This window comes from Pantoea sp. C2G6, from assembly GCF_051336815.1.
GTDB lineage: Bacteria > Pseudomonadota > Gammaproteobacteria > Enterobacterales > Enterobacteriaceae > Pantoea.
Map to the genome: position 1 here is coordinate 227,701 of NZ_JBGMNJ010000004.1, position 56,740 is coordinate 284,440.

At 56.3% G+C, this 56,740-nt stretch carries 50 protein-coding genes and 1 riboswitch (1 of these 51 cut by a window edge); of the genes, 33 read left to right on the forward strand and 17 right to left on the reverse strand.

The features are described 5' to 3' along the window. The 4 genes in view from ACCW71_RS08465 to ACCW71_RS08480 are tightly spaced (at most 2 nt apart) and all read left to right on the forward strand, a layout consistent with a single transcriptional unit that may run on beyond the window. Positions 1-42 carry the end of a carbohydrate ABC transporter permease gene (locus tag ACCW71_RS08465; RefSeq protein ID WP_436370741.1) on the forward strand. Its footprint begins 867 nt before the window's first position, so the window shows 42 of its 909 coding nt (coding positions 868-909); its start codon lies beyond the left edge, outside the window; its stop codon occupies positions 40-42. Then, on the forward strand, positions 32-871 hold the full coding sequence (locus ACCW71_RS08470; protein WP_436370742.1) for a carbohydrate ABC transporter permease: 840 nt from the start codon (positions 32-34) through the stop codon (positions 869-871). Before ACCW71_RS08465 ends, ACCW71_RS08470 begins: the two co-directional genes overlap by 11 nt. A 2-nt stretch (positions 872-873) precedes the next feature. After that, positions 874-1,821: a carbohydrate kinase family protein gene (locus ACCW71_RS08475; protein WP_436370743.1), complete on the forward strand. Its 948-nt coding sequence runs from the start codon at positions 874-876 to the stop codon at positions 1,819-1,821. A gap of 2 nt (positions 1,822-1,823) precedes the next feature. Further along, the gene (locus tag ACCW71_RS08480) at positions 1,824-2,909 is read left to right on the forward strand and encodes an ABC transporter ATP-binding protein (RefSeq protein WP_436370744.1); all 1,086 of its coding nucleotides are present in this window, start codon (positions 1,824-1,826) and stop codon (positions 2,907-2,909) included. A 156-nt stretch (positions 2,910-3,065) separates the two neighbouring features. Here the strand turns inward: ACCW71_RS08480 and ACCW71_RS08485 are convergent, their stop codons facing one another. Continuing rightward, complete coding sequence (locus ACCW71_RS08485) at positions 3,066-5,006, reverse strand: methyl-accepting chemotaxis protein (protein WP_436370745.1); 1,941 nt, start codon at positions 5,004-5,006, stop codon at positions 3,066-3,068. A gap of 516 nt (positions 5,007-5,522) precedes the next feature. Here ACCW71_RS08485 and ACCW71_RS08490 point away from each other — a divergent pair. Beyond that, complete coding sequence (locus ACCW71_RS08490) at positions 5,523-6,647, forward strand: Fic family protein (protein WP_436370746.1); 1,125 nt, start codon at positions 5,523-5,525, stop codon at positions 6,645-6,647. 67 nt (positions 6,648-6,714) lie between these two features. On the opposite strand, the gene ACCW71_RS08495 is transcribed toward ACCW71_RS08490, so the two are convergent. The 6 genes from ACCW71_RS08495 to ACCW71_RS08520 form a co-directional block, all read right to left on the reverse strand. Next, positions 6,715-7,059, reverse strand: a complete 345-nt coding sequence (locus ACCW71_RS08495) for a YebG family protein (RefSeq protein WP_436370747.1) — start codon at positions 7,057-7,059, stop codon at positions 6,715-6,717. 148 nt (positions 7,060-7,207) lie between these two features. Continuing rightward, positions 7,208-8,002, reverse strand: coding sequence for an SIR2 family protein (locus ACCW71_RS08500; RefSeq protein WP_436370748.1), 795 nt, complete (start codon positions 8,000-8,002; stop codon positions 7,208-7,210). Beyond that, on the reverse strand, positions 7,999-8,559 hold the full coding sequence (locus tag ACCW71_RS08505; protein ID WP_436370749.1) for a non-canonical purine NTP pyrophosphatase: 561 nt from the start codon (positions 8,557-8,559) through the stop codon (positions 7,999-8,001). Before ACCW71_RS08505 ends, ACCW71_RS08500 begins: the two co-directional genes overlap by 4 nt. A gap of 274 nt (positions 8,560-8,833) precedes the next feature. Continuing rightward, the gene (locus tag ACCW71_RS08510) at positions 8,834-9,748 is read right to left on the reverse strand and encodes a DMT family transporter (protein ID WP_436370750.1); all 915 of its coding nucleotides are present in this window, start codon (positions 9,746-9,748) and stop codon (positions 8,834-8,836) included. Positions 9,749-10,287: 539 nt separating this feature from the next. Then, a complete protein-coding gene (locus ACCW71_RS08515) occupies positions 10,288-10,860 on the reverse strand; it encodes a TetR/AcrR family transcriptional regulator (RefSeq protein WP_436370751.1) in 573 nt (190 codons plus the stop codon). Between the two features lie 80 nt (positions 10,861-10,940). Then, a complete protein-coding gene (locus tag ACCW71_RS08520; protein WP_436370752.1) occupies positions 10,941-11,804 on the reverse strand; it encodes an arginase family protein in 864 nt (287 codons plus the stop codon). A 277-nt stretch (positions 11,805-12,081) separates the two neighbouring features. On the opposite strand from ACCW71_RS08520, the gene ACCW71_RS08525 reads away from it, so the two are divergent. From ACCW71_RS08525 to ACCW71_RS08570, 10 genes are all read left to right on the forward strand, one after another. Next, the gene (locus ACCW71_RS08525; RefSeq protein ID WP_436370753.1) at positions 12,082-12,933 is read left to right on the forward strand and encodes an aldo/keto reductase; all 852 of its coding nucleotides are present in this window, start codon (positions 12,082-12,084) and stop codon (positions 12,931-12,933) included. A gap of 25 nt (positions 12,934-12,958) precedes the next feature. Beyond that, entirely contained in the window at positions 12,959-13,948 is a 990-nt protein-coding gene (locus ACCW71_RS08530; RefSeq protein ID WP_436370754.1) for an aldo/keto reductase, read from the forward strand. Between the two features lie 523 nt (positions 13,949-14,471). Next, positions 14,472-16,025: a pyridoxal phosphate-dependent decarboxylase family protein gene (locus ACCW71_RS08535; RefSeq protein WP_436370755.1), complete on the forward strand. Its 1,554-nt coding sequence runs from the start codon at positions 14,472-14,474 to the stop codon at positions 16,023-16,025. Positions 16,026-16,035: 10 nt separating this feature from the next. Next, the gene (locus ACCW71_RS08540; protein WP_436370756.1) at positions 16,036-17,328 is read left to right on the forward strand and encodes a lysine N(6)-hydroxylase/L-ornithine N(5)-oxygenase family protein; all 1,293 of its coding nucleotides are present in this window, start codon (positions 16,036-16,038) and stop codon (positions 17,326-17,328) included. Position 17,329: 1 nt separating this feature from the next. Further along, entirely contained in the window at positions 17,330-19,690 is a 2,361-nt protein-coding gene (locus ACCW71_RS08545) for a GNAT family N-acetyltransferase (protein WP_436370757.1), read from the forward strand. Positions 19,691-19,747: 57 nt separating this feature from the next. Then, a complete protein-coding gene (locus ACCW71_RS08550) occupies positions 19,748-20,965 on the forward strand; it encodes an MFS transporter (RefSeq protein WP_436370758.1) in 1,218 nt (405 codons plus the stop codon). 206 nt (positions 20,966-21,171) lie between these two features. Beyond that, the gene (nudI, locus tag ACCW71_RS08555) at positions 21,172-21,597 is read left to right on the forward strand and encodes a nucleoside triphosphatase NudI (protein WP_436370759.1); all 426 of its coding nucleotides are present in this window, start codon (positions 21,172-21,174) and stop codon (positions 21,595-21,597) included. Positions 21,598-22,139: 542 nt separating this feature from the next. Continuing rightward, positions 22,140-22,343, forward strand: coding sequence for a hypothetical protein (locus ACCW71_RS08560; RefSeq protein WP_436370760.1), 204 nt, complete (start codon positions 22,140-22,142; stop codon positions 22,341-22,343). Positions 22,344-22,521: 178 nt separating this feature from the next. Continuing rightward, positions 22,522-24,240, forward strand: a complete 1,719-nt coding sequence (locus tag ACCW71_RS08565) for an ABC transporter permease (RefSeq protein ID WP_436370761.1) — start codon at positions 22,522-22,524, stop codon at positions 24,238-24,240. A 33-nt stretch (positions 24,241-24,273) separates the two neighbouring features. After that, a complete protein-coding gene (locus tag ACCW71_RS08570) occupies positions 24,274-25,059 on the forward strand; it encodes an ABC transporter ATP-binding protein (protein ID WP_436370762.1) in 786 nt (261 codons plus the stop codon). Positions 25,060-25,162: 103 nt separating this feature from the next. Here the strand turns inward: ACCW71_RS08570 and fhuE are convergent, their stop codons facing one another. After that, positions 25,163-27,349 carry a ferric-rhodotorulic acid/ferric-coprogen receptor FhuE gene (gene fhuE, locus ACCW71_RS08575; RefSeq protein ID WP_436370763.1) on the reverse strand — a complete coding sequence of 729 codons (2,187 nt, stop codon included), beginning with the start codon at positions 27,347-27,349 and terminating at the stop codon, positions 25,163-25,165. Positions 27,350-27,834: 485 nt separating this feature from the next. Between fhuE and pagP the strand changes: the two genes are divergently transcribed. Next, entirely contained in the window at positions 27,835-28,377 is a 543-nt protein-coding gene (gene pagP, locus ACCW71_RS08580) for a lipid IV(A) palmitoyltransferase PagP (RefSeq protein ID WP_436370795.1), read from the forward strand. Positions 28,378-28,382: 5 nt separating this feature from the next. On the opposite strand, the gene ACCW71_RS08585 is transcribed toward pagP, so the two are convergent. Beyond that, positions 28,383-29,489, reverse strand: a complete 1,107-nt coding sequence (locus ACCW71_RS08585; RefSeq protein WP_436370764.1) for a tyrosine-type recombinase/integrase — start codon at positions 29,487-29,489, stop codon at positions 28,383-28,385. A 310-nt stretch (positions 29,490-29,799) separates the two neighbouring features. On the opposite strand from ACCW71_RS08585, the gene ACCW71_RS08590 reads away from it, so the two are divergent. The 4 genes from ACCW71_RS08590 to map all read left to right on the forward strand — a co-directional run bounded on the left by ACCW71_RS08590 (position 29,800) and on the right by map (position 33,665). After that, entirely contained in the window at positions 29,800-31,977 is a 2,178-nt protein-coding gene (locus tag ACCW71_RS08590) for a TonB-dependent siderophore receptor (protein WP_436370765.1), read from the forward strand. Positions 31,978-32,136: 159 nt separating this feature from the next. Beyond that, the gene (locus tag ACCW71_RS08595) at positions 32,137-32,358 is read left to right on the forward strand and encodes a hypothetical protein (protein WP_436370766.1); all 222 of its coding nucleotides are present in this window, start codon (positions 32,137-32,139) and stop codon (positions 32,356-32,358) included. Between the two features lie 279 nt (positions 32,359-32,637). Further along, positions 32,638-32,883, forward strand: a complete 246-nt coding sequence (locus ACCW71_RS08600) for a ParD-like family protein (RefSeq protein WP_436370767.1) — start codon at positions 32,638-32,640, stop codon at positions 32,881-32,883. Further along, positions 32,880-33,665, forward strand: coding sequence for a type I methionyl aminopeptidase (gene map, locus ACCW71_RS08605; protein ID WP_436370768.1), 786 nt, complete (start codon positions 32,880-32,882; stop codon positions 33,663-33,665). Before ACCW71_RS08600 ends, map begins: the two co-directional genes overlap by 4 nt. 33 nt (positions 33,666-33,698) lie before the next feature. Here map and ACCW71_RS08610 read toward each other — a convergent pair whose 3' ends face one another. Both ACCW71_RS08610 and ACCW71_RS08615 read right to left on the reverse strand, forming a co-directional pair. Continuing rightward, entirely contained in the window at positions 33,699-34,772 is a 1,074-nt protein-coding gene (locus ACCW71_RS08610) for a diguanylate cyclase (RefSeq protein ID WP_436370769.1), read from the reverse strand. 184 nt (positions 34,773-34,956) lie between these two features. Beyond that, entirely contained in the window at positions 34,957-35,265 is a 309-nt protein-coding gene (locus ACCW71_RS08615) for a hypothetical protein (RefSeq protein ID WP_436370770.1), read from the reverse strand. A 223-nt stretch (positions 35,266-35,488) separates the two neighbouring features. On the opposite strand from ACCW71_RS08615, the gene ACCW71_RS08620 reads away from it, so the two are divergent. After that, a complete protein-coding gene (locus tag ACCW71_RS08620; protein WP_436370771.1) occupies positions 35,489-35,716 on the forward strand; it encodes a hypothetical protein in 228 nt (75 codons plus the stop codon). 127 nt (positions 35,717-35,843) lie between these two features. After that, positions 35,844-36,554, forward strand: coding sequence for a RipA family octameric membrane protein (locus tag ACCW71_RS08625; RefSeq protein WP_436370772.1), 711 nt, complete (start codon positions 35,844-35,846; stop codon positions 36,552-36,554). A 229-nt stretch (positions 36,555-36,783) separates the two neighbouring features. Here the strand turns inward: ACCW71_RS08625 and ACCW71_RS08630 are convergent, their stop codons facing one another. Further along, positions 36,784-37,833, reverse strand: coding sequence for an NAD(P)-dependent alcohol dehydrogenase (locus ACCW71_RS08630; RefSeq protein WP_436370773.1), 1,050 nt, complete (start codon positions 37,831-37,833; stop codon positions 36,784-36,786). Between the two features lie 111 nt (positions 37,834-37,944). Between ACCW71_RS08630 and ACCW71_RS08635 the strand changes: the two genes are divergently transcribed. Continuing rightward, positions 37,945-38,337 (forward strand): winged helix-turn-helix transcriptional regulator, encoded by a 393-nt coding sequence (locus tag ACCW71_RS08635; protein ID WP_436370796.1) that lies wholly within the window; start codon positions 37,945-37,947, stop codon positions 38,335-38,337. 38 nt (positions 38,338-38,375) lie between these two features. Here ACCW71_RS08635 and ACCW71_RS08640 read toward each other — a convergent pair whose 3' ends face one another. Next, positions 38,376-39,197, reverse strand: coding sequence for a Cof-type HAD-IIB family hydrolase (locus ACCW71_RS08640; RefSeq protein WP_436370797.1), 822 nt, complete (start codon positions 39,195-39,197; stop codon positions 38,376-38,378). 255 nt (positions 39,198-39,452) lie between these two features. Here ACCW71_RS08640 and ACCW71_RS08645 point away from each other — a divergent pair, with 255 nt between their 5' ends. Continuing rightward, positions 39,453-40,715, forward strand: coding sequence for a DUF1479 domain-containing protein (locus ACCW71_RS08645; protein WP_436370774.1), 1,263 nt, complete (start codon positions 39,453-39,455; stop codon positions 40,713-40,715). A gap of 76 nt (positions 40,716-40,791) precedes the next feature. Next, on the forward strand, positions 40,792-41,541 hold the full coding sequence (locus tag ACCW71_RS08650; protein ID WP_436370775.1) for a DeoR family transcriptional regulator: 750 nt from the start codon (positions 40,792-40,794) through the stop codon (positions 41,539-41,541). Here ACCW71_RS08650 and ACCW71_RS08655 read toward each other — a convergent pair. Continuing rightward, a complete protein-coding gene (locus ACCW71_RS08655) occupies positions 41,538-42,557 on the reverse strand; it encodes a LacI family DNA-binding transcriptional regulator (protein WP_436370776.1) in 1,020 nt (339 codons plus the stop codon). The genes ACCW71_RS08650 and ACCW71_RS08655 overlap by 4 nt on opposite strands. Before the next feature lie 258 nt (positions 42,558-42,815). Here ACCW71_RS08655 and ascF point away from each other — a divergent pair, with 258 nt between their 5' ends. The 6 genes from ascF (at position 42,816) to ACCW71_RS08685 (ending at position 49,146) form a co-directional block, all read left to right on the forward strand. Further along, positions 42,816-44,288: a PTS cellobiose/arbutin/salicin transporter subunit IIBC gene (gene ascF / locus ACCW71_RS08660; RefSeq protein ID WP_436370777.1), complete on the forward strand. Its 1,473-nt coding sequence runs from the start codon at positions 42,816-42,818 to the stop codon at positions 44,286-44,288. Between the two features lie 17 nt (positions 44,289-44,305). After that, positions 44,306-45,736, forward strand: coding sequence for a 6-phospho-beta-glucosidase (locus ACCW71_RS08665; protein WP_436370778.1), 1,431 nt, complete (start codon positions 44,306-44,308; stop codon positions 45,734-45,736). Between the two features lie 84 nt (positions 45,737-45,820). Beyond that, positions 45,821-45,923, forward strand: a riboswitch (TPP riboswitch). 70 nt (positions 45,924-45,993) lie between these two features. Next, entirely contained in the window at positions 45,994-46,695 is a 702-nt protein-coding gene (tenA, locus tag ACCW71_RS08670) for a thiaminase II (RefSeq protein ID WP_436370779.1), read from the forward strand. After that, on the forward strand, positions 46,692-47,432 hold the full coding sequence (locus ACCW71_RS08675; protein ID WP_436370780.1) for an ABC transporter ATP-binding protein: 741 nt from the start codon (positions 46,692-46,694) through the stop codon (positions 47,430-47,432). Before tenA ends, ACCW71_RS08675 begins: the two co-directional genes overlap by 4 nt. Next, complete coding sequence (locus ACCW71_RS08680) at positions 47,429-48,187, forward strand: ABC transporter permease (RefSeq protein ID WP_436370781.1); 759 nt, start codon at positions 47,429-47,431, stop codon at positions 48,185-48,187. The genes ACCW71_RS08675 and ACCW71_RS08680 overlap by 4 nt, the downstream gene beginning before the upstream one ends. Before the next feature lie 23 nt (positions 48,188-48,210). After that, positions 48,211-49,146: an ABC transporter substrate-binding protein gene (locus ACCW71_RS08685; RefSeq protein ID WP_436370782.1), complete on the forward strand. Its 936-nt coding sequence runs from the start codon at positions 48,211-48,213 to the stop codon at positions 49,144-49,146. Between the two features lie 41 nt (positions 49,147-49,187). Here the strand turns inward: ACCW71_RS08685 and ACCW71_RS08690 are convergent, their stop codons facing one another. Both ACCW71_RS08690 and ACCW71_RS08695 read right to left on the reverse strand, forming a co-directional pair. Continuing rightward, positions 49,188-50,963: a sensor domain-containing phosphodiesterase gene (locus tag ACCW71_RS08690; protein WP_436370783.1), complete on the reverse strand. Its 1,776-nt coding sequence runs from the start codon at positions 50,961-50,963 to the stop codon at positions 49,188-49,190. A 158-nt stretch (positions 50,964-51,121) separates the two neighbouring features. Continuing rightward, positions 51,122-52,342, reverse strand: a complete 1,221-nt coding sequence (locus tag ACCW71_RS08695) for an FAD-dependent oxidoreductase (protein ID WP_436370798.1) — start codon at positions 52,340-52,342, stop codon at positions 51,122-51,124. A 158-nt stretch (positions 52,343-52,500) separates the two neighbouring features. Between ACCW71_RS08695 and ACCW71_RS08700 the strand changes: the two genes are divergently transcribed. Both ACCW71_RS08700 and clcA read left to right on the forward strand, forming a co-directional pair. Further along, positions 52,501-52,797, forward strand: coding sequence for a YicS family protein (locus tag ACCW71_RS08700; protein ID WP_436370784.1), 297 nt, complete (start codon positions 52,501-52,503; stop codon positions 52,795-52,797). A gap of 108 nt (positions 52,798-52,905) precedes the next feature. Next, complete coding sequence (gene clcA / locus ACCW71_RS08705; RefSeq protein ID WP_436370785.1) at positions 52,906-54,291, forward strand: H(+)/Cl(-) exchange transporter ClcA; 1,386 nt, start codon at positions 52,906-52,908, stop codon at positions 54,289-54,291. 373 nt (positions 54,292-54,664) lie between these two features. Here the strand turns inward: clcA and ACCW71_RS08710 are convergent, their stop codons facing one another. Then, positions 54,665-54,844: a general stress protein gene (locus ACCW71_RS08710; protein ID WP_436370786.1), complete on the reverse strand. Its 180-nt coding sequence runs from the start codon at positions 54,842-54,844 to the stop codon at positions 54,665-54,667. Between the last annotated feature and the right edge of the window lie 1,896 nt (positions 54,845-56,740).

Below are 56,740 nucleotides of genomic sequence, written 5' to 3' on the forward strand. Positions count from 1 at the left end.
TTGTGGCATCAGCGCCGCCGGAGTTCCGCCTATGAAAACTAAACTGCGGCGGGTGCTGCGTTACGGCGCGGCGCTGCTGGTCGCCCTCAGCATTCTGGCTCCGATGGGCTGGCTGTTTCTGATGAGCGTCAGCTCAGCCAGCGATCTGTCACGTGTACCGCTGGAGTGGCTGCCGCGTCAGTGGGATTTCAGCCGCTATCAGGGGCTGGTTTCGCTGGCTCCCAACCAGCCGGGCAATATCTTCCTGCATGCGCTGGGTAACAGCCTGCTGGTGGCCACTGTCGCCACCGCCATTTCGCTGCTGCTGGCGATTCCGGCGGCGTTCAGCTTCTCACGCTACAGTGGGCACGACGCCTGGCTTTCGGGGGCGCTGGCGATCTACATGGTGCCGCCGGTGGCATTTGTGCTGCCGCTCTACTTTCTGTTGCAACAGCTGGGGCTGCTCAACACCCGGCCAGGTCTGGTGATGGTCTACTGCTCGCTGATCCTGCCGTTTCTGACCTGGATGCTGAAAAACCAGTTCGATTCGTTGCCGCGTGATATTGAACAGGCGGCGCGGCTGGATGGCCTGCGCTTCTGGCAGGTGCTGCTGCGTATCACCCTGCCGCTGGCGAAGCCGGTGCTGGGCGCTGCCGCGCTGTTTGGCTGGCTGCTGGCATGGGATGAGTTTTTCTACGCGCTGCTGTTTACCAGCAATATTTCGGCCCAGACCCTGCCGGTCGCCATCGCCGGTTTTACCGCCGGACGCGCGACCGACGACGGGCTGATTGCGGCGATCGGCATTCTGGCTTCGGTGCCGCCACTGTTTATTGCCATCTGGTTGCAGAAGACGCTGGTCAGCGGCCTCACCAGCGGCGGAAGTAAGGGATAACCATGACAACCACAACGCCGTCCACCCTCTACGTGGTGGGTAATATTAATGTCGATTTAATCATGGGTACGCTCAGCGACTGGCCGCAGCGCGGTACGGAAGTGATGCTGCAACACAGCGAACTGCGTCCCGGTGGCTCAGCGGGTAACTGTGCGCTGGCGCTGGAGGCGATGCAGATACCGCATCGGGCCATCGCCAATCAGGGCGATGATGGTTTCAGCCACTGGCTGGCCAGCCACTTTCCCCACAGCGCCGCCCACTGGCCACGCTATCGCTGTGAAACCTCGCTGACGGTGGGGGTGACGCATCCCGATAACGAACGCTCTTTTCTCAGCAACTATGGACACATCACGCTGCTGACCGCGGAAGATGTGCTGGCTCAGCTGCCCGGACAGGCCACGCCGGGCGACATCGTGCTGCTGTGCGGCACCTTTCTCTGCCTGGAACTTTATCACCACTATCCGGCGCTGCTGGCCGCGCTGCAACAGCGCGGCTTTTGCGTCGCCGTGGATACCGGCTGGCCGCCCGCTGGCTGGACCGATGCGGTTCGACTCCAGGTCAGCCAGTGGCTGACGCATTGCGACTGGCTGCTGCTGAACGAGGTGGAGGCGCTGGGTCTGGCTGACGCACAGACGTTAGCGCAGAGCGGCGCACGGCTGGCGAACCAGCTCAGCGGGCGCGGCGGTTGTGTGATTAAGTGCGGCGCAGAGGGGGCGCGTCTCTGGTCCGCCGCCTCGGTGCAGTATGCCGCGGCGCAGCCGGTTACGGTGGTCGATACCATTGGGGCCGGTGACAGTTTTAATGCAGGATTTCTGACCGCACTGCTTCATCGCCACTCCCCGCACACGGCGCTGCGCTGGGGGATTGAAGTCGCCTCGCAGGCGATCAGCAGTTCACCGCGTCGCTATCCCGACTGGCAACAACTCCAACTATCAAACGAGGTGCGCTGATTATGGCCAGTGTTGAACTTGTACAGGTGGCTAAGCGCTACGGTAAACAGAGCGTGCTGCATCCGCTGGATTTAACCATTCCTGACGGCAGTTTTACCGTGCTGGTGGGTCCATCGGGCTGCGGCAAATCGACGCTGCTGCGGCTGCTGGCGGGTCTGGATAGCGTCTCTGACGGGGCGATTATGCTGGATAAAAAGCGCATCAACGATCTCGACCCCGCCGACCGGGATATTGCGATGGTTTTCCAGAGTTATGCGCTCTATCCCCATCTGACGGTTGCCGAGAATCTGGCGTTTCACATGCAGGTGAAAAAGGTGAAGCGCGAAGAGCAGAAAAGCAAGATTGCCCGTATTGCTGGCATTCTCGGCATCGACCAGCTGCTGCAACGCTATCCCCGCGCCTTGTCTGGCGGGCAGCGACAGCGTGTGGCGATGGGACGGGCAATGGTGCGCAACCCGCAGGTGTTTCTGTTTGATGAGCCGCTTTCCAATCTCGATGCGCAGTTACGCATGGAGCTGCGCGCCGAGATTAAGTCTCTGCATCAGCGTTTCAAAACCACAATGGTGTATGTCACCCACGATCAGGTTGAAGCAATGACGCTGGCGGATCAGATTGTGGTAATGAAAGATGGGGTGATTGTGCAGCAGGGCGCACCGCTGGCGATCTACGATCGGCCGGTTAACACCTTTGTGGCACGCTTTATCGGCTCCCCGCCGATGAATCTGCTGGAGGCGCGCTTTCAGCAGCGTGAGGGCATGCCGGGCATACTCTGCGGTCAGCAGTGGCTGCCGTTACCGTCACGCTGGCACCATGCGGCACAGCAGCAGGCTGGCCAGACGGTCACGCTGGGCGTGCGGCCCCACGATCTGATGCGCGATCCCGGCGGGCAACCCGCTACGGTGAACATCGTTGAGATCACCGGTGAATCAACGCTGCTACACCTGGAGTGGCAGGGCTTTGCACTGCATATGCAGCTGGCGGGCCGAAGTGATGCCACGTCGGGCGGGACGCTGCCGATTACCGTTAACCCCGAAAAGATGCACCTGTTTGATGCCAGCAGCGGCGTGCGGCTGACAGAACAGCTATAAAAAATAAACCCACCAGCGGCGGGTTTTTAAGTCGGTGAATCGGCGACGGGCTCAGGGCCCGGTAAAGACGCAGAACATGCCATCCCTGGCCCGTGCGGGCGTCTGCTGCCGGAATGATTCGCCGTCGGTAAAAACGACCTGGACGATCTCTGCGCTTTACGCCAGATGGAACTGCTCCACCGTCTGCGACAGCTGCTGCGCCTGATCTTCCAGCGAGCTGGCCGCGGCGGACATCTGTTGCACCAGCGCGGCGTTCTGCTGCGTCGTGCCATCCATTTCATTAACGGCAATCGTCACCTGCGAGATACCGCGCGCCTGCTCATCCGAGGCAGAGACAATCTCCCCGATAATTCCCTGCACAGAGTTCACCGCCTGCGTCATCTCCTCCATGGTTTTACCGGCGTCGTTGACCAGCCGGACACCGCTTTCGACCCGCATACTCGACTCTTCGATCAGCGCGGCGATCTCCTTCACGGCGTTAGCGCTGCGCTGTGCCAGATTACGCACTTCAGACGCCACCACCGCGAAGCCACGGCCCTGTTCGCCCGCCCGCGCCGCTTCCACCGCCGCATTCAGCGCCAGAATATTGGTCTGGAAGGCGATACTGTTGATCATGGTGGTGATGTCGCCGATCTTTTTCGAACTGTCATCGATCTGCGCCATGGTCTGCACCACCTGCCCCACCAGCGAGGCTCCGCGACTGGCGATATGCGTGGCGTTCTCTGTCAGGGCGGTCGCCTGCTGCGCGTTGTCGGCATTCAGACGGACAGTGGCGCTGATCTGCTCCATGCTGGCTGCGGTCTGCTCCAGCGCGGCGGCCTGCTCTTCCGTGCGTGAAGCCAGGTTAAGGTTGCCGCTGGCAATCTCGCCTGCGCCCTGACGCACCGATTCACTGGCCTCTTTAATCTGTCCGACAATCTGCCGTAGCTGGCTTTGCATGGTTTGCAGGGCGAAGAACAGGCTGCTGCGATCGCCCTGTTTAACCGCAATCGCGTTATCCAGCTTGCCCTCGGCAACCGCCAGCGCAATGCTGGCCGCCTCAATGGGCTCACCACCGATGGGCCGCAGCACTTTGCGGCTGAACAGCATCCCCAGCACCGCCCCGACCAGCAGAATACTCACCACCATCAGGCTGATAGCCCAGGTAAGCTGTCGGTTGGCGGCGGCCATTACCTGACTCACCGGGGCGACCACTCCCAGATACCAGGGTTTATCGCTATTGCCAATCACCACCGGTTGCCAGGTGATTAACGCCTCTTCACCCAGTACCGCGTCAAAATGCTGAACCACCCGTGAAGTAAAGCTGTCGGTTTGCCCTTTCCACGGCTTACCGGCTTCATCCTTAACCGGCGATGAGACCACCTTTCCGCCATTCGAGAGCAGCAAAGCATAGCCGCTGCCGTGCCAGGGTTTGATCTGATTAACTTTCTGTTGCAGTGACGCCAGCGAAATATCAGAAGTGACGACCGCTTTGAGCGTACCCTGCTCGAAAATCACCGCCGCGACCGAGGTCAGCAGCGTCGGGACGCCGTTATAGGCGTAGCTGTAAGGCTCAATCAGGGTATCTTTTTGCGTTTTTTGCGGGATCAGGTAGTAATCCCCATCACCTGGCGTGAGGTAGGAATCTAACGGATGCATAACGTAGTTGCCCGCCGTGTCGCGATCCACAAACCAGGCGTAGCGGCCCTGTGGTGCCTCACCCGGCAATTTGGCAAATTCGGCATCGCGGCCATCAAACGCATTCTGTTCAAATGTCACCGACATCGAGAGGTAGTCAGGGTTAGCGCGCAGCGCATATTCCATGACCTTATCGACCACTTTGCGATCGCTGATAGCGGCGTGCGGCAGGGCGATCACGCTCTGTCCGAGATTATTGGCCACATCGCGTGCATGAGTCAGCTCCTGCTGCACCTGTAGGGCCCGGCTCTGCGCAATCTGTTGCAGATAATTCTCTGCCAGTACCTTCTGTTCTTTTGCTGACTGCCAGCTAAGGACACCGATAGTCACGGTAAATCCCAGCATAATGGTCAAACCACCCATAATCAGCATCTGCGCACGGGTGCTCAATTTTTTCTTATATTTTAACTGACTGGCCATAGTGTTCTCCCCCGGAAATTACCCTCTTCAATTACCGCCTTGTAGTTACGCTGCTCCTGAGATCATCTATCGGCGGCGTTTTTTTGAACTTTAGTTACCTCTCCGTTCAGGGAGAGCAGGAACCCCTGATTAGCACTTATCAGTAACATTGATCGCGAAAGGATTAACACAGCGGTAATGAACTGGCTTTTTTTGATCTAAAACAACACGACCACCCCCTACTCCTGTCAGTTTATGTAAACCGTTGCCGCAGGCCCTTATTGAAGTGGAGAAGTTCAATGATTGGTAAAACAGGATTAACAGCAGGGGTGATTATCTGGCTGGTCTATGTTGCCTGGATTATTCACTACTATTCAGACACCTTTATGGTGTTCTCCCGCTAAGTAAACAGGACCTTCGGGTCCTTTTTTTTGCCCGCCGCATTAGCCTGTGAGCCGATAATCCGCTACTATCGGCTCATTATGTGAGCCGAATACGCACCATTATTCGGCTCATCTCTCTTTCTGTGAGCCGAATATGTATATCGACTGGATCTGGCAACAGGCTGGCTGGCCTGATTTTCACTGGCAGGAGGCGGCACTTCTGCCGCGCCTGCGGCATTTACAACAGCAGCGAGGTCTGCTGCTGGGGCGCGCCAGCCTGCAAAGCGATGATGAGGCGCGGACGCTTGATACCCTGCTCAGCAATATCCTCTCTTCATCAGCCATCGAAGAGGAGAGAGTCAACGTGCAGTCGGTGCGTTCATCGCTGGCGCGCCGGTTAGGCGTTACGGAAGATCAGCCCTATCCGGTGTCCGATCGCTCAGAAGGACTGGCCGCCATGATGCTTGATGCCATCAATAACCGCAGCCAGCCGCTGACGCTGGAGCGTCTGTATCAGTGGCACCGCTGGCTGTTCCCGGCGGATGAATGGACGGTGCAGCGCCTGAGCGTCGGTACGCTGCGCGGCAGCGAGCCGATGCAGGTGATTTCAGGGCGGATCGATCGGCCCACCGTGCACTTTGAAGCGCCGCCGCGCGCCGGGCTGGAATCGCAGCTGGCCGCTTTTATTGAGTGGTTCAACCGCAGCCAGCAGGATGTGATGCTCGACCCGCTGCTGCGCGCCGCCATCTGCCATCTGTGGTTTGTCACCCTGCACCCTTTTGATGATGGCAATGGCCGTATTACCCGCGCACTGACCGATCTGGCGCTGGCGCAGGCTGACAGTCAGAGCATCCGGCTCTATGCGATGTCGCCCGCCATCCTGGCGCAGCGTGCAGACTACTACCGCATTCTGGAGCAGACGCAAAAAGGCGGGCTCGACATCACCGGCTGGCTGGTGTGGTTTCTGGACAGACTGGATGAGAGCCTGCAACAGGCGATCAGCATCATCGATCGCACGCAGATCAAAGCGCGCTTCTGGCTGCGGCATCAGGGGACCGGGCTGAGTCAGGAGCAGATAAAAGTGCTTAACCGGCTGTTAGATGGCGGTGAGCAGGGATTCGAAGCGGGGATCAGCGCCAGCCAGTATCAGAAGGTGGCGAAAGTGAGTAAAGCCACCGCCACCCGCCATCTGGCTGACCTGGTGGAAAAAGGTTGTCTTTACCGGCTGGAAGGCGGCGGCAGAAGCACCCGGTATCAGGTAAACAGCGGGGAAGCGTAACCGCAATCGGTGGGCAACGGCGGAAGATACAGCAACGCCGGAAGGATCGCTTCCGGCGTCAGGTCAATCAGGCTGCTTTAACCGCACGGACTTTCTTCGCGGCAGGCTCTTCCGCCGGTTCATCGCTGCGATCTTCAGCGACGGCTTCAGGCTGCTGCTTCGCCGTGACCGCCGCTTCCGGCAGCTTGCTGGTGCGCAGAATATGCTGAACCGCCTCTTTCTGCTCAGCGATCAGCAGGCCCAGGGTTTCCGCCTGAGACTCCTCCAGCGCGGGTTGATGCTGTAACAGCCAGTCAGTGAAGGCTTCGGCCATATCGAGCATTTTGTCGTAGGCATCCGCCTCTTTCTTATTGGCAAACGTCATCTTCTCTTCACCCTTTCTGACTACTACAAATTTTGTTTCAACAGCCATCTTTTCGCCCTCAGGTACTGTGTATACATACAGTATATCATGCCGGTTATGCTTTGCCAGCAGAGATTGGAGTTTATCCATTCTGTGCGGAGTAACCTTATCCGGGCGCAGGCTTTTTTATTTTTCTGCTTCGTCGCGGGTGAGCGGATCAGACCAGCAGTTCTTCCAGAAAAGTCGCCAGCGCTTTACGCGGATCGTCCTCTTCCGAGACGATGACCTCGATCCCCCACTGTCCCAGCACCTCTTTTGCCACCGGGTTATTGCGATTGGTGAACAGGTACGATTTTGGCCGGGCAGTGGCCAGTCCGGTACGGCTCCACATTTTGGTCAGGCGATAAAACAGCAGACGAATGTTGAAATCGCTGATGCTGTAGCCGACAAACAGCACTGAATTGCCCATCACGTCATGGGTCAGTTTGATGTCGAGCGGCGAGTCGAAATAGAGGCGTTCAAAGTAGCTGCTCTCATCGAGCACGATAGAGGTGTCATCATCGAAGTCACCGTGCAGCTTGATGATATGGCGCTTGTCTTCCGTCAGCGAGACCAGATCGGCGGCGTTCGCCACTTTGTAATAGGGCACGCCATGCGCGTCGTGCGCCGCTTCCAGCCAGCGATCGTAGTTAGTGGTGTAGATACGCGAGAAGTTACCCTGGGTGATCATGGTATGAATTTCAGAGGTACGGACATCAATATCGGGGCGATGCCATTCACGATCCATCCAGCTGCGCAGCGGGCCCAGCGAGCCTTTTTTCTGTTTGTAATACTCCGCCAGCGAGAGATGCGTACCGTAGGTGTTGAAAATTTTCGGATCGTAGCCCAGCTCGTGAGCGAGATGGGCAATCAGTTCATGCCACTCAGGTAAGCCAAAATTGCGTGAAATCCCGGCTCCGGCAAACAGAATTAGTTTGCCGGAATCATAGGCGCGTTTAAGTTCAGGTTTCATGCCACTCCCCGTGCGGTCTTTAAAAAGGTGGCGAAGCGATCAAGCGCAATACGCCGCATCGAGATCTCGTTCTTGAGTTCACCCATCTCTGCGAATGTCTGCTCATACCCTTCCGGGATAAACACGCAATCCCACTGAAAACCGCGCGTACCGGCCGGTTTTGCCGCAATGGTGCCGCGCAGCTCACCTGAGAACTGGTACATTTTGCGACCATCACAGTAGCCGAGCACCGTTTTGGCTGTGACAGCCTGGCTGTCGAGCCCCTGCACCAGCGCGGTAAAGCGCTCGGCATCCAGCCGGTTCCAGAAGATACGGGTCAGCCCCGCGGGCAAACCGTTCAGGCCATCCAGATAAAGGCCGGTATGCTCCACAAACAGCGGCCGTCCAATCAGCGAAAAGGCTTTGGTCAGTTTGTCGCGCACCAGGTCAAGCTCGTTTTCAGTCTGAATCTCTTCGATGCGACGGGCGATAGGCAGTACTTCGACCCCTACGGGTTCAAGTATTTTGCGTACCTCCGCCAGTTTTTGCTCATTGGCAGAAAGGAATCTGATTTTCATGGGGCTTCCAGTTTAATGACTCCGCCACGTAGTGAGGTTTTAACGGCAACAGGCGGGCAGGATAAAGCACTAACGCTGGAGAGTGTAGTCCAATTCCGTCTTCAGCAGGCGGCCTGCGGATGGGAATAGCCCTGTCGTCGCTGACGTCAGCATGACATCGTAAAGGCCACAGCTGGATCGGGCGTTACAGTGCTGGCTCAGCCGCTTAACCTGCCCGCTCGCCCGACGACGGGCCGGGAGACAGGGACATTAACAAAACCCTGTCAGCGGATGATTATTCCATTTGGCGCGGGCTGAGCGTGGCTTTCTTTCTTACTGAACAGCAAACAATACCAGACACAATCAGTAGCAGCGTAATCAGGTGATAGCTTTTTAGCTCGTTGTCCAGGAAAACGATGCCCATAAGCCCTCCCGAAACCGGAATAAGATGGGTATAAATTTCACTGCGGGTCGTACCTATCATGGAAACCCCTTTATTCCAGAAGACGTATGAAAGCCAGGAAGGGAAGATAATCAGGTAGAGAATGCCAGCAATAACCGATGGCGAAACCGAATAGATCATACCCCGGTATTCCGGTGAAAAGGCGACGTGCAGACCGAACATGGGTACCAGAATCAGCGTGCCAGTCAGAGAGCTGAAAGCGACGAAGGAGGTATTTTTCACCGTGCTGTTTTTGAGGCGTAAAAACGCGCAGTAAAAAGCCCAGCTCAGCGCAGAAACTATGGTCAGGAGATCACCCCAGCCAAATGTCTGTAGAGAGTTGCTTCCGGCCGCACTGGAAAAAGCCAGATAGAGAACCCCTGCCGTGCTGGCTATAACCCCAATAATATTTCGTGAGGATATTTTTTCTCTGAAGATAAAATGGTTAATCAGCAGCACCAGGCATGGTGTGCTGGAGATATAGATAGCAGCATTCAGTGAGGTGGTGTACTGAAGCCCGATATATAAGGTTAATGGAAAACTCACCTGACCTAACAATGACAATAAGGTATTGATACCGATATTTTTTCGCATAGCCGGGAAATCAAGCCAAAACCGCCGCCAGTATAACGACAGCATCAGCAGGGTCGTCCCTCCCCAGCGGATAAGGCTCAGGCCGTAAGGATCGACATACTGAACCAGGATATGCCCGACAACATAATTACCGCCCCAGAAAATTGCTGCCAGAGCCAGCAGTAAATAGGCCACACATCACCTCTTTTTACATAAAAAGGCCCGGAGAAGGTCTCCGGGCTACTTGCCTGGTTTCTGGATAAGAGACTCTATAAGCAATGGGTACAGAGGAAAAAGAGGGTAGCATCGCTTATAACGGGTTAAACCATGTTCTTACCCGCAGGCCGGAAACAGAATAAGAGCGTTATGCGCGTTTTTATGTGATACATATCACGCAGTAGTGTCACTATTCTATCGACACCTGGTTTTATTCTGTCAACCCGATCTCATTAAGAAAAATGAAATGTATTAATATTGTTTGGTGAATGTGTTTTTTATGTTTACAGCCTCTTTGAGAGTTAAAGGATAAAGGCACGCTGATTATTTAACTTCATAATTAACAGAGTAAAAATATGCATTATTGCGCGGGAATATATTTACAATATCAATTAATTCTCAGGCGTAATAACCTACCCCTGTGAGGAGAATGTTGAAAAGAGCACCGCGATAATAACAGCAGCGGTGCCTTTGATAATGCGTTAAGAGACAAACTTACTGGCAAACCATCGAAGCCGTTATTTCAGTAACTTCCCCATTAAATCCCTGAACATCGGCACATCCCTGCTGAAGGAAAACAGGGGATTAATCGCCTTACGGGCAATCAGGCCATCCATGAAAGCAAACAGGACAATAGTGATTTCTTCAGGATTAATCTCCTGCCGGAACTCCCCTGCGGTTATGCCGTTCTCTATCATCCTGGCAAGACTCTGTCGCATGATCTTATCACTGCTGATAAACGCCTGTTGCAGCTCCAGGTTGCGGGCTGACTCAGCCATTATCTCAACCCAGAGGTGATGCGTCACCGGATAACCCACATCGCTGATACAGGACGCTACCTGCTCGCAAACACGATCAAAACAGGAGCCGCTATAGGGTTGTTCATGCGCTGCCAACGCTGAATGTTGCTCTTCCTGCACGATAGCCCGTATCAAGTCATCTTTGCTTTTGAAGTAGGTATACATTGCTCCCTGGCTGATACCGGCACGGGTGGAAATTTCGCGCACGCTGGTTGCACTAAAGCCCTTTTCTGCAAAACAGGCAGCGGCGGCGGTGATCAGCTTATGGTAAGTTTCAGTGTCCTTTAACATGACGGCCTTAAGTTATGGATCTCTACCGGAACTTTACCGCGCTTTAACGCCAGCGACCAGCCAGGCGACAACCGGTGTGGTTACGTCATCAGCGGCAACGCGCTGAGCAGGTTCTTCAGATTCAGCATATCCCAGGGTAGATGCTCAGCCACCGTAAGGCCAACCGCTTCTGTTTTAGCGGTCGTCTGATTAATCAGTCTGAGCACCTCCTCAATGGTCAACCTCCCTTCGGCTACGTCTCCGAAGTCATGCTCGCCTCTGCCTGGCCGGGCAAAAAGCACAGAACGGAACAACGTCGGGTCCAGAACATCCAGATCAAGATGGATAGCCAGATATTCGATGTTCTCCCGGGCAATCCATTCAGTAATCTCACTTGCGTCATTTTTCAACTGTTCGGGGGTTAAGGTAGCAATTTGATGGCTGGAGAGATAATCCGCTTCATAGGTGAGCGGGGAGTGAATGCCCGCTATCATCACCTTTGACGGGGAGAGTTTGTATGGTACATGTTCCACTAAATCCTGGTCTCCCTCCCCCATTAAGGCGCTAAGCACATGGGCATGCGCATCGGGATGCTGCGCGGCAGTTTGTACATCAGGATGAGCGTCAATCCAAAGCACGCCCAGCTTATCCCGGTATTTCTGCAACAGATGCGCAAAGGGCGCCAGAGAAACCAGACAGTCACCGCCTAACACCACCAGTGCGTCAGGATCATGACTGGCAATCAGTGCCCCGGCCTCCTTCAGCTGGCTGATAAGCTGAGGCTTACCGGTAATGCCCTCCACTTCCGTCAGCGGATCAGGGCCAGGCAAAGAGACGGGAACCTGCTCCACTGGCCCTGTTGCTTCCGGTGCGAGGAAGGAGAGCAGAAGAGAGCCGAGGTGATAAGGTGGGTTATCTCCGCCCTGCCACTGAGGGAATATAAGCCGAAGTGTTTTCATGGTCATTTGCTGCCTGTCAGAGTTGTGATAGAGCGGGATCTGCCCCTGTACGGTCCTGCTTCGCATACGCTAAAGCATAACCTGAATAATCAGAGCACCACCCATAATGAATGATCGTTCATTCATTATGGGTGGCATCGGTTACTGACGCAAGCGGGAGTGCCAGATAAAGGCCAATCGCGATTAATGAATGAAATTAATAAGCCCTAGCTAATTACCCTATCTAATCAAATAAATCATCCGACGCTATGCTGAGGCGACATAACCGCTGAAGGAGAGCGTCATGCAAAAAGTAAAACTCAACAATGGGATTGAAATGCCCCTGCTGGGCTTCGGTGTCTACCAGATGACGGATAGCGCCGGATGCGAAAAAGCGGTGCTTGATGCGATTGAAACCGGCTATCGCCTGATCGATACCGCGGCCTCCTACCAGAATGAAACAGAAGTAGGCAACGCCCTGAAACAGAGTGGTATTGCCCGTGACGAACTGTTTATCACCACCAAACTCTGGTTGCAGGATGCGCACTACGAGGGCGCGAAAGCGCAGTTCGAACGATCGCTGAACCGGCTCCAGCTGGATTACGTTGATCTCTACCTGATCCACCAGCCCTACGGCGATGTTCACGGTGCCTGGCGTGCCATGGAGGAACTTCAGCAGGCCGGAAAAATTCGCGCCATTGGCGTCAGCAATTTCCAGCCTGACAGAGTGGCCGATCTGCTTGCCTTTAATACCATCGCGCCGGCGGTGAACCAGATTGAAGTCAATCCCTTTAACCAGCAGCTGCACGCCGCGCCGTGGCTGCAAAGCCGGGGCATCCAGCCGGAAGCGTGGGCGCCGTTTGCTGAGGGCAGACAGGGTCTGTTTGAGCATCCGGTGTTAACGACGATCGGCCTCAGATACGGCAAAAGCGTGGGTCAGGCTGTGCTGCGATGGATCTTCCAGCGCGGCATCGTGTCACTGGCAAAAACCGTGCGCAGGCAACGGATGGAAGAGAACATCGATATTCTGGACTTTGAACTGAGTGCGGAAGATATGTTGCAGATCACCGCCCTGGATACCGCTACCAGCGCATTTTTCAGCCATCGCGATCCGGCGATGGTCGAGTGGCTCACTGGCCGCAAAATGGACATTTAACCCACCACAGAGAGGTATTTTCTGCATGCAAAAACGTTATCTGGGAAAATCGGGGCTTGAAGTCTCCGCTATCGGGCTGGGTTGTATGGGGCTGAGCCACGGTTATGGCCCGGCGACCGATACTCAGCAGGCGATTGAGCTGATCCGCGCGGCTGCGGAGCAGGGTGTCACCTTTTTCGACACGGCTGAAGTCTATGGCCCCTATCTGAATGAAGAGGTGGTCGGCAAAGCGTTGCAACCCCTGCGCGACCGGGTGGTCATCGCCACCAAATTTGGCTTTACCTTCGGCGACGACAACCAGCAGCAGATTTTAAACAGCCGCCCGGAGCATATTCGTCAGGCGGTGGAAGGCTCGCTGCGACGTCTGAAAACCGATGTCATCGATCTGCTCTATCAGCACCGGGTCGATCCAGAGGTGCCGATTGAAGATGTCGCAGGCACAGTGAAAGATCTGATCGCCGAAGGCAAGGTTAAACATTTCGGCCTTTCCGAAGCGGGTACGCAAACCATTCGTCGTGCCCATGCGGTGCAGCCGGTGACGGCGCTGCAAAGCGAATACTCCATGTGGTGGCGCGAACCTGAACAGGAAATTCTGCCCTTACTGGAGGAGCTGGGCATTGGTTTTGTCCCCTTCAGTCCACTTGGCAAAGGGTTTCTGACCGGCGCTATCACGGCTGGAACCGTGTTCGGTAACGATGACTTCCGCAGCAAAGTGCCCCGTTTCGCGGCGCAGGCAATTGAAGCCAATGAAAAGCTGGTCGCTTTACTGGGGCAACTGGCGGCGGAAAAAGGGGTTACGCCCGCGCAAATCGCCCTGGCATGGTTGCTGGCTCGGAAACCCTGGATTGTTCCAATCCCAGGCACCATCCGCCTGCACCGGCTGAAGGAAAACCTGGGTGCCGCTGAAATTAAGCTTTCTCAGCATGATTTACGGCAAATTACCGAGGCAATCGACACGATAGAGATCGTGGGTGCGCGTTATTCGCCGGAACATCAGGCGCGCGTCGGCCGTTAACCCGCCAACGGATCGGTAACGCAGTTGCCGATCCGTGGCAAAAACAGCTCAAATCACGCTTAGTCCCGAACTCACCGCCGCAGTGCGATGGGGCTGACGTCGGTTACAGCGCCCGTTACCTGACTTTCCTCTACACAAAAAGCAGATCGATTCCTGCCCTGCTATACCCACTGCGCAACTACCTCACCCCTCCGCTGCTGACAAACCCCGTCCCGAAAAAACGTGATCACAATCACACTTTCGACATTAGACATGCTTATGCAACGCTTTTAACAACAAATCATTTGAATGATAATGATTAACATTTACAATCGCATCTTATTATAACAGCGTGCCATAAAGGCATGAACCCACAAATTATATGCGGGATTTCGATTTTTTAAGGTGAAAGCGCTTAGCCATTCGCTGGCCGGGGTTTTCGTCTGTTCAGGTTACTTAATGTGTACTGGAGTTTTTGAGCGGATTTCCAACTCTGCCGATCCTGCATCGGCAGCGTCTTTGGTTTTAAGCACAGGAACTGAATATGCTTTTACGCTCATCCACTCAACCGGCGCGCCCTATCGCGCCTGTCCCGAACGCCTGCGATGCTGAAACGGCGATCTTTAACGATCGCCAGCTGGCGGCCTGGTCGCAGCAGACTCAGGCGGTGCTGGCCCTGATAACCCGCACCGTCAACGGGGTTGAGAAACCGTTCAGCGGTATTCTGCCCCATGAGCTTGCTGGCCAGTTCAAAGATGTCGATCTCGATCGACCGCTGGGCGATAACGACGCCGCCCTGGCGGAGTTAAGTCAGCTCTACCTGCGTGACGCCGTCTGGTTCCATCATCCGAAATATCTGGCCCACCTCAACTGTCCGGTGGTGCTGCCCTCGCTGATGGCCGAGCAGGTAATGGCGGCGGTAAACAGTTCCGTCGACACCTGGGATCAGAGCGCCGGTGGCACGCTGATTGAGCAGAAGGTGATTGACTGGACGCTGGGCCGTATCGGTCTGCCAGCCGGTTCAGATGGGATCTTCACCAGCGGCGGCACCCAATCCAACCTGATGGCGATGCTGCTGGCGCGCGATAGCTGGTGTGCGGCGCATCATCCGGGGCACCTGATTAAACAGCGCGGCCTGCCGGAGAGCGCCCCGAAATGGCGGGTGTTCACCTCAAAACTCAGCCATTTCAGCATCCAGAAATCGATGGCGATTTTAGGGCTGGGCTATGACGCGGTAATTGCCATCGATCATGATGAAGATTACCGCATGGATGTGCAGCAGCTGGCGCAGGAGATTGCGCGCTGCCGTGATGAGGGGCTGATCCCGATCGCGGTGGTCGCCACCAGCGGCACTACCGACTTTGGCAGTATCGATCCGCTGCCAGCCATCGCCCGACTCTGTGACGACTACGGGCTGTGGATGCACGTCGACGCCGCCTATGGCTGCGGGCTGCTGGTCTCTGAACAGCATCGCGACCGCCTCAACGGTATTGAGCTGGCCGATTCGGTGACGGTCGATTACCACAAATCTTTCTTCCAGACCGTCAGCTGCGGCGCCTTTTTCGTGCGTGACAGCCAGAATCTCCGGCATGTCACGCACCATGCGGATTACCTGAATCCGCTCAGCGCCCAGCAGGAGGGCACGCCCAATCTGGTTAATAAAAGCATTCAGACCACCCGCCGTTTCGACGCGCTGAAGATGTGGCTGACGCTGCGGATCATGGGTCCGGCCGCGCTGGGCGACGCTTTCGATAGCCTGTTGCAGCTGACCCAGACCGCCCACCAGCTGTTAAGCGCCCATCCGTCGATCGAGGTGCTGCACGCGCCGGAACTGACCACCCAGATTTTCCGTTATGTACCGGGCAAAAACGCCAGCGAGGCGCAGTGTGATGAGATCAACGCCGCGATCCGCAAAGCGCTGTTCCGCTCCGGTAATGCCGTGATTGCCGGTACCAGAGTCGATGGCCGCCAGTATCTGAAATTTACCCTGTTAAATCCCACCACCACCGCCGCCGATCTTGAAGAGGTCATCGGGCTGATTGCGCATTATGGCCGCGAGCAGGTCCGGGCCTCTGCGCTGAGCGCGGCGAAGCAGTGAGGACGCTGAAATGACGAATCCTGTTTACGATTTTATTGGCATCGGCATTGGCCCGTTCAACCTGAGCCTGGCCTGCCTGAGTGAGCCGGTTGAGGGGCTGAATGGTCTGTTTCTGGATGAGAATCCGGGATTTGACTGGCACACCGGCATGATGCTGGATAACGCCCATTTGCAGACGCCGTTTATGGCTGACCTGGTGACGCTGGCCGATCCCACCAGTCCCTACAGCCTGCTTAACTACATGAAGCAGAAGGGCAAAATCTACTCTTTTTATATCCGGGAAGACTTCTTCCTGATGCGCAAAGAGTATAACCACTACTGCCAGTGGGCCAGTTCGCGCCTCTCTAATCTGCGCTGGAACAGCCACGTCGATGATGTCAGCTACGATGAGGCGTCCGGGGTCTATCGTGTGCAGGTGACTGACACCGTCAGCCATCAGCCGCGAACTTACCTCGCGCGCCATCTGATCCTCGGCACCGGTCCCACCGCCTGGATGCCGGCGTGCAGCCAGCCGCACCGGCAGCGCCTGACCCACTCCAGCCACTATCTGGTGAACAAAGCGGAGTTGCAGCAGAAGCGTTCCATCACCGTGCTCGGCAGCGGCCAGAGCGCGGCGGAGATTTACTACGACCTGCTGACCGACATCGATCGCTTTGGCTATCAGCTCAACTGGATCACCCGCGCACCGCGTTTCTATCCGCTGGAGTACACCAAACTGACGCTGGAGATGACCTCGCCGGAGTGGGTCGACTATTTCCACGCCCTGCCCGCCACCACCCGCGATGAGCTGAACGCAAAACACAAAAATCTCTATAAGGGGATCAACAGCAGCCTGATCAACGAGATTTACGATCTGATGTATGTCAAACAGCTCGACGGAGAGCTGGACGTTAACCTCTTTACCCACTCTGCTCTGACCGCGATGCGCTGGCTGCCGGAGGGGAAATTCGAACTCACGCTGCATCAGGAGGAGCAGGATTGCACCTTTACCCGCTATACCGAAGGGCTGGTGATGGCGACCGGCTACCACTATCGCCCGCCGATGTTCCTGGAGGGCATCACCCAGCGACTGCGCTGGGATGAGAAAGGGCGTTACGACGTTCAGCGTAACTACAGCATCGACTACCACAATCAGATCTTCGTCCAGAACGCGGAGCTGCATACCCACGGCTTTGTCACGCCCGATCTCGGCATGGCCTGCTACCGCAACTCGGTGCTGTTACGCGAACTGACCGGACGGGAGATCTACCCCATCGAGCGGCAGATCGCCTTCCAGACCTTCCCGGCTAAATCGGAGCGCTGAGATGAATTCACCAACACCAACGCTGTTCAGCGCCACCCGTCCGGCGGGGCTGTTTACCCTCAGAGCGATGCGCCCCGAGGATGCGCCACTGATCCACAGCTGGGTCACGCGCGATTACGCCCGCTTCTGGGGAATGCAGCAGCAGAGTCTGAGTCAGGTGGCTGACTTTTATCAGACGCTGACCGCCGCCGATCCGCACGCGGCGCTGATTGGCTGCTGCGACGGGCAGCCGATCTGCCTGATTGAGTGCTATCGCGCCTGTAACGATGAGGTCGGCAAATTTTACCCTGCCGCACCGGATGACTACGGCATGCACATTCTGATTGCGCCCGCCAGTCAGCCGATCCGGGCCTTCAGCTGGCAGGTCTTTACCCTGGTGATGGACTACCTGTTCAGTCGGCCAGAGGTGCGCCGCGTGGTGGTCGAGCCGGATGTGCGCAACGACAAAATCCACCGGCTGAATAAACGCGCCGGTTTCCGTTATCAGCACACCATCGACATGGGCCATAAAACCGCCTGGCTGGCCTTCTGCCAGCGGGAAGATTATCAACATGCGTTATTGCAGGAGTCGCAGACTATGAACACCCCTTCTTCACTGCTGGACGGCACGCATCTGACGGGCGACCACTGGGCGCAGGCTAACCGTCTGCTGATCCGCAAAGCCCTCGCCGAGTTCTCGCACGAAAAAATCATCACTCCGCAGCAGAGTGACGACGGCAGCTACCGGCTGGCGGTGCCGGGCGGTGAGGCGAGCTATCACTTCCGGGCGACGCGGCTGGCGCTGGATCACTGGGACATTGATGTTGCCTCACTGCACAAGCAGGAGAACGGACACGCGCTGCCGCTGGATGCGTTGCAGTTTATCGTCGAATTCAAAGCAGAGATCGGCATCCCTCAGACGCTGCTGGCAACTTACATGGAGGAGATCAGCAGCACCCTCTGTAGCAGCGTCTACAAGCTACAGAAGAACAATCCCGACAGTCAGGCGCTGGTGTCAGCTGATTTTCAGACGGTGGAAGCGGCGATGACCGAGGGGCATCCCTGCTTTGTCGCCAATAACGGGCGCATCGGCTTTGACGCGCGTGACTATCTGGCTTACGCCCCGGAAGCCGCCAACCCGGTCCACCTCGGCTGGGTAGCGGTTCACCGCCGCAATGCGCATTTCTCCAGCCTCAGCGATCTCAGCTATGAACAGCTGATGCGCGATGAGCTGGGTGAGGCGACACTGGAGCAGTTCCATACCCAGTTGCTCGGTAAAGGGCTGGCGGTCGGGGACTATATCCTGATGCCGGTCCATCCGTGGCAGTGGCAGAACAAGCTGCTGACGGTGTTCGCGGCGGATATTGCCAGTCACAATATTGTCTGGCTGGGCTTTGGGGGGGATGCCTATCAGGCGCAGCAGTCTATCCGCACCTTCTTCAACCGCAGCCAGCCCTCAAAGCGCTATGTGAAAACCGCCCTGTCGGTGCTGAACATGGGCTTTATGCGCGGCCTGTCGCCCTACTATATGGCGACCACTCCCGCGATAAACCAGTGGCTGGCGCAGCTGGTGGCCGGAGATGCGTGGCTGAAGCGCTGCGATTTCCGCATCCTGCGTGAGGTGGCCGCGGTCGGCTATCACAACCGCTACTATGAACAGGCGATCAGCGGCGACTCCGCCTATAAAAAGATGTTTGCCGCGCTGTGGCGCGATAATCCTGCGGCCAGCCTGCAACCGGGCCAGCGGCTGATGACCATGGCGTCCTTCCTGCATGTCGATCACCATCAGCAGGCGCTGCTGCCCGCGCTGATCGCCGACTCTGGCCTGTCGGCGAAACAGTGGGTAGAGCGCTATCTGGAGTGCTATCTCAGTCCGCTGCTGCACTGTTTCTATCTGCATGACCTGGTGTTTATGCCGCACGGGGAGAACCTGATCATGCTGCTGGAGAATAACGTGCCGGTCAGCGCTTTTATGAAAGATATTGGCGAAGAGATCGCGGTGATGGACCCGGACGCGGTGCTGCCGGAAGGGGTGCAGCGGCTGGCGGTGGATGTGCCGGAAAACCTCAAGCTGCTGTCGATCTTTACCGATGTGTTTGACTGTATCTTCCGCTTTATCAGCGCGATTCTGCACCATTCAGAAACGCTGCCGGAAGAGGAGTTCTGGCAGTCGGTGGCGCAGTGCGTGAAAAGCTACCAGCAGGCGCATCCGCAGTTAGCGGATAAGTTCGCTCGCTATGACATTTTCGCGCCGACCTTTACCCGCTCCTGTCTGAACCGGCTGCAACTGGCGAATAATCAGCAGATGATCAATCTTGCCGATCCCGCCGAAAACCTGAAGTTCGCCGGGACGCTGGACAACCCAATCGCCCGCTGGCGCTAGCCTTGGCTGTTTGTGATGCGGTCGCTGCGGCGGCCGCTTTTTTTAAGGGTTCTCATCATGATGTTTTCTCAACCGGCGGCGCAACTCACCCGCCGGCATCTGATCTTTCCTCTCTCGCTGGTGTTATTTGAGCTGGTGACTTACCTCGCCCATGACATGATCCAGCCCGGTATGCTGCTGGTCACGGCTGAGTTCAGGGTCGGACCGGAGTGGGTCTCCACCTCGCTGACCGCCTATCTGGCCGGGGGCATTCTGCTGCAATGGCTGCTTGGTCCGCTCTCTGATCGCATCGGGCGGCGTCCGGTGATGCTCTGTGGCGCGGCCTTTTTTATGCTCTCCTGCGTCGCGACCCACTGGGTCGAAAGTATTCAGCAGTTTGTCCTGCTGCGGTTTATGCAGGGCATCAGCCTCTGCTTTATCGGTGCGGTCGGCTATGCCACGGTACAGGAGGCGTTCACCGAGTCGCTGAGTATTAAGATGATGGCGCTGATGGCGAACGTGGCGCTGCTGGCCCCACTGGCCGGTCCGCTGGCGGGCGCGGCGTTTCTTGCGGTGGGCGAGTGGCGCACTCTGTTCTGGCTGTTTGGCGCACTGACAGCGCTGGCGCTGGCCGGTCTGTGGTATGCCATGCCCGAAACCGCGGGCGACCGGCAGAAATCGCTGTCGCTGAGGTCCATTCTCAGCGGCTACGCGGCATTGCTGCGGGATCGTCAGGTGACAGGCGGCTCGCTGGCCATCGGCCTGGTGACCGTTCCCTGTCTGGCATGGGTGGCGCTGTCGCCGGTGATCCTGATCCAGGATGCGGGGCTGAGTCGCATCAGCTATGCGCTGTTACAGCTGCCGGTGTTTGCCGCGATGATTGCGGGCAACCTGACGCTGGGCCGGTTATCGGGCCGTCTGCCGATTGAGCAACCGATACGCCTCGGCATCGGGCCGGTGATCGCCGGGCTGGCGATAGCGGCAACCGCCACCCTGGTCGATCCGCACAGTTACGGGTGGCTGACCGCCGGGCTTAGCCTTTACGGCTTCGGCACCGGGCTGGTCAGCGCCGGACTCTACCGCATGACGCTTTTTTCCAGCCAGGCTGGCAAAGGCAGCGTGGCCGCCATGCTGGGCATGGTGAGTATTCTGGTGATCGCGCTGGGCATTGAAGCGACCAAAGCGGCCTACTTCCGCTACGGCAATGGCGGTTTCAGCCTGATCAATCTCTTCTGCGGCCTGCTGTGGCTGGGCCTGGTGATCGCTTTCCTGCGTGAAAGTCAGCGCCGCCGCTGAGTGCCGGGCGGGGAATAACGTCGCTGACAGAGCAGCCCGGCTACCGCAAGGGCGCTGTCAGCGCTATTTTGCTCCTGCATCGGAACGTGATCGCTGACCGATAACCCTGTTTTCAGTATGGCTATACTCGGCGGCCAGTAATATGGCAACGGGTAAAGCCCGTTAATGCAGCCTAAGCAAACACTCAACAGCAAAAAGGATCAGCAATGCGACAGAGAGTCATCGTGTGCCCGGTTATTCAGAATGAGGGTGAATATTTGCTGTGTAAAATGGCCTCAGATCGGGGCGTCTTCCCAGGACAATGGGCGCTACCCGGTGGCGGAATGGAGCCTGGCGAAACCATTGAAGCTGCACTCAGGCGGGAAATCAGTGAGGAGTTAGGCCCGGAATTACAATTGACGGCGATTCAGCCGTGGACATTTCGTGATGATGTCAGAACCAAAACCTATTCAGATGGCACCACAGAAGAGATTTATATGATTTATCTCATCTTTGATTGCGTCAGTGCCAACAGACAAATCACATTCAACGAGGAATTTCAGGAGATTATCTGGGTAAAACCGGACGCCTTGAAAAACATGGATTTGAATGACGCGACACGCATGACGTTTACTGACAAAGGGCTTATTTAAAGCGCCAGTTCCCGCGGCGAGGCCCAACATCAACGGCGGGAAGGTCCATTTTAAAGTGAAGTGCTGCGTTCAGGGTAATGATCTTCAGTTCCCCGAACGCAGTACGGTCACGCTTCCTGCTGACTTCAGAGTGACTATCTGAGCAGCAGAAATTTTTCAACCGCCTGCCCCACAAACTTTAATAACGCTGGTGCAACACCCGGGCCGCAACAGCAAAGGATAATATTGAGTTTTCAGGTTCAGCGAAAAAAAAGATCTGCCAGTCCCCTCACCTCAGAATTTTAAATTTTATGGACTCCGCTAACCCGCTGGTTAAATAGCGCGCTGGTGTAGATTGTGTTTAGTTTCGCTGTGGTACTGTGTGCATGAATATAAATTAACAGCAGATGAGGATCAGTATGTTTAACGATGAACCTCCTTCGGGAAGAACAACTTAACCCTGATTATCTCCCGACAATGATCGATAGAGATAATCAGCTCACCATGCCCACCCACAGGGCGTGATTATCTTTATATCGATACATAACGTGTCGGGGTGAACTATGTTTTTTAAATTATTATATCTGCCTTCTTCAATCAATATGATGCCTTTCTCCTCTGCCTGTGATTCGGCCCGGCGTGAATCCGCAGCGGAGAGGGTGACGCTGAAATCAGCGCTGCGCCGCCTGTTTTTATCACTGAAAAAACAGCTGATAAACAATCGCCAGCGCGCCATCAAATCACATATAGATACTCTTCTTCCATAGGGAAAAGAGTGTCTTCAGACATCGGACGCCACCTGAGCGTGAAGCTCAGTAACCGGCTTTTTTTTCAGGTGGTGTCAGAGATAATAATTCTCTCTTTCGCAACGCGCGGTTTATCTCTGCGCATTGTGATCTTTTCTGCTGAGCCGCTTATGGAACAGGCTCTTCGAGGATTTAATTTATGCAGCAAGCGAAAAATAATTCCATCAGGAATAAACTTGCCCTGAACGATATAATCGTCATCGCTATTCTGGCCTCACTGCTGGCGGCGTTTATTTATGGCTGGCAGGGAATGCATCTCTATTTTAACGGTGAGTCGCTGCCTGATCTGGCTCTTGATTACCATTTACTGCCCTACTATACCTTGCGGACCACTATGCGCTTAGGCATCGGTTTAATATATTCGATGATCTTTACGCTGATATTTGGTGTGCTGGCGGCGAAATTCCTGGCGATGCGCAGAGTCATATTGCCGTTCGTGAATTTTATGGAGTCGGTGCCGCTGGTCGGCTTCCTGACCTTTACCACCGCTTTCTTTCTCGGACTCTATCCGCACAGCGTGATGGGGCTGGAAGGGCTGGCCATCTTCGCCGTCTTTACCGGACAGGCATGGAATATGATGCTGACGCTCTATCAGACTTTGCGGGTAGTGCCCGATGAGCTGAACGAAGCCGCCGTCGCCTTTCGCGCCAATCCCTGGCAGCGCTTCTGGCGGGTGGGGTTTGTCTACTCCGTCCCCGGCCTGCTGTGGAACACCATGGTTTCCCAGTCTGCCGCCTGGTTTGCGCTGATCGCCTCTGAAATGCTGACTATCGGCAACAACAGCGTCAATCTGCCGGGCGTCGGCTCCTGGATTGGCTGCGCCATCGATCAGGGTAACGTTCATGCGGTGCTGTGGGGCGTGCTCGCGCTGGTGATTAACATCGTGCTGTTTGATCAACTGCTGTTCCGCCCGCTGGTGCGCTACGCCAGCCAGCTCAAATATGAAGATAGCACTGACAGCAAAAAGCCCGCTTCCTGGTTCTACACCTGCCTGGCGAATTCCGCCACCGGCCATCTTCTGGGAAAACTCTGCGCGCTGTTAAGTCATTTCTGGCTGTTTGTGCTGCCAAAAGCCTGGTATCGCCTGAAACTGGATCGCCTGTTTACCGCGCTGGCGACCCTGAACTGGCTCTGGTCAGGTTTGTGGTATCTCTCTATCGCGGTGAGCTGCCTCTATTTCGGTCACTGGCTGTGGCACTACCTGCCATTACAGTACTTACCGGACCTGCCCGCCTGGATGGGATTGACGGCGGGCCGGGTTATCGCCGCGATGCTGTTAAGCATTGTGATTTTTACCCCGCTGGGTGTCTGGATTGGATTGCGACCCAATCTGGTCCGTCTGTTCCAGCCGGTTATTCAGATTATGGCGGCCATTCCGTCCAACGTCTTTTATCCGATTATTACCGTCATTCTGCTGACCTCACATCAGGATCTGAATGGCTGGACCATCCCGATGATCATGCTGGGTACGCAATGGTATGTGTTGTTTAACGTTATTGCTGGTGCGTCGATGATCCCTGGCCAGATGGTCGATGTCAGCCGGATGTTCCGGGTCGGCGGGATCATGTGGTGGACCAGATATATTCTGCCGGCCATTTTCCCCTATATCGTCACCGGGATTATCTCTGCCGCGGGCGGGGCGTGGAACGCGGCTATCGCGGCTGAAGTTCTTAACTGGGGAAGCGTGACCCTGAAGACCGAAGGGCTGGGCGCGTTTATTTCCACCACCACCGACGCCGGACTCAATCCTGAAGCGGCACTCGGCTGTCTCGCCATGTGTTTCATGGTTGCCCTGTGCGTGATTTTTATCTGGCAGCCGCTCTATCGCTATGCCGAAACCCGCTTCAAATTTGACTGATCGTTCAGAAAACTATTTCAGAGAGCATGAACCATGAAAAATTTACATCCTGTGTTAGAAATCAAAAACGTCGCTAAATCCTTTTGCCGCGATCGGAAGCAGAGCGTTGAGGTGCTGGAAAATATTAACCTCAACGTCCATGAAAATGAGATCGTGGCGCTGCTGGGGCGGTCGGGCTCCGGCAAATCCACCCTGTTGCGCATTATGGCCGGGCTGGAAGCGCCGACATTCGGTTCGGTAGTGTGTAACGATCTGCCCGTCACCGGGCCCTGTCCTGACGCCAGTATGGTCTTTCAGTCATTTGCACTGTTCCCCTGGCTCACCGTGGCGGGCAATATCGCCTTTGGCTTAGAGGCGCAGGGACTGCCTGTCGATGAGGTGAAACGCCGGACCGTGGATATGATCGATCTGATTGGTCTTTCCGGTTACGCGGACGCCTGGCCAAAAGAGTTGTCCGGCGGTATGCGGCAACGGATTGGCTTTGCCCGTGCGCTGGCGGTGGAACCGGCACTGTTATTACTGGACGAGCCTTTCTCAGCGCTGGATATTTATACCGGCCATAAGTTACGTCAGGAGTTGATGAGCTTATGGCAGGCGCGGAAAATTAAAACAAAGGCGATGGTACTGGTCACACACAATGTAGAAGAGGCGGTGATGCTCAGCGATCGCGTGTTGCTGATGACCGGGACGCCCGGCACCCTTACCGATCGCTTCCAGATAGAGATTCCGGCCGCCGAGCGCAACGCGCAGAATATCAAGCCCTATGTGGAAACGATCAGTGAAACGCTGAACCGCAGGATAGCCGCCGCATTAGCCTGATGCCCTCTCTGACGTGATAAAGCCCTGCCACGCTGGCAGGGCTTTTTTTTCGCCCGGTTAACCCATCCCTGCTCTGAAAAGCGGGTCTGCGCGGCAGTGATCCTCAGAAGGTGTAGCTGGCGGTGACCGAAACGTTGCGCGGTTCGCCATAGACCACTGAGCTGGCTACGTTGGTGTCATACTCTTTGTCGAACAGGTTATTCAGGTTGCCCTGTAACGACAGATTTTTGTTCACCTGATAGCGGGCAAACAGATCGACCAGCGCATAGCTGCCCTGACGCGCGCGCCAGACGCCATTGCCTTCCGGGCCGCCTACATCAGTCCAGACGTGGGTCTGCCAGTTCACCCCACCGCCCAGCGTCAGCTGTTGCAGCGCGGGCAGGCGATAACTGCTGAACAGGTTAAAGCTGGTCTGTGGCAGTTGCGGATTGAAGGTGCTGCCATCGCGGTTCTCCGCAATGTAGCGCGAGCCGCCAAAGGTCAGCTGCCAGTTGTCGGTTAAGGCGCCATTGACCTCAAATTCCACACCACGACTTACCACACCTTTACGGCCAATATAGGCGACATCGCCTGACCCCTGAACCGTCTGGGTCGTGGCTTCGCCAACGTTATCCAGTTCAGTGCGGAACAGCGAAATCGAGGCGGTTAAGCGGCTGTCCATCCAGTCCGCTTTCAACCCCGTTTCGTAGTTTTTACCGATAACCGGCGACAGATAGGCTCCGCTGACGTCGCGGTAATCCTGCGGCTGAAACACCGAGGTATAACTGGCATAGGCAGACCAGTTTTCCGCAAAGTCATAAATCAGACCGCCGTAAGGGGTAACGTTGTTTTTCTCCATTTCGCCGCCCGGTGTTTCACGATCCCAGTTGGTGTAACGCGCGCCGAGAATCAGGTGCAGCGGATCGGCTAGCGACAGGCGGGTCGCCATGTAGGTCGATTTCTGACGAACCAACTGCGTGTCGCTGGCCGGCTGGCGCGGCGTCCAGGCGGATTCAGGATAGTCACCGTTGAAATCATTAAAGTTACCCAGCGACGCCGAAGAGATGTTCTCAAAGGTGCTGAAATATTTATTATCCTGGCGACTGTAATTAACCCCCACCATCAGCTCATGCTGGCGACCCAAAAGTTGATATGGGCCGCTGGCGAATGCGTCCACCGCATCGACTTTGCGTTTACCGGTGTTGTAGCCGGTGCCGCCCACCACCGGATAGTTCGCATAAGAGGAGTAACCCGCCCCGCTGTTGCGATCGAAAAAGCCATCAAGATAGAGCTGCTTACTGTCCAGCCGCATCTCGTTGTGCGTGCCGTTCAGCGTGATGTTCCAGCCGTTGTCGAAATCCTGCTTCAGATTCACAAAGAGTTTACGGTTCTCTTTATCGTTGTAGGCCCAGTCTGGCGCGGTGCTGTAACCACGGCGGCTGTGAATCTGCGTGCCATCGGTGTACCAGCGCGGCGCGCCGCCCCACATGGTGCCGTCGGTATTCACCTGACTGAACTCATAGCCCACCGACAGCGTGGTGGCGTCGGTCAGATCGGCGTCAACCACGCCATAGATAAACTGCTTCTTTGCACCGTAGCGCTCGATGAAACTGTTGTTATCCTGCCAGCCAGCGATCATTCGTCCGCGCACCTTGCCCGACTCACTGAGCGGAGCGGAGAGATCGGCGACATAGCGTTGTTTATTCCAGCTGCCGTAGCTGGCGGAGAGCGTCCCGCCGAATTCTTTGCTCTCTGCGTGTTTGCGCACCATGTTAACCGCGGCTGACGGATTACCGGGCCCGGTTAACAGCCCGGTCGCGCCGCGCACCACTTCCACCCGCTCATAGAGCGCCATATCCGTCTGCGCATCGCCGAGGTTCCAGCGCGCGGCAAAGGCGGTGGGAATGCCATCGACCATATAGTTATCGATCATAAAGCCGCGCGCATAGTAGCTGGTTCGATCCATATCACTACTGATGCCGTGGATGCCGGTGGTGCTGGAGAGCACATCGTTCAGCGACTGGAGTTGCTGATCGGCCATGCGCTGCTTGCTGACGATGCTGACTGACTGCGGCACATCACGCACCGTGCCGAGCATTTTGGTACCGGCGCGGGTCAGCGGCACGCTGTAATCCGTTTCAGCTGAGGAGCTGACGGCTTCACTGGCGGAGGCGCTGACGGTCATGGTCTGATCGGCCCCCTTCGCGACATTGTGGACCAGCGATGAGGCAACAAGCGTCGCCAGTAAGGAGTAGCGGAGTGGGCGCGGCGCACCCCTGTTCCCGGAGGGCTGAATAGTGAAAGAGCGCATTAATTCCTCAATCTTTTTTATGATTTATCTTGCCACTGTCACGACCATGCTCCCTGCGGACATCGCTGCCCTGCTTATGGTTTGAGGAACCAGAAACTTTTCCCTGAGCGTCTCTGCGCGGGTGTGAAGAGTTATTTAAAACAAATGAGAAATATACGCATTACTATTATCATTGCAACAATTTGTCAGCAAACTATGCGAATTTTTTCAGGAAAGTGTCTGCTGCGCTGTGCGACAGGCCAGATGGGCGTATCAGCGGCAATAAAAGAAGAAAACAGCCGGAGGTTATCCGTGGGATCAGGAGCGGTGCAGGCGGATAAATTCAGTTGATTTTAATAATTAAAAAAAAAGCGCAGAGACCGCTCATTGAGCTAAAGTTGCCTGTTTTTATGCCATAATGTGCGACTTCGCACTTTATTTCATTATTTAACACCAGTTATCACAGGAAATCGCACATGCGCAGAACAACAACTCTGAACGCGCTGATGGTTGCCCTGACCGTTTGTAGTGTCTGTCCGGCCCAGGCCGGCACTGTTTCACAGAGTATTCGTACGGGATGGGATGACTTTAGCAACAAGGTCGCCACCACATGGCAACAGCCGGATGGTTATGACTTCTATCTTCCCGCCATCACCTGGCACAACCGCGCCACCTATGACCGGGAACATATTGATAAATATAACGAACGTCCCTGGGGCGCGGGCGGCGGCATCTCCCGCTACGATGAAAAAGGTAACTGGAACGGCATCTACCTGATGGCCTTCAAGGATTCCTTTAATAAATGGGAACCCTTTGGCGGCTATGGCTGGGTAGCCACCTGGCGTCCGCTGAAGGATCAGGCGTTTCACTGGGGCGTAGGCTATACGGCGGGTGTCACTGCCCGTGATAACTGGAAGTATATTCCGGTCCCGGCGGTGCTGCCGCTGGCGGGCATCGGCTATGGCGCGCTGGACTTTCAGATGACCTATATCCCAGGCACCCACAACAACGGCAACGTTTACTTTGCCTGGCTGCGTTACCACTTCTGACAGCGTCAGCGTGACATCGCCATGATAGAGAGATCGCTCAGGGTTAACGTCTCACCATCATAGCGATGTCGCAGCAGATGATAACTTTCGCTGCTGATAATCTCTTCAATGGCCGCGGAAAAGGTATCCATGGCGCTGCGCATCTGGCTCAGATAGTCATGGGTATCGTAGACCCGGTCGATCCCTTCCAGCGCATGGTTCATGATCTTCCTCGCGACATCATTCGGTGTGTCGAGCGCCGAGAGTTTGGAACGGGCGGTGCGGCGCAGGTCGCGCGGGGTGAAGGCTTCCAGCCCTAAGCCGCGTGGCGCGCGGATCATCCGGCGCAGCGCCTGATTCAGCGCCCCTTTTGATAACGGCTGCTGGGAATCGCGCGGTGCGGGCACCAGCCACGGCGAATCGGGCTCGGCGGCGTCCAGCAACGCCAGGATGCACTGCCGCATCAGGGGCGAAATCGGCAACACATGTTCCCGCTGCGATTTATTGCGGGTGCCCTGCATCCACAATCCTAATTGCAGATCAAACTCCGACTTCTGCGCCTGCACGATTTCGTCGGGCCGCCGGGCGCTGACCAGACAGAGCCGTAGCGCCCAGCGCGCCTGCTCCGATAACGCCCAGTTATCCAGTCCGTGCCAGAACACCCAGATTTCCGCGTCGGTCAGCTGTCGGCTGCGCGGTGGCGTAGCGCGACCGGCGACGTCACGTTTTTTCATGGAGGCGATGGGCGAGTGATCGAGATACCCCTGCATCTCGGCCCAGGCCAGAAACTGTTTGGTCAGCGCAAATACCCGTCGCGCCTCCTCTTTTTTCCCGTCGGCAATCAGGGTGTTATAGAGACGGTTCAGCCGCAGGCGGTTCAGAGTTTTCAGCGGTTGCGCACCAATAGTCGGCAGCACATGTTTCAGCAGCGATGAAACCGCGATCTCTGGCCGCCGCCGACTCACCAGCAACGACAATTTCACCCAGACCTTCATCACCTGCTCGACCGAGCCTTCATCACCAAAATTATCCAGCTCACCCAGCGTGGCGGCTTTAACCTGATCCAGCCAGGCCAGCACATGGCGGCCGACATGCGCTGAGCGCGCGGCGGTTACTGTTAAATCTGCTGACACAACCATCCCTTCTCTGACCTGAAAGCGGGCCATTTTAGCGGCTGACAGGCTGTGACTCCAGACCTATTAAGTCTGGAGTCACATTACCGCGTTTTGAGAAAATCTGACGGAGTTTCAGGGTGTTTGCCGGGGAAATAAAATTTCCTCTGGCCGGGTCGATTTTAATCCCTGGCAGAAGAGTTAAAGGGTTCTGCGACAGAGAAGCGCGATAGCGACTCAATGCTATATACAATGATAACTATTATCATTATCATACGCATTTACTTACATACCTTAATACTTCAGGGAGATTGTCTAAGTGAATGTAACCATGCGTGTCTCAAAGCGCCCCGCTGCGCTGCTGCTGGCTGGACTCCTGAGCGCTACCGCTGACGGCGCGGATCTGCAAGAGACGGAACAATTGGCTGATGACCAGACTATGCTGGTCACGGCGGAACAGGAGTTAAAGCAGCAGCCCGGCGTTTCGGTGATCACCTCTCAGGACATAGAGAAAAATCCGCCGGTCAACGACCTCGCCGACATCATCCGTAAAATGCCTGGCGTTAACCTGACCGGGAACAGTGCCAACGGCGTGCGCGGTAATAATCGACAAATCGATATTCGTGGCATGGGCCCGGAGAACACCCTAATCCTGATTGATGGCGTACCGGCCACGTCGCGCAACTCTGTGCGCTACAGCTGGCGTGGTGAGCGCGATTCACGCGGCGATTCCAACTGGGTGCCAGCGGAAATGGTGGAAAGGATCGAGGTGATCCGCGGTCCGGCGGCAGCCCGTTACGGGTCTGGTGCGGCTGGCGGCGTGGTTAATATCATCACCCGCCGTCCTACCAATGAGTGGCACGGATCGCTGTCGCTCTTCACCAACCAGCCGGAAGATGATAAAGAAGGCGCGACACGCCGGGCCAACGTTAACCTGAGTGGTCCGCTGGCGGGCGACGCCCTGACCATGCGGCTCTACGGCAACATCAACAAAACCGATAGCGATGCTTTTGACATCAATCAGTCGCAGAACGGCTCAGCCGCCGCCGGACGCGAAGGCGTGCGCAACAAAGATATGAACAGCGTGATCTCCTGGAAGATCACGCCGTTGCAGATCGTCGATTTCAGCTACGGCTACAGCCGTCAGGGCAATATCTATGCCGGTGATACGCAGTACAGCAACGGTGCAAATAACGCACTGATTCAGTCTCTCGATGGCTCAGAGACTAACCGCCTCTATCGTCAGACCTATGGTGTTGTCCATAACGGGATCTGGGACTGGGGGCAGTCAAAACTGTCGTTCAACTATGAAAAAACCAATAACACCCGTCTGAACGAAGGTACCGCAGGCTCCGCTGAAGGGCGGATTAACAGCAACAGCTTCTCAACCAGTCGCTTTGAGAGTTACCGGGCAGCGGGTGAAGTGAGTTTCCCGCTGGCGCTGCTGCGTGAGCAGACCATTACGCTGGGAGGTGAATGGAACCGTGATGAGCTGAACGATCCTCAGTCAATGAACGGCACCAGCGCACCGGGCGTCACCATTGGTGACATCAGCGGCAACGCGGGTGGCCGCACCAGCAAAAACAGCGCCACCCTCAGTTCGCTCTATATAGAAGACAACATTGCCGCAACGGATAGCACCGAAGTGATCCCCGGCTTGCGCGTGGATTATCACGACACTTTCGGCGCGAACTGGAGTCCGTCGCTGAATCTTTCTCAGGGCCTGGCAGAGCATTTCACCCTGAAAGCGGGGATCGCCCGGGCGTTCAAAGCGCCTAACCTTTATCAGTCAAGCGAAGGTTATCTGCTGGCGACCCGTGGTAATGGCTGTCCGATCAATGTCACACGCGGCAGCTGCTATCTGCTGGGTAATCAACATCTTGACCCCGAAATCAGCGTCAACAAAGAGCTGGGAGTTGAGTACAGTGAGAATGGCTATGTGGCCGGGCTGACCTGGTTCCGCAATGATTACAAAAACAAAATCGTCGCCGGGACCGAGGTGCTGGGCTATGCCTCGAATGGCTATAACATCCTGCAATGGAGTAACGGCGGCAAAGCGGTGGTGGAGGGTCTGGAGGGGAACGTCACTATTCCGCTGGTAACGGATACGCTTGAATGGCGGACCAACGCGACCTATATGATTCAGTCAAAAGATAAAGAGAGCGGCAATCCGCTGTCGATTATTCCGAAATATACGCTTAACACAATGCTGGACTGGCAGGTTACGCAGGATGTTTCAGCCAGTCTCAACTGGACACTCTATGGCCGACAGAAACCGCGTCACTATGCGGAGTCGCGTACCGAGGGGAGTGCTGGCCTGTCAAACCTCGAAGTAGGTGCCTATTCGCTATTTGGCGTGAATCTCAATTACGACATCACTAAAAACCTGCGCGCCAACGCCGGAATTAACAATCTGCTGGATAAGCGGCTTTATCGTGAAGCCGAGGGCGCGTCCACCTATAACGAGCCTGGCCGGGCTTATTATGCTGGCCTGACGCTCTCCTTCTGATCCCCTGAAGCGCTTCCGGCCGGAAGCGCTATTAACCGTTAAAGCGTAACCACCGGTAACTAACTGTCTTTATCCTGTTTCCCCGGCCATTTTTGCTCGCCAGAGTCGCTATGCTGAGTTGAGCTTCACCTTGCACTCTGACTATCAGGATATAAATAGATGAAAAAATTATCGATTATTGTTATGGCTACGGGTTTGTTGCTTTCCGTTAATATGCAGGCCAATGCCGCAGGCTGCCTGAAGGGAGCGGCGGTGGGCGGCGTAGCCGGTCACGTTGCGCATCATGGCGTGGCGGGTGCCGCGGCAGGCTGCGCAGTCGGTCATCACATGGCGAAGAAGAAACAGAAAGAGGCTGAGAAAAGCCAGCAGGGGCAGCAATAGGCTAAGGTCGTTACTGTTGTAACCTGAATGATAACAGGTCATTACCGGCGGAGATTATGGCCGGTAGTGACCTCTTAATGATAACGATCCCCCGCTGATAACGGGCGGCACAAAGCTCCCAGACTCGCCTGAGCCGCCTCGCTCACTCTGCTATCTGCCCTTGTTTAAGCGATTGCTGAACCGCAGGCACTGTTCACTCCCCCACCATTGATCTCTTTTCATCCGTCGCAATCCGGCGTACCCTATATACAAAACATATACGTTTCATATAGGATTCAGATGGGCATCGTAAAAATTTCCGACCTGATGCATGAGAATCTGCGTATCGCCAGTCAGGCGATGAGCCGCTCAATTAACGCACAGGCAGAACACTGGCTGAAACTTGGCATGCTGGCTGAACTCTATCCGCAGCTGACTCAGCATCAACTGGCGCAAATGCTGATCCGGCTTGAGCTGGAAGGCAGCGCCGATATACGCAATCTGCTCCATAAAGAGAGCCTCACCGCACAGGGAGACGTGTCATGAACAGTGTCAAAATTCATACCGCAGCAGAGATTGAAATGGCGCGTGCCGCTGGCGAAGCTGCGGCACAGGTGCTGGCGATGATCACGCCGCACGTCCGCCCCGGCATCACCACTGAAGAGCTGGACAATATCTGCCACGATTTTATTGTCAATGAACTGAAGGTGACGCCAGCGAATATCGGCTATCACGGCTATACCCGCACCACCTGCACCTCGGTTAACCATGTGGTGTGCCACGGTATTCCCGCCAGCAAAAAACTCAAGGATGGCGACATCGTCAATATTGATGTCGCCATTATCAAAGATGGCTGGTATGGCGACACCAGCCGGATGTACTTTGTCGGCACCCCATCAGTTCGCGCTAAACGGCTGGTAGAAATCACCTACCAGTCGATGGTGGCCGGGATTAAAGCCGTGCGTCCGGGCGCGACGCTGGGCGACGTGGGCGCGGCGATCCAGCGCGTGGCGGAAGCGGCCGGTTTTTCCGTGGTGCGGGAATATTGTGGTCACGGCGTGGGCGAGATTTACCATACCGATCCGCAGGTACTGCACTACGGGACGCCAGGTGAAGGAATGCCGCTGAAGGCGGGGATGATTTTCACCATCGAGCCGATGATTAACGCGGGCAAGGCGGGAACCAGCGTGCTGTCGGATGGCTGGACAGTGGTGACGAAAGATCGCTCGCTGTCAGCGCAATGGGAGCACACCGTGGCCGTGACTGATGATGGCTATGATCTGCTGACGCCGTGGCCTGAGGGCACCGGGGAGTATGCCGCACTATAAATAGCCCGCCTGAGATCCTCTCTCAGGCGGCAGTCAGGACTCCTGCGTAGCGGCCCGCCATATATGCACATCGTTTCGGCCGGTACGCTTGACCCGGTACAGCGCTTCATCCGCGCTTCTCAGCCATTCATGAATCGATGCGGCGCTGCTGGCGGGCGCAATACCGATGCTGACCGAACACTCAAAGGTGGATGAGGCCGGCAGTCGCAACCGGGCAATACGCTGCTTAATCTGCGCGGCCAGCAGCATGATGCTGTTTTCATCCGCGTCACGTACGATGACACACAGCTCATCGCCACCGAAGCGGGCCGGTATATCTTTTAAACCAACACTTTCACGCAGCAGGGCTGAGATCTCAGCCAGCAGAAAATCGCCGGCTTCATGCCCATAGGTGTCATTGACCTGTTTGAAGTGATCCACATCCAGCAGCATCAACCAGGCGCTGCCCTCACCACGATGAGTGCGCAGATACTCACTTTCCAGCCGCCGCTCAAACAGGCGACGATTGGGGATTTTCAGACCGGGGTCCATCAGCGCGATGCGTTCAAGCTCACGGTTCTTCTGTCGCAGGCTCAGGGTAAGATGGTGCGACACCACACTCAGCGCCAGCAGATAGACGCTGGCCAGAGGCAGCGTCAGCCAGACCGTGCGGGCACTGAAGTTGATCAGCAATGGCGCACCCTCCACTCCCCACACCAGTAAAAAAGCCAGCATAAAGGCCTGCAACGCCGACTTTAACTGCGCCCAGCCGCCGGCCGAATAGCGGTCGGAGATCAGCACCGCGATAATAATCACAGAAGGAAACGGGCTCAGCGCCATCAGCGCAACCCAGGCCCCGCCAAAGGCGGCGTCCAGCGTCAGATTTTTGCGTTCAAAGCCAGTGGGATCGCGTGAGCGCAGTGCCAGCCGGTAGGCGGTGTAAGGCCAGATAAACGCATTGATAAACAGTAAACCACACAGCCCGGCCCCCCTTCCCATCTCCATCAGCACCGACAGGATCGGCAGGAAACAGAGAAATGTGCCAAGCTGACGCATCGCAAACATGCGGCGCACAAAGCGTGTCGAGCGCAACTTCAGTTGAGCATCATCAGGAGTGTAATAATTCATCTTCAGACTGAAGCAGCAATGGGTAACGGCAGTTTATCGGGAAATGTTGCACAGCGGTAATTTATTTTAAGAATATTCTTATTTTAAGTTTCTACTGCGCGTGGATTTTCAGAGACGCTTTTCTGGAAATTTTGCGCCTTCTGGCGGGGATGCCGCGCGCGTGATTATTTCGCGCGGCAGAGGATTACCGGCGCCCTTTGGCAACCGAGGCAGACCAGCTGAAATCGCTTACTTCACTGGCGGTCAGCGAAGAGGGATTTTTTTTACGCAGCGGTTTTTTCTTCGCCTTTTCAGCCAGCACTTTCTCCTTCTCCAGCTTGCTGGTCATGATAAGCTGTCGCGCTTCGCTGTTGAATTCTTTCTGCTTTTTACTATCCGGCTCTTTGCCGGTTCGTTGACGGTATTTCTCCGCCAGCCCGTTGTAGGTCTGTTCTACCGCCAGTCGTTCATCAGCATTGAACTGATCGATTGAAATCATCTTCCTGTCGTTCATCGCGTCATCTCCTGTGGCAAATTATCTGCTCAAGTGTACCCTATCTCCGCCCGCGAAAGCGTAATAACTGGAATTTATCGCAGCCTGATCGCTTTGCCCGATGCAAAAAAGGTCGCTGCAACGTCCGCTACAGCCCTGGCAAAATTAAGGGTATCTCTTAATGTAAAATTAATGTTTATCAGGTTAACTGGCAGTGACCACGTACTGCCGAGGAGCGGAAGAGATGAACCAGGAAACCGATCGCCTGTCACAGGCGTTATTACGGCGGCATGGCATTGGTGTAAAACAAAAGCGCATACATTTTCGCGGCAGAGATCTGCTGTTTCAGCTGCGTAACGCCCGATATGATGTGTTCAGTGGCGATCGCTGTATTGCGACCGTGGAGACCAACAACATCCACGATGCGATTAAGCAGTTTAAGTTACTGGAGAGTAGCACGGAGAGAGAGTGATGGCCGATGATCATCTGTTGCAGAGAGGTCAGGAGCGGCGGGCTGGCAGTTGAGTGGCAAAGTTACTGTTAATTCAGGCGATGCCGATTAAACTAGGCCAACTTTCTTCTCCCGAAACAGGACTCTGATGAAAATCACTATTCACAAAGAAGATGAGCTGTTTATGCACAGCTTCTTTGCTGCGCCCTGCAACGCCATTGAAACGGGTTCGCCCGAGGCGGCACAGATTCAGCAATCCCTTCAGCTGGCTATCCAGCAGAAAAACGCCGAAGCCGAAGCTGACTGGAAACGCGGCCTGACCTATCTGCTGCTGTTTCTGTTCCTTTACGCCGCGCTGGGTGCTTCGCTGACGCTGGATCTCAGCACCACCGGCAGCGGGCATAAGAGCATCGAATATGCGCTGGAGGCGATTCCGGTGCTGATCGCCTTCTCTGGCTTCTTTATCTCGATTCTCTACGTTTTCCTGACCCGCGCCAGCGCACATAAACAGCGGCGCTGGGAGAGAACGATTCTGGTGCTGGAGAAATATTCGATTGGAAATCTGTTTAAGGCGACTTACACCCAGGAGAGCGGCACCAGCAATTACTCGGTCGCCAATCTCTCGACATCCCTTGCGCTGTTTATCTGCCTGACCTGGCTGGTGATCTATAACTACCTGACCTTCACCACCAGCGGTGTGTTTGGCAGCGTCATCTCGCTGTTTATCAGCACCATGGTCTATGTGATCCTGGATATTCAGCTGCTTAAGCCGTTCAGACACCTGGCGGAAAACGATGACATGGAGAAAGGTGAAGCCGATAAAGCGGATGCGGATAAACCCGAGAAGCATCAGGATTAACGGAAAATTAAAGCAACCTGCCCGGCCCGCCAGCCGGGTATTTTTTTGCCCGCGGCTGACCGGTGAGGCTGGCAGACGCTATCAGCACCGTAGCTGGACTGTCGCCGTAACATATCTGCTTAACAGTATGTTGTAACTATGAAGCAAGCCGGGCGTGACCTGCACGACGCCTTTTCACATAATCTCTGCGACCGCTAAAAAAGCCTGCTCTCAGAGCAGGCCTGTCGCCTTACCAGCGGGTTTGCTGCATATCGATCACAAAGCGGTATTTCACCTCACCGGTCAGCATGCGCGCAAAGGCCGTTTCAATCTCTTCGCCGCGGATCATCTCCACGTCAGCGGTGATGTTGTGCTGACCGCAGAAATCGAGCATCTGCTGCGTCTCCTGAATGCTGCCAATCGAGGTGCCGCTGATGCTCAGCCGCCGGAACACCATCGGTGTGACGTTGGGTGACGGATGCGGCTGGTCCGGGATCCCCACCAGCACCAGCTGACCGTTGGTTTTCAGCGCGTTGAGATAGGGGTCCAGATCGTGGGGCGCGGCCACACAGTCGAGGATAATATCCAGCGAGGTCTGACAGGCGGCCATCTGCGCGGCATCGCGTGAAACCACCACTCTGCGCGCACCGAGCCGCAGCGCATCCTCACCTTTTTCTGGCGAGGTGGTAAATAAGGTCACTTCGGCACCCAGCGCACTGGCGAGCTTAACCGCCATATGGCCCAGTCCGCCGAGCCCGACCACACCCACCCGGTCGCCCGCCTTAACCCCGAAGTGGCGCAGCGGCGACCAGACGGTCACACCCGCACAGAGCAGCGGCGCAACCCCCTGTAACGGCAGGTTTTCCGGGACCGACACCACGAAATGTTGATCGGCGATCAGATGCTGCGCATAGCCGCCAACGGTGCTGTTGCCGGTATATTTATCGGTGCCGTTGTAGGTGGGCGTAAACCCAGCTTCGCAATACTGCTCCTCCTGCTGCTGGCAGAAATGGCAGTCGCCGCAGGCGTCCACCATGACACCCACCCCGACCGTCTGACCCGGCGTAAATTTAGTGACGTTGTCACCTGTTGCCACTACCCGGCCGACAATTTCATGACCGGGAACCAGCGGATAACGGCTCACACCCCATTCGTTGCGCGCCATGTGCAGGTCGGAGTGACAGACCCCGCAGTAAAGGATTTCAAGCTGAACGTCGTCAGCCTGTAACGCGCGCAGTTCGACCTGACCGGCGCGTAACGGTTGATCCGCCTGGGTGGCCACCAGTGCTTTGATTTTCATGTTTCGCCTCTTCTCGCCTGTGGATGCTAAAGAAAGCGGCTCACTATAGACACATGGAACCCAGTTTGGTAGTAGTTACCTTTTAGTAACCATGATAATAAGGAAACAATGATGCCGGTCTGGGTGGAAGGAAAACTCTGTTTTTACGCGGATTCACCGCCGCGTCGTCTGCTTGAGCTCTTTTCCGTCAAGTGGAGCACCATGGTTCTGCATGCGCTCTATCACTGGCCGGAACACCGCGCGCGCACCGGCGAGCTGGAGCGCAGCCTCCAGGGGATTTCAAAAAAGATGCTGATTCAGACGTTGCGGGAGCTGGAACAGCGCGGGCTGGTCTCGCGTCAGGTTTATCAGGTGGTGCCGCCCAAAGTGGAGTACAGCCTGACCGCGCTGGGCCACACCTTTGCCCAGCCAATTGAGCAGATGTATCAGTGGGGTCTGGAAAATCAGGCTGCGCTGGATGCGATGGAGAACCATCTGCGCAGTGAGCAGAACACAGGCGAATAACACCGTACCTGCCGTGACTGACGCACGGCAGGCCGGTCTCAGTCGAACGGGAATTCGCGCGCCAGCACGCGGGCGATCACATTCAGCGCGCCTTCATCATTGTTGCTTTGGGTCTGATAACGCGCCACCGCCGCCACTGAGGCCACCGCATTCGCCATTGAGAAGCTGAAACAGGCCTGCCGTAACATCTCGATGTCGTTGGCGCTGTCGCCGATCGCCAGCACTTCGCAATCACTGATGCCCCACTTCTGCTGTAGCAGCGCAATGCCGTGAGCCTTATGGCAGCCCGGAATGATCAGGTCAATAAAACCGAACCCGCTGGAGACCGGATGCATAATGTTTTCCAGCTCTGCCAGCTGGTTATGCAGCCGTTGCAGCAGCGCGTCGACATCCTGATGGGGCAGGTTGAGTGAGAACTTGAAGATGGTGTCATCAATCGCGTAGAGGTCGTCACGTTTTTCCAGCCGGTGATAGTGATTCGCCAGCATCGCCAGCACCTCATCGCTGGTGGAGGAGTGCACATAAGCACCGTTACGTCCGCAGACCACCACCGCAATATTCGGCTCCTGGGCCAGAATATCGAGGATCTTATGCACTTTTTCCTGGGCTAACTCACCGCAGAAGATCTCCTCGTTGCAGTCAGAGACCCAGGCCCCGTTTTCCGCCACGAAAGCGATCTCATCTTTGATGTCGGAAAAGTAGCGCTGGAGCTGGTAGTACTGATTACCGCTGGCCACCACAAAGCGGATGCCTTTCTGCTTCAGCAGCGCATACTGACGTGCAAACCGCTGGACGTTGTACTGCTTATTATCATCCAGAAAGGTGCCATCCATATCCACCGCAATCATCTTAACCGCCATTTCGCCTGCCCCTTTACCCTGGTCGTTCTGCCCTTTCGGCTGATTGATTTGATGCATAAAGCTTACCCGCTGTGTGGAATGATGAGAAAGCAAATAGTGACTTTGCTAATGGTTTTCAGAGCGCTCCGCAGCCGGAGTTGTGTTATCGCGCACGTTTTTTTCTGTTGCATAGATGTTAACCTCGGCTGCACATTACGAACGAAGGTTATTTTAATTACATTCGTAACTCAACCCCTGATAACCAAGGAGTGACAGATGCGCGATGAATCCCGATCCAACCCACTGCCCGGCGATGTAAAAGCGGCCATCCGGCAGATGAAACAGCAACTGCGCGCCCGGATTGGCGATGTGGATGGGCTGTTCCGCCAGGTCTGCGACAACATTGTCGCCGCGATTGCCGAGGCGAAAGCGGAGGAGCAACGGTGCGGCACGGCGTGGCCGTCAGTAACCATGCAGGCGATCGCCCGCCATCAGGTTTCGGATGAGACCCGGGCGTTGATCAGGCGGCGCGGCTGCGTGGTCATCCGGGAGCACTTCAGCCGCGAGCAGGCGCTGGCGTGGGATAAGTCGATGCTCGACTATCTCGACCGCAATCACTTTGATGAGTGCTATCGTGGCCCCGGCGATGATTTCTTCGGCAGCCTGGCCGCCTCGCGCCCTGAGATCTATCCCATCTACTGGTCGCAGGCACAGATGCAGGCGCGCCAGAGTGAGGCGATGGCGCAAGCGCAATCCTTTCTTAACCGGCTATGGACTTTTGAATCTCAGGGTCAGCAGTGGTTTGACCCGGATGTCAGCGTCATCTATCCCGATCGTATCCGTCGCCGCCCGCCAGGCACCTGCTCGAAAGGACTGGGGGCACACACCGACTCCGGGGCGCTGGAGCGCTGGCTGCTGCCGGCCTATCAGCAGGTCTTCGCTCCGCTGTTCCGGGGGAATTTTGCCGCCTACGATCCCTGGGATGCGGCACACCGGACTCTGGTGGATGAGTACGATTTGCCCGGCACCACCAAATGTTCGGTGTTCAGAACGTTTCAGGGCTGGACCGCGTTGTCAGATATGATCCCCGGTCAGGGCTTGCTGCATGTGGTGCCGGTGCCGCAGGCGATGGCCTATGTGCTGCTGCGTCCTTTGCTGGCGGATGTGCCGGAAGATGAACTGTGTGGTGTCGCGCCGGGCCGGGTACTGCCGATCAGTGAAGAGTGGCATCCCCACCTGATCGCCGGACTCTGTTCAATCCCCGCTCTGCAAGCGGGCGACTCGGTATGGTGGCATTGCGACGTGATCCACGCCGTCGCACCGGTGGAAAATCAGCAGGGATGGGGTAACGTGATGTATATCCCCGCCGCGCCGCTGTGCGATAAAAACCGCGCCTATGCGCACCGGGTGGCGCAGGCGCTGGAGCAGGGACGGTCGCCGGGTGACTTCCCGCCTGAGGATTATGAAACCGGCTGGCAGCAGCGCTTCACGCTGGCTGATCTGAACGCCCGCGGACGGCGCGCGCTGGATTTAACCTGAGCGAAGCCCGCGCCGTGCACCGGCGCGGGAGATTCCCTGTTACACTGCCTCTCCCGTTTCTCTGCGAAGCCGACATATGAATCCGCGACATCATCAGATTATTCAACTGGTTAATACCCGGGGCACCGTTTCGGTCAGCGAACTGGCCCAGCTGACCGGCGTGTCGGAGGTGACGGTGCGCCAGGATCTCACCCTGCTGGAACGTGACCGGCTGCTGCGACGGGTACATGGTTCCGCGCTGGCGCTCGACAGCGACAATGTGGGCACCCGCATGAACACCCGCTACCCGATCAAGCAGGCGCTGGCCCGGCACGCGGCCAGCCTGGTGCAGCCCGGAGAGTCGGTGTTTATCGAAGGCGGCAGCACCAATGCGCTGCTGGCGCGGACGCTGGCCGAGCGTGAGGATATTACGCTGATCACCGTCAGCCACTATATCGCCCAGCTGCTGCGGGAAGCGCCCTGTCAGGTGATCGTGCTGGGTGGCCTGCTGCAAAAAAGCAGTGAATCGGTGGTCGGTCCGCTGACACGCTACTCGCTTCAGCAGGTGCATTTTCATAAGGCGTTTGTCGGGGTAGATGGCTGGCACCCGGAAACCGGCTTTACCGGCCGCGATATGCTGCGCTGTGATGTGGTGGATGCGGTGCTGGCGAAGGGCGTCGACAGCTATGCCCTGACCGATGCCTCTAAATTTGGTCAGGTTCACCCCTATCCGCTCTCATCCGGCTACCAGGTCGGGCATGTGATTACCGATGCCGGGCTGGATCAGGCCACGGCGCGGCAGCTACAGGCGCAGGCGATTGAGGTGATTCAGGTCAGCACCCCTTAAGTGCGGCGGGCGGGAGCGCGGCTGACCGAATCGCGCAGCATCAGGCGGGCGGTAAACGGAGGCCGGGTCCGCCACTCGCCGCCATCCAGCATGGTCAGCAGCCGGTTAATCGTCTCGTCAATCATCTCGGTCACCGGTAGCTTCATACTGGATAGCGACGGCGTGATATAGGGTGCCAGCGGAATATCATCGAAACCGATGACCGAGACCTCTCCGGGCACCGCAATGTTGCATTCGGTCAGACGCTTGATCGCGCCAATCGCCATCTCGTCATTACTCGCCACCAGCGCACTGAACGGCACGTTGCGCGCCAGCAGCGTATCCACCGCGATCATGCCGCTCTGGGCGGTCCATTTACCGGTCACGATGCGCTCAGGATCGGCGGCGATGCCCGCCGCTGCCAGCGCGGCCTGATAGCCAGAAAGACGCTCCAGCCCGGTCGGGGAGTCGAGCGAGCCGGTAATAAAAGCAATATCACGATGGCCCTGCTCCAGCAGATGGCTGACCGCCATTGCGCTGCTGGCGTGCTGGTCGCTATAGATACAGTAGCTGTGGTTGATGCGCAGTCGCCGGTTGATCACCAGAATCGGCTGTTTGTGGCGGGAAATGATGCTATCCAGCGCCTCGATGCTGAGAAAGCGCGGGTAGATAATGATGCCGTCGCAGCGTAAATCGAGCAGAAACTGAATGGCCGCCTGCTCCTGCTCAGCGGTGTGCTTGCCATCCGCCAGAATCAGCTGACGCCCCTGCTGCTCCATCATCCGCGCCGAGTGCGCCATCAGTTCCGTGAAGTAGCTGCCGCTGTAGAGCGTGTTGGTGATCACCAGTCCGATGGTCTGGGTACTGCGGGTCGCCAGATTCCGCGCCAGCAGATTGGGCCGGTAGCCGGTTTCAGCGATGGCGCGCAGCACACGTTCCCGTTTCTCCTGCCCGACATAGCCGTTGCCGGAGAGAACCCGTGACACTGTCGCTTTTGAGACGCCTGCTCTCTCCGCCACTTCCTGAATCGTTGCCATGCTGATGCTCCTGTGCTGCGTCTCTCCGCAGTCTACCTAAGCCTTTCATCATTGGAAATATTTTACCCGGCCTGTCGCTGCGGCTGCTCCCCGTCACCAGGTGATAAACTTCACAAAAAACAGAAGTGATCAATTTTAACGCTTGTCGGCCACCAAAAAGCCCTCCATGATTTTGTGAAACCGGTTTCCTATTCGTCTGCCCGCAGGCGTGAAAAACATAATAATTCTGACCGATTTACCCTACAGAGAAGAGCGACCATGCCCAGAAATTATGACGGGGTAGCACGCGCTATCGTCGATGCGTTAGGCGGCCTCACCAATATCACTGCAATAACTCACTGCATGACGCGACTGCGATTCGTGGTGAAAGATGACAACCGGATCGACGTTCCGCGGCTGAAAGCGATCGATGGCGTGATGGGCGTGGTCCACAACGACACCCAGTGCCAGGTGATCATTGGCAATGAGGTCTCGCAGGCTTATCAGGCGGTGCTGGCGCTGGGATCGCCCGACGGCACGCCCGCCACACCGATAAAACGCAAAATCAGCCTGAAAGGCATCGGCGCGGGCATTCTTGACGCGCTGATCGGCACCATGTCACCGTTGATTCCGGCGATTATTGGCGGGTCGATGGTCAAGCTGCTGGCGATGATCCTGGATATGGCCGGGGTGTTTGAGAAAGGCTCCTCAACGCTGGTGATCCTCAACGTGATTGGCGACGGCGCGTTTTTCTTCCTGCCGGTGATGGTGGCGGCCTCTGCCGCGCTGAAGTTCAAAACCAACCTGTCACTGGCAATCGCCATCGCCGGGGTGCTGGTGCATCCCGCTTTTATTGAGCTGATGGCGAAAGCGGCACAGGGTCAGGCGGTGGTGTTCGCCGGTATTCCGGTGACAGCGGTGAAATATACCTACACGGTGATCCCGGCGCTGGTGATGACCTGGATACTTTCCCACATCGAGCGCGGCGTGGACCGCATCACGCCCGCCGTGACTAAAAACTTCCTCAAGCCGATGCTGATCGTGCTGATCGCCGCGCCGATAGCCATTCTGCTGATCGGTCCGATTGGCATCTGGATCGGCAGCGGCATCTCGGCGCTGGTTTACAGCGTACATGGCTATCTGGGCTGGCTGTCGGTGGCGATCATGGGCGCACTCTGGCCGCTGCTGGTGATGACCGGTATGCACCGGGTCTTTACCCCGACCATCATCCAGACCATCGCCGAAACCGGTAAAGAGGGCATGGTGATGCCGTCCGAGATCGGGGCCAACCTGTCGCTGGGTGGCTCCTCGCTGGCGGTGGCGTTCCGCACCAAAAACCGCGAACTGCGCCAGACCGCGCTGGCGGCGGCAGCGTCAGCGATTGTCGCCGGAATTTCTGAACCGGCGCTCTATGGCGTGGCTATCCGCCTGAAGCGTCCGCTGATCGCCTGTCTGATCAGCGGCTTTATCTGCGGCGCGGTGGCGGGCATCGGCGGGCTGGCCAGCCACTCGATGGCCTCACCGGGCCTGTTTACCAGCGTGCAGTTTTTCGATCCGACCCATCCAATGAGCATTGTCTGGGTCGGGGCGGTGATGGTGCTCTCGGTGGTGCTCTCCTTTGTGCTGACCCTGCTGCTGGGTTTTGAGGATATTCCAGAGACAGAGGCAGAACCGGAGCCTGCTGGCGCACAACAGGCCGCGCCCATCACTGAAGCAAATAACGTATCAATCGTGACCAAAGGGTCGCACTGACCCGCAAAGAGGATGACATGTCTGAATCAAGGTTCCCGCAGGGATTTTTATGGGGGGGAGCGCTGGCCGCTAACCAGTCTGAAGGCGGATTCCGCGAAGGCGGAAAGGGTTTAACCACCGTCGATATGATCCCGCTGGGGCCGGATCGGATGGCGGTCAAGCTGGGTCTGGAGCCACGCCTGACGCTGCGTGAGGAGGAGTTCTATCCCAGCCATGACGCTATCGATTTTTATCACCGCTATCCGCAGGATATTGCCCTGATGGCGGAGATGGGATTCAGCGTGTTCCGCACCTCGATTGCCTGGAGCCGGCTCTATCCCAACGGCGACGAACTGACGCCAAACCCGGAAGGGATCGCCTTTTATCGTGCGCTGTTCGAAGAGTGCCGCAAATATCAGATCGAGCCGCTGGTGACGCTGTGCCACTTCGATGTGCCGATGCATCTGGTGACGGAGTATGGCTCCTGGCGTAACCGTAAAATGATCGACTTTTTTGCCCGCTATGCCCGCAGCTGCTTTGAGGCGTTTGATGGTCTGGTGAAATACTGGCTGACCTTTAACGAGATTAATATCCTGCTGCACAGCCCGTTCTCCGGGGCCGGGCTGGTGTTCGCGCCGGGGGAGAACCGGGAGCAGGTCAAGTATCAGGCGGCGCACCATGAGCTGGTGGCCAGCGCGCTGGTGACCCGCATCGCGCATGAGGTCAATCCGGCCAATCAGGTCGGCTGTATGCTGGCAGGCGGCAATTTCTATCCCTGGTCGAGCAAACCGGAAGATGTCTGGGCGGCGCTGGAGAAAGATCGCGAAAACCTGTTCTTTATCGATGTCCAGGCACGCGGGGCTTATCCGCGCTACGCCGCCCGACTCTTCCGGGACAAGGGCGTCACCCTGGCGATCGCTGACGGCGATGTGGAGATCCTCAAAAACAGCGTTGATTTTGTTTCATTCAGCTATTACGCCTCACGCTGCGCCTCTGCGGAGATGAATGAGCAGAACAGCAGCGCCGCCAACGTGGTGAAATCACTGACTAACCCCCATCTGCCACGCAGCGAATGGGGCTGGGGCATCGATCCGCTGGGGCTGCGCATCACCATGAACATGATGTATGACCGCTACCAGAAGCCGCTGTTTCTGGTGGAGAACGGCCTGGGCGCGCACGATGAGATCAGCGCCAGCGGCGAGATCAATGACGACTATCGCATCAGCTACCTGCGCGAGCATATCCGGGCGATGGGCGACGCCATCGCTGACGGCGTACCGGTAATGGGCTACACCAGCTGGGGCTGTATCGACCTGGTGGCGGCGTCAACCGGCGAGATGAGCAAACGTTACGGCTTTGTCTATGTGGACCGTGACGACCGCGGTAACGGGACGCTGGCGCGCACGCGGAAAAAATCGTTCTGGTGGTATAAGAAGGTGATCGCCAGCAACGGCGAGGATCTTGAGTGACGTTGTCACGTTATGCCCGTCATGCAGCCCTTTTAGTGAACCGCGCGGCTGGCGTTGTACTCCGGCGGTAATTATCGTATAACAGCTCTCTCCGAGGGGTGTCCTGTTATGGGCTGAGATGGCGTAAGCCGAACCCTTTGAACCTGATCTGGGTCATGCCAGCGAAGGGACGGGTCGGCAGCATGCTCTGCTTCATCTCCTGCGATTTTCCCTGTTCCAGACCGTATGCCCGGATCTCCCTGATGAATGGAGATCCTATGTCACATCCGCTTTTCGACACCGGTTTTTATGGCCGTCTGCGCCAGCAGGCGGGCGCGCACTGGCACGCCTATGTCACCCATGATTTTGTGCAGCAGCTCGGTCAGGGAACCCTGCCCGCCGCCGCCTTTCGCCACTACCTGACCCAGGACTACCTGTTTCTGCTGCACTTCGCCCGCGCCTATGGCCTGCTGGTCAGCAAACTCTCGGACCCCGCCGCGTTGCGCAGCGCGGCGGCATCACTTAATGCCATCGTCAGCGAACTGCCGCTGCACCTCCGCTACTGCCAGCAGTGGGGAATCGATGAAGCGGACGTGGTGAGCCAGCCTGAGGCGATGGAAACCCTTAACTACACCCGCTACGTGCTGGATGTCGGCCACAGTGGAGATGCGCTGGAGCTGCTCACCGCGCTGATGCCGTGCGTCGCCGGTTACGCGGAAATCGGCCTGACGCTGCTCCGGCATCCCGATACCCGCTTCACCGGCAATCCTTACGCCGCCTGGATTGAAAATTATGGTGACGAGGGCTATCTCTCCGGGGTGCGCGCCTCGCTGTCGCTGTTTGAAAACCTGGCCCGGCAGTGCGCGGGGGAGCAACGCTTCGATCGGCTGGCGACGATCTTCACCACCGCCACGCAGCTGGAGTCCGCTTTCTGGCAAATGGGCCTGCGTCACGCCGCGGATACGGGGAGCAGCCGGTGATCCCCGCCTGCGCCGAAGCGCCGCCCGGCATTTCGATTCGCCAGCTCTCGCTGCGGGTGGGTCAGCAGCAGCTGTTCAGCCAGCTCAGTCTGGAGATCGCTGGCGGGACGTTTACCGCGTTGCTGGGGGCCAGCGGGGTCGGTAAAAGCAGCCTGATGCGGGTGATTGCCGGTCTGGCAGAGCCGACCGCCGGAGAGATCAGCGGCAGCGACGGCCTGCCGCTGGCCGGACGCATCGCCTGGATGAGCCAGCAGGATTTACTCTATCCCTGGCTGACCGTGGAGCAGAATGTCTGCCTCGCCAGTCGCCTGCGGGGGGAAAAAGCCGACCGCGAATGGGCGCACCATCTGCTGGCGCGGGTAGGACTGGCGCGCTACGCCAGCGCCCTGCCCGCCACGCTGTCGGGAGGGATGCGGCAGCGCGCCGCGCTGGCCCGTACCCTCTACAGCCGTCAGCCGATCGTGCTGATGGATGAGCCCTTCTCGGCGCTGGACGCCCTGACCCGCGCCCGCATCCAGACGCTGGCCGCTGAAGTGCTGGCCGGTCACACCGTACTGCTGATCACCCATGACCCAGCGGAAGCCTGTCGGCTCAGCCACCACCTGCTGGTGATTGGCAAAGCGGGCATCGAATCCTCTCCACCGCTGGCCGGTCAGCCGCCGCGCGCAGCCGATGACATCGGCCTGCTCCGCAGCCAGGCGGCGCTGCTGCAACAGCTGACCAGGGTGGCCGGATGAACCGCCATCAATTCACCGCGCTGCGCCGCGGGCTGACCCTCTCTGCCGGACTGATTGCGCTATGGTGGCTTGCGACGCTGACCTCGATTCCCGCCTTTCTGCTGCCCTCACCGGCAGCGGTGGCCGTGGCGCTGTGGCAAAACGCCAGCTATCTCGGCTACCACAGCCTGATGACCCTGAGCGAAATCCTCAGCGGCATGGCGCTTGGCGTGCTGCTGGGTGCGCTGCTGGCGCTGGGGATGACCTTTTCGCCCTGGCTGCAACGCTGGATGATGCCGCTGGTCATCACCAGTCAGGCGATTCCGGTGTTCGCGCTGGCTCCGCTGCTGGTGCTGTGGTTTGGCTTCGGCATGAGCGCCAAAGTGGCGATGGCGGTGCTGGTGATCTTCTTCCCGGTCACTTCCGCCTTTTTTGACGGCCTGCGCCGCGTCAGCCCCGGCTATCTCGATCTGGCGCGCACGCTGGGCGCATCACGCCGCGCTCAACTGCGCCACGTCCGGCTGATGGCCGCGCTGCCGGCGCTGGCGTCGGGCCTGCGCATGGCGGCGGCGGTGGCGCCGATTGGCGCGATTATTGGCGAGTGGGTCGGATCGGCTGAAGGACTCGGCTACGTGATGCTCAACGCCAACGCCCGGATGCAAAGTGACCTCTGTTTTGCCGCCCTGTTTATCCTGGTGCTGATGACGCTGCTGCTGTGGCTGATCGTCAACGCCCTGCTCCGTCGCCTGATTGTCTGGGCCCCTGAAAGCCCGTAATCCCTTAACTTACGAGAAAAAGCATGACTAAAATTTCGCTGTTTACCCTGATCTTCAGCGCCAGCTTAGCCAGTCAGGTTCAGGCGATGGAAAAGCTGACGCTGGTGCTCGACTGGTATATCAATCCCGACCATGCGCCCATCATGGTGGCGCAGCAGAGTGGCGCGTTTGCGGCGGAAGGTCTGGCGGTCACTATTGTTCCGCCCTCCGATCCGGCGCTGCCGCCGCGTCTGGTGGCGGCCGGGCAGGCCGATTTAGCCATTACCTATCAGCCGCAGCTTCATTTCTTCGCCGATCAGGGCTTGCCGCTGGTTCGGGTCGGCACCCTGATCAATAGCCCGCTGAACACGCTGATCACCCTGGATAAGGCAGTAAAAAAACCGGGCGATCTGAAAGGGAAAAACATCGGCTATTCGGTCAGTGGTATTGAGCAGGCTACGCTGGCGACCATGCTGAACCATGATGGCGTTAAAGCCGATCAGGTGAAGCTGGTCAACGTGAACTTTCAGCTCACCAGTGCGCTGCTGACCGGTAAAGTCGATGCGGTGATTGGCGGCTATCGCAATATCGAAGCGCTGGAGATGAAATTGCAGGGCAAAGATCCGGTGGTGTTCAATGTGGAAGATTATGGCGTGCCGGCCTATGACGAACTGATCATCGTCGCCAACCGTGATGAGGCCCACGCAGAAAAGATTAAAAAATTTATGCGGGCGCTGAAGAAGGGAAATGCTGAACTACAGGCGCATCCCGAAGCGAACTGGCAGGCCTTTGCCCGCGCCTATCCGCAGCTGAACACGCCGTTAAACCATCAGGCCTGGCGTGCCTCACTGCCGCTGTTCGCCCGCGACCCGGCAAAGCTGGATCGCGCACGCTATCAGGCGTATGAGCAGTTTCTGTTTGATAATAAACTGGTTAAAACCGTGACCCCGGTCGAGCGTTACGCCGTCGACAGCGAGTGAGGAAGCCGGCCCGCCGTTAAAGCCGCGGGCCGGAGAACCGCCTACAGGCGGGATTTCGGATAGAGCCAGTGTTCGATGTCGCTGGCCGGCAGCGGTTTAGAGAAGAAGTAGCCCTGGATTTGATCGCAACCGTAGGTTTTCAGTAAGGCCAGCGTCGCTTCTGTCTCCACACCTTCCGCCAGCACCACGTAGTTCAGCTCTTTCAGCATCTGAATAATCGATCTGACGATGATCCGGGAGGCGTCATCTTCGCCCATCCGGGAGATCAGCGAGCGGTCGATCTTAATCACATCCAGCGGAATATCCTGCAAATAGCTGATATTGCTGTAGCCGGTGCCGAAATCATCCAGCGAGATGACAAAGCCGTGCGATTTCAGCGCTTCCAGCCCTTTAATCGCCACGTCACTCTTGGTGATCAGCTCATTCTCCAGACACTCGATACCGAGGATAGCGGTCGGCAAACGGGCGGCCTCTAATTTCGCCACCAGCTGACTGGCAAAATCCGCTTTTGCGAAATCACGTTCGCTGACGTTGATGGAAACCGGGATCAGGCTGTACTCCCGATCCCAGCGCGCCAGTTGCTCCACCACATGATCGATCACCCAGTTGGTCAGATCGGAGATCAGGTTGGTTTTACCCGCCAGCGGAATGAACTCTGAGGGAAAAAGCTCGCCCCGCTCGGGATGGTTCCAGCGGATCAGCGCCTCCAGCCCGACGGTTTTACCGGTTTTCAGGCACACTTTCGGCTGCCAGGCCAGGTAAAGCTCTTCATTTTTGTTCAGCGCCTGGGCGAGGTCATTCATGATCATAAAATCATCGTTACGCCGCGTGTCGTAACTCTCGTCGAAAGACATCACGCCAACCTCTTCATCGATCGCCTTGTGCAGCGCGCTGACCGCCTGGCGTACCGTTTCGTTGGCATCCATCCGGGCCGGCACAAATTCACTTTCGCCGATGAAAACATCGAGGTCCAGGGTGATATTTTCGGCCAGATCCGCCTTCATGCCGTTGAACAGGTCGATCATGCTGTGAGGCGTATAGCCGCCCAGATAAGGCTGAATTATGGCGAACCGACCCGGCGCGAAGCTATAGAGCGTCTCCTCCGCGGGCAGGTTCAGCCGCTGCGCCACATCCTGCGCCATCTGTTTTAACAACTTCTCCATCGGCGCAATTCCCACCGCGCGCGAAAGCTCATAGGCGCGGGGAATATCGATGCAGTCCAGCAGGATCAGGCGGAAACGGCTGTGTGGCGCAATCAGCGTCAGTTGCTGAATGTCGCGGATTAAGCGGGGGCGATTGGGCAGATGCGTAATCACATCAACAAAACCGGCGTTATTCCAGGCTTCCAGGAAAGAAGTGACCAGCATCGCCAGCGATCTCAGCGTCGCGAGCTGATCCTCGGAAAAGGGATGGGGCTGGGTATCCGTCACACACAACGTACCCAGCATCGCGCCGTCGAGGTTCTGTAACGCCACACCGGCATAAAACCGGATGTGGGGATCACCTGTCACAAAAGGGTGCGAGACAAAACGCGCATCCAGCAGGGTGTCATAAATCACCAGATGACCGTCGCCATCAATCACGTGCCGACAAAGTGACTGCTCACGGGTCGATTGTTTAAGATCGAAATTCCGGGCCGCCTTGATGTACTGATTATGGTCATCAACAATCGAAATGAAGCTGCCTGAAATCCCTAACACCTGGCTGGCGAGATGGACAAACCTCTCCAGCACTTCATCCCGGGTCTCATCTGGCGACAGAAGTGCTTTAATCGCACTGAGACGCTTTACGTCACTGCCATTTTGCTCGTTATGCACTGAAGCCTCTCCTATGCAGGCGCAAAAACCGAAAAATAATTTAGCTCAATAGTGCTCAATTAGCGCCCAATTATCAGATAAATAGCGGCTCAATCTGACAGTACTTTCACAGCGAAACAGTGTCGCACGATATTTAATCGCTGTCGAAAGCATTTACGTCAATCTTTTACGCGCACAACCTGCGGCGATTCCGTACGGAAGCCCAGACCAATCAGACGACCGAGCAGAAAACGCAGAAACGGCAGGCGGCGGATTATCGCAGGAACTTTACTGCCCTGGGTCGTTTTTCGTCTGGCCTTGTTACGGCTCATTTTGATTTGCAGATACTGGGTCGCGACGGTAGGAAATTGCCGGCGCTTCTGCACCTTCTCCAGATCGCGCAGTTGCAGCTCCCCGGCCTGAAGCGGAGCGGTCAGGATATTCGCCGCGGCCACCGCGTCCTGGATCGCCAGATTCACCCCCACGCCACCAATCGGTGACATGGCATGGGCGGCGTCGCCAATGCAGAGGACGCCGGGTTTCGCCCACTTATCCAGCCGGTCGATGCGTATCGACAGCAGACTGAACGCCTCCCAGCTGCTGAGTTCCGCCATGCGCGCCACGCCAAAAGGTGACAGCGCCCCCACTTCCGCTTTGAAAGCCTCCAGCCCGGCCGCTTTTTTCGTTTCGAATTCGCCTTTGGGGATGGTCAGTCCGCACTGCCAGTAGTCGCCGCGATCGATAACGATAAAGTTCTGCCGCGGGCCTTTATGCCCCATCCCCAGATCGGGGTCCTGCGGTTGTCTGCTGAGGCGGAACCAGATGACATCCCGCGCCGCGCCAAACGCCTGCCCGGTCAGCCCTGCCGCTTCCCGCACCCTGGAGTGACGACCATCCGCGCCCACCACCAGCGGGCAGCGGATATGGAGCTGCTGGCTGCCGCGCGACGCCGTGACGCCGCGCACCACACCCTGTTCAGAGTAGAGCGCCTCGAATTGGGTCGATTGCAGCAGGCGATACCCCGCATAGCGGGCGCTCTGTTGCGCCATAAAATTGAGAAAATCCCACTGCGGCATAAAGGCGATAAAGCGGCACTGCACCGGCAGTCGGGAGAAATCCGCCATCGTGACGCTCTGACCGGCGATTTCCGCTTCCAGTTTTTCGGCGCGCTGATGCGGCAGCGTGAGAAACGCTTCCAGCAGACCGAGCTGATGCATGATCTCCAGCGTGGAGGGGTGAATGGTGTCACCGCGAAAGTCGTGCAGAAAGTCGGCGTGCTTTTCCAGCACCACCACGCGCAGGCCAGCGCGGACCAGCAGATAGCCGAGCATTAAACCCGCCGGGCCGCCGCCCACAATCGCGCAATCAGCGGTGATAATTTCAGTGGAATGTGGCTGCATGTCAGCTCCCTGTCGCGCCAGCATGGCGATGATAAATAGGTCCAACATGGCGACGTTGCCGCAGTCGGTCGATGGTGCTCTGTTCAGGCGAGTCAGCCAGGGTGAATTATACTCACTGAAACCCCATCAGGCCCGATGTTCTCCCGGAGGTGCTCATCATGAACGTGATCCGCCATGCCCTGCTGATTCTCTTATTCAGCGCCCCGCTGCTGACCAGCGCCGCGCCCTACGAAACGTTGCGCTTTGCTCTGCGTCAGCAGCAGATCGTTCAGGACCTGCGGCAGAAATGCCAGCTTCCGCCGGAGCTGTCCGATGAGGCGCTGCGCCAGCTGTTCCTTAACGATGAACAGAATAAGGCGTCACTGATCGCCGCGGCTCAGGCGTTAAAGAACCAGGATAAGCCAGCCTACCGCGAACGTATCGCGCAAGTGGTATGTCCACCCCACGCCAGCTGAGTGTGGAATGACATAAGATCTAAAACATTCATTGATCATGGCATTTTGTTTTCCCTGATCCACTCAGTAGACTAGATGGCTGGTCTGGTTTAATAAGAATGACTCTCAATGAATGAAGAATCACCGCAGCCGGTTTATGTTCCCCGCACTATTGCCGCGCGCAGCCGGATGTTCCGCGCGCTTCTCTATCGTGATAAAACCCCGCTGGCGATGCTGGTCTGCGCCGCGCTGGTCGGCAGCCTGGTTGGGCTGGCGGGGGTGGCCTTTGCCCGCGCCGTCGATGCAATACAGCAGTGGCGCGCCGATACCCTGACCCCGGCCCAGTTTAACGGCTGGTCGCTCTATGTTGCTGCCTTCGCCATCTCCGCAGTACTGGCGATGTTCGGCTATTACCTGGTGAAACGCTTTGCGCCTGAAGCGGGCGGCTCCGGCATTCCTGAAATTGAAGGAGCGCTGGAAGAGCTGCGACCGGTACGCTGGTGGCGGGTGATCCCGGTGAAGTTCTTCGGTGGCCTGGGCACGCTGGGTGCAGGTATGGTGCTGGGTCGGGAAGGACCGACCGTGCAGCTGGGGGGCAATATCGGCCGCATGATCATCGATATCATCGGGATGCGCAGCAATGAAGCGCGTCATACATTGCTGGCAACCGGTGCTGCGGCCGGTCTGGCGGCGGCGTTCAACGCCCCGCTGGCGGGCATTCTGTTTATTATTGAAGAGATGCGTCCGCAGTTCCGCTATAACCTGATTTCGATTAAAGCGGTGTTTACCGGCGTGATCATGGCGAGCATTGTGTTCCGCTGCTTTAACGGTGAACAGGCGGTGATTTCCGTCGGTAAGCTGGCGGACGCCCCGACAGAGACGCTGTGGCTCTACCTGGTGCTGGGGATGATCATCGGCATGGTGGGTGTGCTGTTTAACCGCATGATCTTTATCACTCAGGATCTGTTTGCACGCCTGTATGCCGGTAAAACAGCGCGTGTCCTGATGGCAGGTGCTCTGCTGGGCGGAGGATGTGGCGTGATGGCGTTGCTGTTCGCGCCCGGCGCAGGCGGAGGTTCAGCGCTGATCCCGCAGGCGGTACACGGCGTGTTCCCCCTTTCGCTGCTGCTGGTGATTTTTGTGGTCAGGCTGTTTACGACGCTGCTCTGTTTCAGTTCAGGCGCGCCGGGCGGTATTTTTGCCCCGATGCTGGCGTTAGGCACGCTGCTGGGCACCGCGTTTGGGGTTGCGATGATGGCGCTGTTTCCGTTTTATCAGCTGCAACCCGGTACCTTCGCGATTGCTGGCATGGGCGCGCTGTTCGCGGCGTCGGTGCGTGCGCCGCTTACCGGTATTGTGCTGGTGCTGGAGATGACCGATAACTATCAGCTGATTTTACCGATGATCATCACCTGTCTCGGTGCGACGTTGCTGGCGCAGTTCCTCGGCGGCAAACCGCTCTACTCCTCGATTCTGGCACGGACGCTGGCCCGTCAGGAGGCGGCCCGCCCATAACCGGATGGCCTGTCCTGATTTGTTACCCTGCGGCCCCGCTCAGGGTAACAAATCTTGTTACACCTCTACCCAGAACGGGTGCGCTAAAGCTCACGCAATGAATCTTTATCACTTATCCAGCGATCAGAAAAATAAACGCATTAAGCTGGTGCTTTTATTTCGGCCAGTAAAAACAAGAAAATAACGCAGCATGAAATAACACTATTATTTAGCTAAAACCAGACGGAGCGTAAAAGCGGAATAAAAAGAGGGAGATTGAATAAAGAAATGGAGTACTTAAGGAAATAACGGAGAGATAACAGTAATGCTGATAATAACAGGCCCCGGCAAAAATGCCGGGGCTGATGGTTAAAAAGTACGCCTGAGCGCCTTTTTAGTCGGACTTGCGTCCACCACCATGGCTGTTTTGGCCACCTTTCTTACCGGCTTCTGAAGCCTTCTCACGGTCATTAGCGAAGTTACCGCCGCTATGTTGCCCGCCTTTCTTACCTGCTTCAGATGCTTTTTCACGATCTTCTGCGAAGTTACCGGAACCACCACGATGCTCGGCCATAATTTCCTCCTGAACATATTGTCATTTGATTAATGGCAACCAGCATAATTCTATTACGCCAGCCGTTTTCGTGTTGCAGTGATAAGTCTAGCCAGACCTTAACGGGCTGCAAGTCTATTACAACAACTTCATAACCAATTATATTTAGCCGAAGCGACAAAGCGCAGTTAATAAGCAAAACGGCAAGCGGAAAAATTTTACTTCGCCTAATAACTTACCGCGCATTATTATTAATCTCACATCAGGCGCGGATTAACATATTCTTACTTTTCATTAAAAATTTAAATGCAGTGTAAAACGCAGCGGTGCACTGCTGGCCGGTTGGCTTACCCTGGGAGAGTGAGTGCCTCATCGCGGCGGCATCAGCCTGCTAAGCCCGTGAAAGGTTCATGCCGCGCCAGCAACAGAGCGACGGGAGTGGTTCGCAATGACTTTGCGCGGCCTCCTCGTTTTGCGGTTAGCGGTTGCTGCTTCCCTGGCTCAGCCATTATTTTCCCCTTGAATTATCGGGTCCTACAGACACAAAAAAAGCCCGCCGAAGCGAGGCTATGTTAGTACGGTAGCCTTACTCCCCTTTTCTCTTCATGAAGTAAAGGGTCAGGTCTTTACAGATGGAAATGCCGCCATAAGAACAAAATATAATTACGAAAAACTTTGCAACTTCACTCGGTAGAAAACCCATCCATCCATCATCAGGGAAAATATTTACCGAAGTTAGTAAAGCAGTGGCTGATAGTATCCCAGGGATAATACAAGCATTCTTTACCCTCTTTTCCCTACCAGGTACACTGTCCGCCATAGTCATTCCCTGTCCCCCCGCCATTTCCATTTCCGGTGGCAGCACAAGCTATTGCCCCTGCGACAATACCCCTTGCTACTCCACCCCATGAAGTTGAACCTGATACAACACCAGTGACAATGCTTGCTGCACATGGGTTATCTCTGATTACAGACCCCAAATCCAAACCGTTTGATTGAGTACCAACAAATCCGTTACCCTGCCTGCCATAGGAAGTGTGGCCCGCATTGATGCCTTTACTGCCTCCACTCTCGTAGTTACTGTGTCCATTTGCACCAGCAATCATTCCACATTGCGCATGAGTCAACATTTCCATATTTTTAACCCCAAAAAATTTTTTCATCCTGAAGTAACAAGGCGCAGCGCTGCTGATTTGTTATACCATTTTTTGTTTACTGTGCCAAAAATTAAAGTCTGGAAGTGCCTGACTTATTAATGGTTATATTAAACAACCACATAATCTATTTTTTAACGCTTAAATCTGCTTATGCACATAAGCCGACCTGTAAATACCATAAAATTATAAAAAGCAGGAATGCATAACACACTAATTATTGAGTTATGACAACATTGTTAATAATTCACATTGGTTTCATCAATACAACAGGCAACTGGACTATTCTGACAATCCGTTTTATCAACAGTGAGGCATTTAAATACTGAAATAGTCCAGGCATGGGCCTTTGCCCAGCCTTCGGAGGCATAAATGGCGGTGTATCGGATCAACCCACTGTCTGCTGAGCCTCTCCCGCTGCGGCATTATGATACTCGGGTCGGTTAAGCGATGACGAAGATACAGACATGGAATAAAATGACGCGGAGAGATAAGCCTGGAAGTGAACGAGTTGCCTGAGAAATGACTAAAATTGAGATTTTCATTCGAACCTTAATTATTTCAAAACGTCTCTTTATTGAATGACAGCTTTATTTTTAGGCTTAACTTTTTAGTTTTTATCAAAAAATCAGCAATGAATTTTCGTTTAAAATAAGCAGTTAAATAAAATAAACATTACTGAGAGTTTAAATTTACTTGTTATATGGGCTCTGATACAATCGCCCGCCGCACCTCTGGCATTGTAAAAATATATTTTTTATGG

What these genes read in the sequence shown, in the direction of transcription:
- ACCW71_RS08470 (WP_436370742.1), top strand. Translation starts at nt 32, where the DNA reads ATGAAAACTAAACTGCGGCGGGTGCTGCGTTACGGCGCGGCGCTGCTG.
- ACCW71_RS08475 (WP_436370743.1), top strand. Translation starts at nt 874, where the DNA reads ATGACAACCACAACGCCGTCCACCCTCTACGTGGTGGGTAATATTAAT.
- ACCW71_RS08480 (WP_436370744.1), top strand. Translation starts at nt 1,824, where the DNA reads ATGGCCAGTGTTGAACTTGTACAGGTGGCTAAGCGCTACGGTAAACAG.
- ACCW71_RS08485 (WP_436370745.1), bottom strand. Translation starts at nt 5,006, where the DNA reads ATGGCCAGTCAGTTAAAATATAAGAAAAAATTGAGCACCCGTGCGCAG.
- ACCW71_RS08490 (WP_436370746.1), top strand. Translation starts at nt 5,523, where the DNA reads ATGTATATCGACTGGATCTGGCAACAGGCTGGCTGGCCTGATTTTCAC.
- ACCW71_RS08495 (WP_436370747.1), bottom strand. Translation starts at nt 7,059, where the DNA reads ATGGCTGTTGAAACAAAATTTGTAGTAGTCAGAAAGGGTGAAGAGAAG.
- ACCW71_RS08500 (WP_436370748.1), bottom strand. Translation starts at nt 8,002, where the DNA reads ATGAAACCTGAACTTAAACGCGCCTATGATTCCGGCAAACTAATTCTG.
- ACCW71_RS08505 (WP_436370749.1), bottom strand. Translation starts at nt 8,559, where the DNA reads ATGAAAATCAGATTCCTTTCTGCCAATGAGCAAAAACTGGCGGAGGTA.
- ACCW71_RS08515 (WP_436370751.1), bottom strand. Translation starts at nt 10,860, where the DNA reads ATGTTAAAGGACACTGAAACTTACCATAAGCTGATCACCGCCGCCGCT.
- ACCW71_RS08520 (WP_436370752.1), bottom strand. Translation starts at nt 11,804, where the DNA reads ATGACCATGAAAACACTTCGGCTTATATTCCCTCAGTGGCAGGGCGGA.
- ACCW71_RS08525 (WP_436370753.1), top strand. Translation starts at nt 12,082, where the DNA reads ATGCAAAAAGTAAAACTCAACAATGGGATTGAAATGCCCCTGCTGGGC.
- ACCW71_RS08530 (WP_436370754.1), top strand. Translation starts at nt 12,959, where the DNA reads ATGCAAAAACGTTATCTGGGAAAATCGGGGCTTGAAGTCTCCGCTATC.
- ACCW71_RS08535 (WP_436370755.1), top strand. Translation starts at nt 14,472, where the DNA reads ATGCTTTTACGCTCATCCACTCAACCGGCGCGCCCTATCGCGCCTGTC.
- ACCW71_RS08540 (WP_436370756.1), top strand. Translation starts at nt 16,036, where the DNA reads ATGACGAATCCTGTTTACGATTTTATTGGCATCGGCATTGGCCCGTTC.
- ACCW71_RS08545 (WP_436370757.1), top strand. Translation starts at nt 17,330, where the DNA reads ATGAATTCACCAACACCAACGCTGTTCAGCGCCACCCGTCCGGCGGGG.
- ACCW71_RS08550 (WP_436370758.1), top strand. Translation starts at nt 19,748, where the DNA reads ATGATGTTTTCTCAACCGGCGGCGCAACTCACCCGCCGGCATCTGATC.
- nudI (WP_436370759.1), top strand. Translation starts at nt 21,172, where the DNA reads ATGCGACAGAGAGTCATCGTGTGCCCGGTTATTCAGAATGAGGGTGAA.
- ACCW71_RS08560 (WP_436370760.1), top strand. Translation starts at nt 22,140, where the DNA reads ATGTTTTTTAAATTATTATATCTGCCTTCTTCAATCAATATGATGCCT.
- ACCW71_RS08565 (WP_436370761.1), top strand. Translation starts at nt 22,522, where the DNA reads ATGCAGCAAGCGAAAAATAATTCCATCAGGAATAAACTTGCCCTGAAC.
- ACCW71_RS08570 (WP_436370762.1), top strand. Translation starts at nt 24,274, where the DNA reads ATGAAAAATTTACATCCTGTGTTAGAAATCAAAAACGTCGCTAAATCC.
- fhuE (WP_436370763.1), bottom strand. Translation starts at nt 27,349, where the DNA reads ATGCGCTCTTTCACTATTCAGCCCTCCGGGAACAGGGGTGCGCCGCGC.
- pagP (WP_436370795.1), top strand. Translation starts at nt 27,835, where the DNA reads ATGGTTGCCCTGACCGTTTGTAGTGTCTGTCCGGCCCAGGCCGGCACT.
- ACCW71_RS08590 (WP_436370765.1), top strand. Translation starts at nt 29,800, where the DNA reads ATGCGTGTCTCAAAGCGCCCCGCTGCGCTGCTGCTGGCTGGACTCCTG.
- ACCW71_RS08595 (WP_436370766.1), top strand. Translation starts at nt 32,137, where the DNA reads ATGAAAAAATTATCGATTATTGTTATGGCTACGGGTTTGTTGCTTTCC.
- ACCW71_RS08600 (WP_436370767.1), top strand. Translation starts at nt 32,638, where the DNA reads ATGGGCATCGTAAAAATTTCCGACCTGATGCATGAGAATCTGCGTATC.
- map (WP_436370768.1), top strand. Translation starts at nt 32,880, where the DNA reads ATGAACAGTGTCAAAATTCATACCGCAGCAGAGATTGAAATGGCGCGT.
- ACCW71_RS08610 (WP_436370769.1), bottom strand. Translation starts at nt 34,772, where the DNA reads ATGAATTATTACACTCCTGATGATGCTCAACTGAAGTTGCGCTCGACA.
- ACCW71_RS08615 (WP_436370770.1), bottom strand. Translation starts at nt 35,265, where the DNA reads ATGAACGACAGGAAGATGATTTCAATCGATCAGTTCAATGCTGATGAA.
- ACCW71_RS08620 (WP_436370771.1), top strand. Translation starts at nt 35,489, where the DNA reads ATGAACCAGGAAACCGATCGCCTGTCACAGGCGTTATTACGGCGGCAT.
- ACCW71_RS08625 (WP_436370772.1), top strand. Translation starts at nt 35,844, where the DNA reads ATGAAAATCACTATTCACAAAGAAGATGAGCTGTTTATGCACAGCTTC.
- ACCW71_RS08630 (WP_436370773.1), bottom strand. Translation starts at nt 37,833, where the DNA reads ATGAAAATCAAAGCACTGGTGGCCACCCAGGCGGATCAACCGTTACGC.
- ACCW71_RS08635 (WP_436370796.1), top strand. Translation starts at nt 37,945, where the DNA reads ATGCCGGTCTGGGTGGAAGGAAAACTCTGTTTTTACGCGGATTCACCG.
- ACCW71_RS08640 (WP_436370797.1), bottom strand. Translation starts at nt 39,197, where the DNA reads ATGGCGGTTAAGATGATTGCGGTGGATATGGATGGCACCTTTCTGGAT.
- ACCW71_RS08645 (WP_436370774.1), top strand. Translation starts at nt 39,453, where the DNA reads ATGCGCGATGAATCCCGATCCAACCCACTGCCCGGCGATGTAAAAGCG.
- ACCW71_RS08650 (WP_436370775.1), top strand. Translation starts at nt 40,792, where the DNA reads ATGAATCCGCGACATCATCAGATTATTCAACTGGTTAATACCCGGGGC.
- ACCW71_RS08655 (WP_436370776.1), bottom strand. Translation starts at nt 42,557, where the DNA reads ATGGCAACGATTCAGGAAGTGGCGGAGAGAGCAGGCGTCTCAAAAGCG.
- ascF (WP_436370777.1), top strand. Translation starts at nt 42,816, where the DNA reads ATGCCCAGAAATTATGACGGGGTAGCACGCGCTATCGTCGATGCGTTA.
- ACCW71_RS08665 (WP_436370778.1), top strand. Translation starts at nt 44,306, where the DNA reads ATGTCTGAATCAAGGTTCCCGCAGGGATTTTTATGGGGGGGAGCGCTG.
- tenA (WP_436370779.1), top strand. Translation starts at nt 45,994, where the DNA reads ATGTCACATCCGCTTTTCGACACCGGTTTTTATGGCCGTCTGCGCCAG.
- ACCW71_RS08680 (WP_436370781.1), top strand. Translation starts at nt 47,429, where the DNA reads ATGAACCGCCATCAATTCACCGCGCTGCGCCGCGGGCTGACCCTCTCT.
- ACCW71_RS08685 (WP_436370782.1), top strand. Translation starts at nt 48,211, where the DNA reads ATGACTAAAATTTCGCTGTTTACCCTGATCTTCAGCGCCAGCTTAGCC.
- ACCW71_RS08695 (WP_436370798.1), bottom strand. Translation starts at nt 52,342, where the DNA reads ATGCAGCCACATTCCACTGAAATTATCACCGCTGATTGCGCGATTGTG.
- ACCW71_RS08700 (WP_436370784.1), top strand. Translation starts at nt 52,501, where the DNA reads ATGAACGTGATCCGCCATGCCCTGCTGATTCTCTTATTCAGCGCCCCG.
- clcA (WP_436370785.1), top strand. Translation starts at nt 52,906, where the DNA reads ATGAATGAAGAATCACCGCAGCCGGTTTATGTTCCCCGCACTATTGCC.
- ACCW71_RS08710 (WP_436370786.1), bottom strand. Translation starts at nt 54,844, where the DNA reads ATGGCCGAGCATCGTGGTGGTTCCGGTAACTTCGCAGAAGATCGTGAA.